The sequence below is a fragment of the Stygiolobus sp. CP850M genome (genome assembly GCF_037389425.1).
Taxonomy (GTDB): domain Archaea; phylum Thermoproteota; class Thermoprotei_A; order Sulfolobales; family Sulfolobaceae; genus Stygiolobus.
In genome coordinates this window covers 1-57,671 of sequence record NZ_JBBHKR010000042.1, presented here as the reverse complement: position 1 = coordinate 57,671, position 57,671 = coordinate 1, and the positions used below count along the sequence as shown (strand labels likewise).

Annotated in this window: 51 protein-coding genes, 4 tRNA genes and 2 pseudogenes (1 of these 57 running past the window's edge); 31 read left to right on the top strand and 26 right to left on the bottom strand. The window is 38.0% G+C overall.

Features of this window, described 5'->3' with window-relative positions; genetic code table 11:
• From WIW89_RS02730 to WIW89_RS02700, 7 genes are all read left to right on the top strand, one after another.
• Window positions 1-1,498, top strand: the 3' portion of a protein-coding gene (locus WIW89_RS02730; protein ID WP_337719670.1) for a hypothetical protein. It extends 101 nt beyond the left edge of the window; only the last 1,498 of its 1,599 coding nucleotides appear in the window; its start codon lies off the left edge, out of view; the stop codon is at window positions 1,496-1,498.
• A gap of 3 nt (window positions 1,499-1,501) precedes the next feature.
• Entirely contained in the window at window positions 1,502-2,344 is an 843-nt protein-coding gene (locus WIW89_RS02725) for an NAD+ synthase (protein WP_337719669.1), read from the top strand.
• Entirely contained in the window at window positions 2,335-3,144 is an 810-nt protein-coding gene (locus WIW89_RS02720; RefSeq protein WP_337719668.1) for a nitrilase-related carbon-nitrogen hydrolase, read from the top strand. Before WIW89_RS02725 ends, WIW89_RS02720 begins: the two co-directional genes overlap by 10 nt.
• Before the next feature lie 32 nt (window positions 3,145-3,176).
• Entirely contained in the window at window positions 3,177-3,461 is a 285-nt protein-coding gene (locus WIW89_RS02715; RefSeq protein WP_337709340.1) for a hypothetical protein, read from the top strand.
• A gap of 80 nt (window positions 3,462-3,541) precedes the next feature.
• Entirely contained in the window at window positions 3,542-3,790 is a 249-nt protein-coding gene (locus WIW89_RS02710) for an ArsR/SmtB family transcription factor (protein ID WP_337700901.1), read from the top strand.
• A 321-nt stretch (window positions 3,791-4,111) separates the two neighbouring features.
• Complete coding sequence (locus WIW89_RS02705; RefSeq protein ID WP_337719667.1) at window positions 4,112-4,573, top strand: hypothetical protein; 462 nt, start codon at window positions 4,112-4,114, stop codon at window positions 4,571-4,573.
• A gap of 3 nt (window positions 4,574-4,576) precedes the next feature.
• The gene (locus WIW89_RS02700) at window positions 4,577-5,086 is read left to right on the top strand and encodes a hypothetical protein (RefSeq protein ID WP_337700905.1); all 510 of its coding nucleotides are present in this window, start codon (window positions 4,577-4,579) and stop codon (window positions 5,084-5,086) included.
• On the opposite strand, the gene WIW89_RS02695 is transcribed toward WIW89_RS02700, so the two are convergent.
• The 5 genes from WIW89_RS02695 to WIW89_RS02675 all read right to left on the bottom strand — a co-directional run bounded on the left by WIW89_RS02695 (window position 5,079) and on the right by WIW89_RS02675 (window position 9,487).
• Window positions 5,079-5,357, bottom strand: a complete 279-nt coding sequence (locus tag WIW89_RS02695; protein WP_337700907.1) for a 4a-hydroxytetrahydrobiopterin dehydratase — start codon at window positions 5,355-5,357, stop codon at window positions 5,079-5,081. The two genes, WIW89_RS02700 and WIW89_RS02695, sit on opposite strands and share 8 nt — an antisense overlap.
• 75 nt (window positions 5,358-5,432) lie before the next feature.
• Window positions 5,433-6,251, bottom strand: a complete 819-nt coding sequence (locus WIW89_RS02690) for a mechanosensitive ion channel family protein (protein WP_337719666.1) — start codon at window positions 6,249-6,251, stop codon at window positions 5,433-5,435.
• Between the two features lie 53 nt (window positions 6,252-6,304).
• A complete protein-coding gene (locus tag WIW89_RS02685) occupies window positions 6,305-6,634 on the bottom strand; it encodes a hypothetical protein (RefSeq protein WP_337700911.1) in 330 nt (109 codons plus the stop codon).
• A gap of 26 nt (window positions 6,635-6,660) precedes the next feature.
• Entirely contained in the window at window positions 6,661-7,821 is a 1,161-nt protein-coding gene (locus WIW89_RS02680; RefSeq protein ID WP_337700913.1) for a Cdc6/Cdc18 family protein, read from the bottom strand.
• A gap of 436 nt (window positions 7,822-8,257) precedes the next feature.
• On the bottom strand, window positions 8,258-9,487 hold the full coding sequence (locus WIW89_RS02675; RefSeq protein ID WP_337719788.1) for an NADP-dependent isocitrate dehydrogenase: 1,230 nt from the start codon (window positions 9,485-9,487) through the stop codon (window positions 8,258-8,260).
• Between the two features lie 81 nt (window positions 9,488-9,568).
• On the opposite strand from WIW89_RS02675, the gene WIW89_RS02670 reads away from it, so the two are divergent.
• Together WIW89_RS02670 and WIW89_RS02665 are read left to right on the top strand one after the other, a co-directional pair.
• Window positions 9,569-12,805 carry a protease pro-enzyme activation domain-containing protein gene (locus WIW89_RS02670; protein ID WP_337719665.1) on the top strand — a complete coding sequence of 1,079 codons (3,237 nt, stop codon included), beginning with the start codon at window positions 9,569-9,571 and terminating at the stop codon, window positions 12,803-12,805.
• Window positions 12,806-12,922: 117 nt separating this feature from the next.
• Window positions 12,923-13,270: a hypothetical protein gene (locus WIW89_RS02665; RefSeq protein WP_337700917.1), complete on the top strand. Its 348-nt coding sequence runs from the start codon at window positions 12,923-12,925 to the stop codon at window positions 13,268-13,270.
• A gap of 9 nt (window positions 13,271-13,279) precedes the next feature.
• On the opposite strand, the gene WIW89_RS02660 is transcribed toward WIW89_RS02665, so the two are convergent.
• Window positions 13,280-14,644 carry a hypothetical protein gene (locus WIW89_RS02660; RefSeq protein ID WP_337719664.1) on the bottom strand — a complete coding sequence of 455 codons (1,365 nt, stop codon included), beginning with the start codon at window positions 14,642-14,644 and terminating at the stop codon, window positions 13,280-13,282.
• Between the two features lie 59 nt (window positions 14,645-14,703).
• Here WIW89_RS02660 and WIW89_RS02655 point away from each other — a divergent pair, with 59 nt between their 5' ends.
• On the top strand, window positions 14,704-15,648 hold the full coding sequence (locus WIW89_RS02655; protein ID WP_337719663.1) for a 2-hydroxyacid dehydrogenase: 945 nt from the start codon (window positions 14,704-14,706) through the stop codon (window positions 15,646-15,648).
• A gap of 5 nt (window positions 15,649-15,653) precedes the next feature.
• Here the strand turns inward: WIW89_RS02655 and WIW89_RS02650 are convergent, their stop codons facing one another.
• From WIW89_RS02650 to WIW89_RS02635, 4 genes are all read right to left on the bottom strand, one after another.
• The gene (locus WIW89_RS02650; protein ID WP_337700923.1) at window positions 15,654-16,436 is read right to left on the bottom strand and encodes a hypothetical protein; all 783 of its coding nucleotides are present in this window, start codon (window positions 16,434-16,436) and stop codon (window positions 15,654-15,656) included.
• A gap of 102 nt (window positions 16,437-16,538) precedes the next feature.
• The gene (gene asd, locus WIW89_RS02645; protein WP_337700925.1) at window positions 16,539-17,615 is read right to left on the bottom strand and encodes an aspartate-semialdehyde dehydrogenase; all 1,077 of its coding nucleotides are present in this window, start codon (window positions 17,613-17,615) and stop codon (window positions 16,539-16,541) included.
• Between the two features lie 79 nt (window positions 17,616-17,694).
• Window positions 17,695-19,380, bottom strand: coding sequence for a dihydroxy-acid dehydratase (ilvD, locus tag WIW89_RS02640; protein ID WP_337719662.1), 1,686 nt, complete (start codon window positions 19,378-19,380; stop codon window positions 17,695-17,697).
• A 45-nt stretch (window positions 19,381-19,425) separates the two neighbouring features.
• Entirely contained in the window at window positions 19,426-20,166 is a 741-nt protein-coding gene (locus WIW89_RS02635; protein ID WP_337719661.1) for a class I SAM-dependent methyltransferase, read from the bottom strand.
• A gap of 34 nt (window positions 20,167-20,200) precedes the next feature.
• On the opposite strand from WIW89_RS02635, the gene WIW89_RS02630 reads away from it, so the two are divergent.
• Complete coding sequence (locus tag WIW89_RS02630) at window positions 20,201-20,800, top strand: hypothetical protein (protein WP_337719660.1); 600 nt, start codon at window positions 20,201-20,203, stop codon at window positions 20,798-20,800.
• Between the two features lies 1 nt (window position 20,801).
• On the opposite strand, the gene WIW89_RS02625 is transcribed toward WIW89_RS02630, so the two are convergent.
• Both WIW89_RS02625 and WIW89_RS02620 read right to left on the bottom strand, forming a co-directional pair.
• Window positions 20,802-21,557: an MBL fold metallo-hydrolase gene (locus WIW89_RS02625; protein ID WP_337719659.1), complete on the bottom strand. Its 756-nt coding sequence runs from the start codon at window positions 21,555-21,557 to the stop codon at window positions 20,802-20,804.
• Complete coding sequence (locus tag WIW89_RS02620; protein WP_337719658.1) at window positions 21,544-22,347, bottom strand: hypothetical protein; 804 nt, start codon at window positions 22,345-22,347, stop codon at window positions 21,544-21,546. Before WIW89_RS02620 ends, WIW89_RS02625 begins: the two co-directional genes overlap by 14 nt.
• A gap of 95 nt (window positions 22,348-22,442) precedes the next feature.
• Between WIW89_RS02620 and WIW89_RS02615 the strand changes: the two genes are divergently transcribed.
• Complete coding sequence (locus WIW89_RS02615; RefSeq protein WP_337719657.1) at window positions 22,443-23,363, top strand: ornithine cyclodeaminase family protein; 921 nt, start codon at window positions 22,443-22,445, stop codon at window positions 23,361-23,363.
• On the opposite strand, the gene WIW89_RS02610 is transcribed toward WIW89_RS02615, so the two are convergent.
• The gene (locus WIW89_RS02610; RefSeq protein ID WP_337719656.1) at window positions 23,356-23,886 is read right to left on the bottom strand and encodes a cob(I)yrinic acid a,c-diamide adenosyltransferase; all 531 of its coding nucleotides are present in this window, start codon (window positions 23,884-23,886) and stop codon (window positions 23,356-23,358) included. The two genes, WIW89_RS02615 and WIW89_RS02610, sit on opposite strands and share 8 nt — an antisense overlap.
• A gap of 41 nt (window positions 23,887-23,927) precedes the next feature.
• Here WIW89_RS02610 and WIW89_RS02605 point away from each other — a divergent pair, with 41 nt between their 5' ends.
• Complete coding sequence (locus tag WIW89_RS02605; RefSeq protein WP_337719655.1) at window positions 23,928-24,764, top strand: DMT family transporter; 837 nt, start codon at window positions 23,928-23,930, stop codon at window positions 24,762-24,764.
• Here WIW89_RS02605 and WIW89_RS02600 read toward each other — a convergent pair whose 3' ends face one another.
• Entirely contained in the window at window positions 24,765-25,838 is a 1,074-nt protein-coding gene (locus WIW89_RS02600) for an NDP-sugar synthase (protein WP_337719654.1), read from the bottom strand.
• Window positions 25,839-25,869: 31 nt separating this feature from the next.
• On the opposite strand from WIW89_RS02600, the gene mvk reads away from it, so the two are divergent.
• The gene (mvk, locus tag WIW89_RS02595; RefSeq protein WP_337719653.1) at window positions 25,870-26,832 is read left to right on the top strand and encodes a mevalonate kinase; all 963 of its coding nucleotides are present in this window, start codon (window positions 25,870-25,872) and stop codon (window positions 26,830-26,832) included.
• A 23-nt stretch (window positions 26,833-26,855) separates the two neighbouring features.
• Window positions 26,856-28,625: a glutamine--fructose-6-phosphate transaminase (isomerizing) gene (gene glmS / locus WIW89_RS02590; protein ID WP_337719652.1), complete on the top strand. Its 1,770-nt coding sequence runs from the start codon at window positions 26,856-26,858 to the stop codon at window positions 28,623-28,625.
• On the opposite strand, the gene WIW89_RS02585 is transcribed toward glmS, so the two are convergent.
• Window positions 28,612-29,781: a threonyl-tRNA synthetase editing domain-containing protein gene (locus WIW89_RS02585; RefSeq protein ID WP_337719651.1), complete on the bottom strand. Its 1,170-nt coding sequence runs from the start codon at window positions 29,779-29,781 to the stop codon at window positions 28,612-28,614. The two genes, glmS and WIW89_RS02585, sit on opposite strands and share 14 nt — an antisense overlap.
• Window positions 29,778-31,046 (bottom strand): MBL fold metallo-hydrolase, encoded by a 1,269-nt coding sequence (locus tag WIW89_RS02580; RefSeq protein WP_337719650.1) that lies wholly within the window; start codon window positions 31,044-31,046, stop codon window positions 29,778-29,780. The genes WIW89_RS02585 and WIW89_RS02580 overlap by 4 nt, the downstream gene beginning before the upstream one ends.
• Before the next feature lie 94 nt (window positions 31,047-31,140).
• Between WIW89_RS02580 and WIW89_RS02575 the strand changes: the two genes are divergently transcribed.
• Window positions 31,141-31,455, top strand: coding sequence for a nascent polypeptide-associated complex protein (locus WIW89_RS02575; RefSeq protein WP_337707907.1), 315 nt, complete (start codon window positions 31,141-31,143; stop codon window positions 31,453-31,455).
• Between the two features lie 256 nt (window positions 31,456-31,711).
• On the opposite strand, the gene WIW89_RS02570 is transcribed toward WIW89_RS02575, so the two are convergent.
• The 3 genes from WIW89_RS02570 to WIW89_RS02560 all read right to left on the bottom strand — a co-directional run bounded on the left by WIW89_RS02570 (window position 31,712) and on the right by WIW89_RS02560 (window position 32,174).
• Window positions 31,712-31,785 (bottom strand) — tRNA-Ala (locus WIW89_RS02570).
• Between the two features lie 169 nt (window positions 31,786-31,954).
• Window positions 31,955-32,028: transfer RNA gene (locus tag WIW89_RS02565), tRNA-Ala, on the bottom strand.
• A 70-nt stretch (window positions 32,029-32,098) separates the two neighbouring features.
• Window positions 32,099-32,174: transfer RNA gene (locus tag WIW89_RS02560), tRNA-Pro, on the bottom strand.
• A gap of 36 nt (window positions 32,175-32,210) precedes the next feature.
• Here WIW89_RS02560 and WIW89_RS02555 point away from each other — a divergent pair.
• Window positions 32,211-32,903, top strand: coding sequence for a helix-turn-helix domain-containing protein (locus WIW89_RS02555; protein WP_337700948.1), 693 nt, complete (start codon window positions 32,211-32,213; stop codon window positions 32,901-32,903).
• 147 nt (window positions 32,904-33,050) lie between these two features.
• Here the strand turns inward: WIW89_RS02555 and WIW89_RS02550 are convergent, their stop codons facing one another.
• Window positions 33,051-35,009, bottom strand: coding sequence for a carboxypeptidase-like regulatory domain-containing protein (locus WIW89_RS02550; RefSeq protein ID WP_337719649.1), 1,959 nt, complete (start codon window positions 35,007-35,009; stop codon window positions 33,051-33,053).
• A 405-nt stretch (window positions 35,010-35,414) separates the two neighbouring features.
• On the opposite strand from WIW89_RS02550, the pseudogene WIW89_RS02545 reads away from it, so the two are divergent.
• The 4 genes and pseudogenes from WIW89_RS02545 to WIW89_RS02530 form a co-directional block, all read left to right on the top strand.
• A pseudogene (locus WIW89_RS02545) lies at window positions 35,415-35,552 on the top strand (IS200/IS605 family accessory protein TnpB-related protein); the annotation flags it as partial.
• Between the two features lie 229 nt (window positions 35,553-35,781).
• Complete coding sequence (locus WIW89_RS02540) at window positions 35,782-40,395, top strand: hypothetical protein (protein ID WP_337719648.1); 4,614 nt, start codon at window positions 35,782-35,784, stop codon at window positions 40,393-40,395.
• An 85-nt stretch (window positions 40,396-40,480) separates the two neighbouring features.
• Window positions 40,481-41,929, top strand: coding sequence for a hypothetical protein (locus WIW89_RS02535; RefSeq protein ID WP_337719647.1), 1,449 nt, complete (start codon window positions 40,481-40,483; stop codon window positions 41,927-41,929).
• Between the two features lie 130 nt (window positions 41,930-42,059).
• Window positions 42,060-42,135, top strand: a tRNA-Gly gene (locus tag WIW89_RS02530).
• Between the two features lie 33 nt (window positions 42,136-42,168).
• Here the strand turns inward: WIW89_RS02530 and WIW89_RS02525 are convergent.
• Window positions 42,169-42,246 (bottom strand): annotated as a pseudogene (locus WIW89_RS02525) (putative integrase); the annotation flags it as partial.
• A gap of 1,191 nt (window positions 42,247-43,437) precedes the next feature.
• On the opposite strand from WIW89_RS02525, the gene WIW89_RS02520 reads away from it, so the two are divergent.
• The 4 genes from WIW89_RS02520 (at window position 43,438) to WIW89_RS02505 (ending at window position 49,293) form a co-directional block, all read left to right on the top strand.
• Window positions 43,438-45,579: a glutamate synthase-related protein gene (locus WIW89_RS02520; protein ID WP_337719646.1), complete on the top strand. Its 2,142-nt coding sequence runs from the start codon at window positions 43,438-43,440 to the stop codon at window positions 45,577-45,579.
• Window positions 45,576-47,552 (top strand): class II glutamine amidotransferase, encoded by a 1,977-nt coding sequence (locus tag WIW89_RS02515; RefSeq protein WP_337719645.1) that lies wholly within the window; start codon window positions 45,576-45,578, stop codon window positions 47,550-47,552. The genes WIW89_RS02520 and WIW89_RS02515 overlap by 4 nt, the downstream gene beginning before the upstream one ends.
• 101 nt (window positions 47,553-47,653) lie before the next feature.
• Window positions 47,654-48,475 carry a hypothetical protein gene (locus WIW89_RS02510; RefSeq protein WP_337719644.1) on the top strand — a complete coding sequence of 274 codons (822 nt, stop codon included), beginning with the start codon at window positions 47,654-47,656 and terminating at the stop codon, window positions 48,473-48,475.
• Window positions 48,472-49,293 carry an ABC transporter substrate-binding protein gene (locus WIW89_RS02505; RefSeq protein WP_337719643.1) on the top strand — a complete coding sequence of 274 codons (822 nt, stop codon included), beginning with the start codon at window positions 48,472-48,474 and terminating at the stop codon, window positions 49,291-49,293. The genes WIW89_RS02510 and WIW89_RS02505 overlap by 4 nt, the downstream gene beginning before the upstream one ends.
• A 27-nt stretch (window positions 49,294-49,320) precedes the next feature.
• On the opposite strand, the gene WIW89_RS02500 is transcribed toward WIW89_RS02505, so the two are convergent.
• The gene (locus WIW89_RS02500) at window positions 49,321-49,887 is read right to left on the bottom strand and encodes a hypothetical protein (RefSeq protein ID WP_337719642.1); all 567 of its coding nucleotides are present in this window, start codon (window positions 49,885-49,887) and stop codon (window positions 49,321-49,323) included.
• Between the two features lie 62 nt (window positions 49,888-49,949).
• Here WIW89_RS02500 and cimA point away from each other — a divergent pair, with 62 nt between their 5' ends.
• Together cimA and WIW89_RS02490 are read left to right on the top strand one after the other, a co-directional pair.
• Window positions 49,950-51,524 carry a citramalate synthase gene (gene cimA / locus WIW89_RS02495; RefSeq protein WP_337719641.1) on the top strand — a complete coding sequence of 525 codons (1,575 nt, stop codon included), beginning with the start codon at window positions 49,950-49,952 and terminating at the stop codon, window positions 51,522-51,524.
• 3 nt (window positions 51,525-51,527) lie between these two features.
• Window positions 51,528-52,427 (top strand): 4-hydroxybenzoate octaprenyltransferase, encoded by a 900-nt coding sequence (locus WIW89_RS02490; protein ID WP_337703464.1) that lies wholly within the window; start codon window positions 51,528-51,530, stop codon window positions 52,425-52,427.
• 135 nt (window positions 52,428-52,562) lie between these two features.
• Here the strand turns inward: WIW89_RS02490 and WIW89_RS02485 are convergent, their stop codons facing one another.
• Genes WIW89_RS02485 through WIW89_RS02475 form a run of 3 tightly spaced genes read right to left on the bottom strand, consistent with a single transcriptional unit; the run spans window position 52,563 to window position 54,052 of the window.
• A complete protein-coding gene (locus tag WIW89_RS02485; protein WP_337719787.1) occupies window positions 52,563-53,390 on the bottom strand; it encodes a gamma-glutamylcyclotransferase in 828 nt (275 codons plus the stop codon).
• On the bottom strand, window positions 53,383-53,703 hold the full coding sequence (locus WIW89_RS02480; protein WP_337703462.1) for a hypothetical protein: 321 nt from the start codon (window positions 53,701-53,703) through the stop codon (window positions 53,383-53,385). Before WIW89_RS02480 ends, WIW89_RS02485 begins: the two co-directional genes overlap by 8 nt.
• Entirely contained in the window at window positions 53,690-54,052 is a 363-nt protein-coding gene (locus WIW89_RS02475) for an NfeD family protein (protein ID WP_337703461.1), read from the bottom strand. Before WIW89_RS02475 ends, WIW89_RS02480 begins: the two co-directional genes overlap by 14 nt.
• Before the next feature lie 33 nt (window positions 54,053-54,085).
• Here WIW89_RS02475 and WIW89_RS02470 point away from each other — a divergent pair, with 33 nt between their 5' ends.
• From WIW89_RS02470 to WIW89_RS02460, 3 genes are all read left to right on the top strand, one after another.
• Window positions 54,086-55,390, top strand: a complete 1,305-nt coding sequence (locus WIW89_RS02470; RefSeq protein WP_337719640.1) for a thermopsin family protease — start codon at window positions 54,086-54,088, stop codon at window positions 55,388-55,390.
• Between the two features lie 16 nt (window positions 55,391-55,406).
• Window positions 55,407-56,186, top strand: a complete 780-nt coding sequence (locus tag WIW89_RS02465) for a slipin family protein (protein ID WP_337719639.1) — start codon at window positions 55,407-55,409, stop codon at window positions 56,184-56,186.
• An 89-nt stretch (window positions 56,187-56,275) separates the two neighbouring features.
• On the top strand, window positions 56,276-56,830 hold the full coding sequence (locus WIW89_RS02460) for a thiamine-phosphate synthase family protein (protein WP_337719638.1): 555 nt from the start codon (window positions 56,276-56,278) through the stop codon (window positions 56,828-56,830).
• Here WIW89_RS02460 and WIW89_RS02455 read toward each other — a convergent pair.
• Window positions 56,820-57,266: a PadR family transcriptional regulator gene (locus WIW89_RS02455; protein WP_337719637.1), complete on the bottom strand. Its 447-nt coding sequence runs from the start codon at window positions 57,264-57,266 to the stop codon at window positions 56,820-56,822. The genes WIW89_RS02460 and WIW89_RS02455 overlap by 11 nt on opposite strands.
• Window positions 57,267-57,370: 104 nt before the next feature.
• On the opposite strand from WIW89_RS02455, the gene WIW89_RS02450 reads away from it, so the two are divergent.
• Window positions 57,371-57,671 (top strand): FAD-dependent oxidoreductase (locus WIW89_RS02450; RefSeq protein ID WP_337719636.1); only part of this gene is annotated, 301 nt, incomplete at its 3' end.

The window sequence follows — 57,671 nt, the reverse complement described above, 5'->3', positions numbered from 1 at the left end:
CCCTATTTCAGCCTCAATAATTTCTCTTTCCTTCTTCTTCTTAATAGCTATACTAATTCTAGTAATGAATCCACAACTACTTAATCCTAACAGAAAGATAACGAGTGTAGACGATTACGTAGCATTTATATCTAGTATTACCTTTTTACTGATAAGTATAACCTTAGTTAACTCGTTTGGAACAGACGATATGGAGTATATATATGAAGCATTAAACTCACTATTTCAAGGTAAAGATCCTTACGCAGTAGCTTACTACCCTCAAGGGGTGTGTCCTACTTATACCTTATCGGGGGGTATAGTTAACACTTACATATATCCACCTCTCTCTTTTATAATCTACATACCCCTTTATGTATTCCTAAAAGTCTTTGATCTGCCTCCATACTTTCTTAACCTAGAAAACATAGTTTTTGATGTAATATTGGCAATCTTAATTTATATTGAAGGAAGAAAAAAAGAAGATCCTTTCGCTCTATTACCTATAATATTCATCTACATTATGACGGCAGTATCCATACCTCCATTTTACGGTGTTTTTGTCGTAATTCCAACTACCTTTCTAGCCATAGCCTACGTAAGAAAAGATAAACTAGGAGGTACGTCTTTAGGTCTCGCAACTATGCTCACGCAACTTTCATGGCTTGCTCTACCTTTTCTCCTAATATATAAGCTGAAGACTTATGAGAGTAAAAAGAGATTCTTAAGGGAATATCTGTTACCTTTCTCTCTCTCGGTCTCCATACTAACTATACCATTCCTCATTTGGAATTCCACATCATTTATTACAAACGTTATTACCACAGATTCTGCTACAATTCCGGTGGGGCAAATAGGCCTTAGCGTAATATCTTATTCAGGATTCTATCCCTTAGAACCTTGGTTCTTCACCATAAGCCTCGGGACTGTAAGCCTATTTCTCATTTACCTTTACAGCAGGTACTTTGAAGTAATAAGAGAAAGTATATGGGTCTTTCCGATAATAATAAGCTGGTTCTTATGGAGAACATTAACAGAATACTTCATTATGTGGATCCCCTTACTTTTTCTATCCTTGTACAATATCGACTATAATAAGATTCCCACAGTAAAAGTCAATTTCAAGAGACAAATCCTAGTTCCTTTATTCTTACTCGTAACCTTACTAAGTTCTCTAGCTGTATATGCTCACATAAATTACGTACAATCAAACCCATTAACAATAGAAGGCGTTTATCCTTTAGGAAAACTTCCTTATGACGCATTACTAATTAAAGTATACAATGATAAACCTTATCCCGTGAATATAACTTTAGTTAGAGTCTCAATACCTAATAACTTAAATATGGTCTGGGATTTCTCATCGGGAATAATACCACCCAACTCGACGGGTTTAGTCTTCGCATACGCACCGCAATTTAACGAGAGTATAAACAGTACTGTTTTTACGGTTCAAGTTTACTACAATTATTATTTTGCAACGTATACTGTAAATACTTCAGCTTCTAATATATTATAGATGATGCCAGATTACGTAAGGAAAAAGTTACTTTTAGTTGATTTTGACAAGATAACCGAGTACCTAGTTGAACGAATAAGAGAATATATTAAGGAAAGCGGAAAAGAAGGAGGAATAGTAGGATTAAGCGGAGGGATAGACTCTTCAGTAACGGCTGTACTTCTTTCTAAAGCTACTAAAAACGTTTACTTCTTACTTATGCCTTCTAGCTCTACCCCACATCAAGACTTACAACACGCTTACTCTATCTTAAAACTTGTAAACGCTACTGAGAAAAACTATTCTGTAATTAATATTGACGAAATAACTTCATTATTCAGTAAAGCTGTTGGGACTGATGATAAGCTAGTAGTGGGAAATATAAAGGCTAGAGTTAGAATGATTCTTCTATACGCTTTTGCTCAAAAACACAATTACTTAGTCGTTGGCACCGGAGATAAAAGTGAACTTATGTTAGGATACTTTACTAAATACGGTGACGGAGGAGTTGATATATTGCCAATAGGTGATTTGTATAAAACCCAAGTAAGGGCTCTAGGACTACACTTAGGAATTCCTGAAGAAATAGTGAAGAAACCTCCGTCTCCTGCTCTCTGGGAAGGACAAACTGCAGAAGGAGAAATAGGATTAGATTACGAAACAATAGACTCGATCCTATACCTTAAATTTGAGGAAATGCTTGATGAAGAAACTATAAGTAAGATTACTAATACCGACATCTCAGCGATTAATAAAATAATCAAAATGGTTAAGACTTCTCAACACAAAAGACTTCCTCCCGAAATATTCAGATTGAGCGGAAGGGCTATAAATTCAGATTGGAGATATCCTAGACAATGGGGTTAAGAGTAGAGTTAGCACAAATCAGACCTAAATTAGGTGACGTTACACATAACTTTCAAAAACACATAGAAATAATTAAAACCTCGTCAGCAGACTGTGTAGTATTTCCAGAGCTATCGCTTACAGGTTACGTGCTTAGAGACCTTGTATTTGAGGTATATAAGGAAAGCGAAAAAGCAGTAAATATGCTCTCAGAACATTCTAAATGTGTAATCGCAGGGTTGGTTAAAGAGGTAAGACCTGGTATTTTGAGAAATAGTGCTGCCGTAATAATCGAGGGAAAAATAGATTACATTTACAAGTTCTATTTACCCACCTACGGGCTTTTTGAAGAAAGAAGGTATTTTCAACCAGGCGATCCTAGGACTGATTTAAGGATATATGAATACAAAGGATATAAGTTCGGTGTCACAATATGTGAAGATGCGTGGCACTACGAACCAATAGAGGCACTAGCGCTAATGGGAGCAGACGTAATTATGATTCCAGCTGCCTCACCTATGAGAAGACTTTCTTCTACCCTAGCAATCAGGGAGCAATGGGAGGCCTTGCTTAAAGCCCATTCTATCATAAATGGTGTATGGAGCGTCTTTGTAAATACTGTCGGTAGCCAAGAAGAAGAGTTCTTCTGGGGAGGTTCAATGGTAGTATCGCCTTTAGGAGAAATTATTAGTACAGCAAAATTATTTGAAGAGGATAGAATAATCACAGAGATTAATTTAAATGAAGTTAGGAAAAATAGATTTTTCAGCAGTTTCAGAGATCATTTACAAAGTTTCCACGAAGTTTTACATAAGCTATAAATTTATACTCAACCAATAATTATCAAATAATTATGTTGACACAGAGAATTAACATATTGAGAATCCTGCTTTTGATGATATTACTCATCCTACTTGTACTATCGATCTACAATCCTCTATTCTTAGTACCTGCTATTGGTTTTTCACTGTTCCACGGTCTAAATAATAAGACTTTTCTTCCTATACCTTTTTCAATATTTCTTCTACTCTTATTAGGACTTAGAGAACCGTACTACTCATTTGCTGTCTTTGCACTGGTATTGTTTCTTCTAGTTGTAATGTTCATGAATAGAGACAGGTATTTTCCTATTAGATAATGAATTTATTCACTGAAAATGAAATTATTCCTATAAAAAACTGCTTAGATTTAAGCATAATGGAAAGCTAGAATAGTCCTATGAGCATAACAAAAGTAGATGAGTTATTAGCCCTTCCAGGTTGGGAGACTAGAAAAAGGATAATAGAAGCATTGAGAGATGGACCTAAAACCGCATACGAAATATCTAAAGAGCTTAAAATAAATTATTCAACTGCTAGATATCATTTAGAATTATTACAGAAATTTGGACTTGTAAATATTAGAAAAGGAAGAAAATACTACTATGAATTAACTAAAAACGCTAATCTACTATTAGCAGGCGTATGAACTAAAAGTGTCTTAGTCTAAAAGCCTCAAATATTTTTATATTCTACAAATCGAGATTTAGTATATATGTTGTGTTCAACGGAGTGTGTGAAAGATATCAGAGGTTTTAATTTTCTCGTTTCTACTTGTGATAAAACATTTTTGACTTCAAAATTAGAAGAATTTAGAAAACTATCAAATGAAGGGAATAAGACCTACATTATCAGACTAGCTGAAAGTAACTACTTCCGATTTGAAGTACTTATGATACCAAATGGCCCTACTCTTTTGTCTATCTCAACTAGTCGGGGAACAAATAACATTACCTTGAGAGATTTTTCTATGCTGGAAGAACTAGGAAAATTAAGCTGTTGTGCCTACAATAATCAAGAACTTAAAGGGCTTTTTGAAAAATTTTTAGGAACTCAAACTACTAACGAATCAGAAGTTGTAGACCTTATGGACAAAAAAGAAGAAGTAGAATTTAATGAAGATTGTCAAGGTATTCAGCAAAACGAACTTAAATTGCCAGAACCAAGTGAGGGGAGATGGACATCAACCGAGCTACTGACCAGTGAAAGGTTAGTACTTAAGGCATTAGCTGGTCAAGCTAAGTTCTTGGCAATCTCTACAGAGAGACCACAGAACTCAATAAAGTTTACCTCATTTGAGAGACTGAGAAGCTTGTGTTGTTTCATAAACTTAGTTTTTGCTAAAGTTAATAACTGTCGAGAATTGAAAGAAGCTATAGAGTCACTATTACAGCATGAAAGTGGCAGAAAAAGAAGATCGGCTAAAAAGTAAAATATGAGCTCCGATAATGTAATTCCTATATATGCATCAGGTTTTTTCAACTTTAGCAGAGACGGTAAAGTAACTCAGTTTACGACTTTTTATTATATAGATAAGTTTGGTTATTACGTCTCCCTGAACAAAAATGAAGTTAAGAGAGAAATTATCACCATAAAGAGAAATCTACAACAACTAATTGATGAAGAGAAAATAATAATAAATGGGGAAAGAGTTAAAGCTTACGTGAAATGGGTGAAAATTAAGTTATTAGATAAACACCACCCTATCATTGAGTTCCTACTATATTTCTCGGGCACGTTAAGAAAAGGTTTAAATGAGTATTATAACATTTATAGTGAAGAAATAGCTGAATACCCTTACGAAGCTGTCTGGCACCTACCTGGCAAAATAATAAAGATTTATATGGCTGGGGATATACGAATTGAAGAAAATATCTTAAGGGTAAGGGTAAAAAAAGGTACTAGAGTTGGTGGAAAAGAAGGAATAATCTTCAAACTTATTTGATTTCATCTATCTTTTTCGCTAACTCCACATCAAGATCCGTTATACCATCTACGTCATGGGTAGTAAGTTGGATAATAACTTTGTTATAGTATATGCATATATCTGGATGATGATTCATAGCATCAGCTACGAGTTGGATCTTATTTACAAATTGGACTGATTCTCTAAAATCCTTAAACAAGAAGACTTTTTCTAGCTTATTATCCTTTAATTTCCAACCTTTAGAATTATCTAAAAAAATCCTTATTTCATCTTGAGTAAGTTTTTTCATGAGATATATTGTTCCAAGGAAGTATAAAAATCAGCACTTAAAGGAGTCTTCACTTATCCGTCTGGGGAGTTCTCATCATTTTATCTCTGCTACCATCTTTTTGACGAACATGTATATTAACGGCACTAATAATATTCCAAACGCTATTGCTAATCCCCAAGATAAAGTCTGTAAAATCGACGTTACATTACCGAATGGCTGAACAATTATTGCTACTGCTATCAATATGAAAATTGTGTAAAGTAGGAATCTTCCGTAAGTAGCTATATAATTTGCATTAGGATCAGTCTTAACAATAGTATCTAAGGCCTTGTCGGTAATGGCAAAGCTAAAGAGTAATACGATAGAACCGATCAAGATGTCATAGAACAGGTATGAACTCACTAACGGTACCCATTCAAAAATTGCTAACTCAGCAGCTATAGTAATTATTACTGCGTACAGACCGAATCTTAACACACTTAAAATAACGGCTATAAACTGGTCCTGTACGGGCATTTGTCTCGCCATGTAATCTAATAGTACATTTACTAAACTCATTCCAAGTGTTAGTAATAGTATTGCTCCAGCCAAGTAAGGTAAGTATCTAGCTATTAGTGCAATATAGACCGTAGCTGCTCCGAGATTAAGTATAGATAAGGCAATAGCCAAGCTAAGTAATATAATTAATGCCTTTACTGTTCCTGCAACTAATGAAGCACTTAAGTTCACGGAAGAGTGAGCGAATACAGCCCTTAGCACCCTACCTACTATGTCGCTGACTATCACAGCAACTATATACCCAATTAAAACTATGATTACGAAGAGTATTATTGATGGTATTGCATCTATTATTTCTGTTGCTAAATTAGTTAATGCTTGAGATATACTACTTACTTGATATAGGAATAACATCAGGTAAACTATACTTTATATTTAGTATAAAAGACTTGCTGATATAACCATATTTAATTCATCTTTTCTTCTTCAATTATCTTCACTATTTTTTCAAGGACTCTTCCTAACTTTTCATTTTCTCTTTTCAATTTATCTAGCTTTATTTTAATTTCACTAGCTATCTTAAATTTCTCTAGTAAGTCATCTACCTCTTTTCCCACATACTTACTTTTCAGCTTACCGTCTTCCCAATACCGTAAATAATAATACTTCTTGCCTTTAATCACCTTTCCCTCAAGATGTCCAGTAGGCAAGGACTTGAGTTGCTCGGTAAGTGCCATTATCTCGTTTTCTAGTTCGTTCTTTCTCTCTTCAATTCGTTTTACTTTCTCCCAGATCATCTTTTTCTCCCTCAAGCTAAGAGATTTTACAAACCGTCATCTAATTCCATTTGCATAGTCTCTTCAAGTGCTTTCATAATCTTCTCTTTATCTGCCACCTCTATAATCTTCCTAATTCCACCGGCTCTTCCTCTATTAACTATCTTAACTTTTATAATACCAAACATATCCAGCTCGGAGATTATGTCTGAAAATCTCCTATACGAAAGAGGTTTCTGCTTGTATTCTAAAGCTAGGTCGGAATACACTTTGTGGGCAGTAACCACATCTTCAGCCCTTATTGAAGCCATCAATGCCAACTTGTAGTGAAAAGGAAGAGCCTTAATAGCTTCGATGAGTCTCTCCTGCTCGTACTCGGTTATCGCTCTATCCACGTGGTCTTTCCTAATAATTCCCTCGCCAGAGGCTAATTGAGCAGCTCTAAATAACAAGTTAACAGCTTTTCTCGCATCACCGTGTTCCCTTGCTGATATTGCTGCTATATATGACAATATTTCGTCGTTATAAGAACCTTTGAATAGGCCGTATTCAGCATATATTGAAAGTATGTGTTTTAACTGCTCAGCGTCGTAAGGCTTAAAGAAAACAGTCGGTCCCAGGGAAGATAAAACTCTGGGTTCCATGTAATCTCTGATGTTAATGTCGTTACTGATCATTATAACGGAAATATTACTTTCAACACGTAATAATTGATAAAGGACTATGTCACCTCCTCTTCTTTTCACCAAAGTATCGACCTCGTCTAAATAGACTAACGCCTTACGGTTCAGCAGTTCTTCTTTAATCCTCTCAATATATTCGCCCAGATTAATCCCGTGCTTAGGAACATCTATACCAGTTAGTTTTTCAGTAAGCGCTGAGAGAACGGCTTGAGGAGTACCACCTACTTCTCTGCAGTTAACATAAGCCTGAATTACTCCTTCATAATCACTATCTTCCTTTTTAACCTCTTCAATTTCGTTGAACATATACATTGCGACAAATGTTTTACCTGTACCAGTGAGACCTAGAAACAATGTTGAAAATTTCACCGAATTCTTTACAAAATATCGTACCGCGATCGCCAATTCTTTCAGTATGTCCTCCCTAAAGGGGATGTCCTTAAATACTGATAGTGGGTCAATAAAGACTTTAGGGTTCTTTATCACCTCGCCTTTACCGCCTTTTAATGTCTCTCTAATCGCCACGTATTATTTCAAATGTTTCATTTGTTATTTTGGTTATCAGATATTTCAATTGGTGTTACCTAATCATAATGAATGGGAAAAATACCATCTGTTTTACCCCCCAGTTTTACAGTAAATTTCAGCCGTTTCCAGGTATTACGCTTTCCCTAATTATCAAATTTCATAATTTTTTACAATTCAAAAAAGATCTTTTTTAACCGTAATACAAGTAAGTACGGTATTTCAAAACCGAAAAAGAGAGAGAGCGAATTTCCTGCGTTTCATGCTAAGATTAGTTTAAGTTATGAATAAACTTGTTTGTATAATAAAGGTGACGAGTAAATTATCTTAATGTGTTACTAAAAGAGATGTTACAATTTTTAACAAAAGAAAACCTGGCAGTGTCTCTTTAGGTTAGGGTATACGAGGAGAAGAAACAAAGGAAAAATACTGTAACTTATTGCAATTGATTTATAATCTCGGTTAGAGCATTTGCAAATTCTTTAGTACCTAGCGGTTTTACATCCATAAACCTTGCTAAATCTTGAGTCACTTGTTTCCTCTTTATTGCCTCATTTATGCTTATCTCGATCAAATCAGCAGCTTTATCCCAACCCATAAACCTCAACATTAGCTCTCCTCCCTTAATTATTCCGGTAGGGTTAGCTACGTTTTTACCTGCATATTTCGGTGCGGTGCCATGTATTGCCTCGAACATTCCGCCGTCATCGCCGATATTAGCTCCTCCCAACATTCCAATGTTACCTATCAAAGCTCCAGCAGCGTCTGAAATATAATCTCCATTCACGTTAGGAGCTAGGATTATGTCGTATTCATCTGGCCTTGTTATAATCTGTTGGAACATGTTATCTGCAATTCTGTCATTTATCACAACTTTTCCATCGGATTTTACTCCCCGGTTAATTTCTTCTTCAGTGACAATATAGTCTCTGTACTCCTTTAGTGCAACTTCATATGCCCATTCTCTAAAGGCTCCTTCTGTATATTTCATTACATTCCCCTTATGCATTATCGTGATCTTTTTCCTCCCGTTGGTTATTGCATAGTTAATGGCAAGCCTGGTTATCCTCTGTGTCTTGAACTTACTTATTACCTTAACACCGATACCTGTGTCATCTTCGATCTCGACCTTAAACTGCTCTTTCAGAAAGTTTCTTATTTTCTTTGCCTCCTCACTATTGTATGGGTATTCGATACCTCTGTATAAGTCGTCGGTATTTTCTCTGAATATTATCATATCTACTTTCTCAGGGTTTTTCAAAGGGCTTTCTAATCCCGGTATGTACTTAACTGGGCGTATATTTGCATACAGATCTAGCATTAAACGAATTGCAACGTTTACAGATTTCCAACCTTTACCTATTGGAGTCTCTAAGGGTCCTTTTAACACTACTCTATATTTTAGTAACATATCTTGGGTTTCTTGAGGAAACCTATTACCAGTTAATTTCTCTGCTTTTTCACCAGCGTACACTTCCATCCATTTTATCTCCTTTTTGCTTCCGTAGGCTTTTTCAACAGCAGCGTTAATTACCTTAATAGCGGCTTGCGTTATTTCTGGTCCTATTCCATCTCCTTCTATGTATAGTATAATAGGTTTATCAGGCACTATCCATTTACCTTTATTAAATGTGATCTTTTCTCCGTCTTCAGGCTCTTTATACAACATTTCATTCAGTAGATTTACAGCGAAGTTATTAGGCTTTACGAAAAAGATTTTAAGGATTTAGTAAAATTGCATAATACCATGTGGTCGTCATTAGCAATCCTCTTACTTGTATTAAGTGGTATTAGTATCACCACCCTTCCTTTCTTTACCCCCTCCGTTAACTCTACATTACCTCAAGGAAATGTTTACGTCAGTATAGTTATTCCTCCTAAAAACCTTGAGATGTTACAACTCTATATTCAACAGCATATGATTTTAAACAAGAGCCAAGTAGAGAAATTGTTTATCCCTTCTCAGCAGATCAATCAACTAGTCCAAGAACTTGAATCTAAGGGCATTAAACCTACTGTGAATTGGAACGTTATCTCTTTCTCAGCTCCTGCTAAAGAGGTTGAAGAGATGTTTAAAGGTCAATTCATTACCTACACTTTCGAAGGTAAGAAAGTGTATACTTTTATCTCCGCGGATAAGTCGATACCAGGTATCATTATTGCTACTAACTTAACCGAGGCTCTTTTCAGTAAGCCTAATACCTTGTATAATATAACTCAAGCTGTAGCATATTCTACGGTAACTCCTCATCAGATACAGCAAGCTTACAATATTACTTACTTGTTAAAACATGGTATCAACGGTAGTGGGACTAATATTGGTATCTTAGACTTTGAAGGGGATCCTTATATTTATCAACAATTAACAGCGTTTGATCAAGAGTATAATATATCACCTCCTCCCTTATTCAAAGTAGTTCCCATAGGTCCTTACAATCCAAATGATGGTATACAAAGCGGTTGGGCGCTAGAGATCTCTCTAGACGTAGAGTATGCACATGTGGCGGCACCGGGTGCAGGTATAATCCTTTATGTAGCAAACCCGTCTATATCCTTACCTCAGGCAATAGCTTTTATAGACCAACAAGACGAAGTAAATGTAGTCTCACAGAGCTTCGGTATTCCAGAAATTTACTTCTTATTGGGTCTTCTTCCTTTATCGTATTTGCAATCGATGGTATATGAATATTGGCTGGGAGAAGTCGAAGGTATAACTTTTCTAGGCGCTAGTGGTGATGCAGGTGGAAACGGTTACAATTTTTACTTAAGTCCATTAGGATCCCAAATAGTTCCGGCTGCAATTCCTTACGTTTTAGCTGTAGGAGGTAGCAGTCTTTATGTATCTGGTAACGAAAGTATGCAAACTGCGTGGAGCGGAGAAAGTGTTCTCGGAAGTACAACTGGAGGATTTAGCAATGTATTCCCTGCTCCTCCCTACCAAATGTTAAAGGGTTTCAGAGAGGTACCAGATGTAGTGGCTCTAGCTAATCCTTATACTGGAGTAAACGTGATTTATTATCACGGAGAAAGTATATTAGTAGGAGGTACTTCATTAGCTACACCTACAGTTGCAGGAATAATAGCTCTTGCTTCAGAAGTTCACGGTAAACTCGGTTTTATAAATCCATTGATATATGCACTAAACGAAACCCCGGCTCTTCATCATGTGACTTTTGGGTATAACTCTCCTTACGTTGCAAATTCATCTTATAACCCGGTCACTGGGTTAGGATATATTAACGCGGGATATTTTGTAAAGCTATTAAAAGTACCAAACTCATCACTTTCTCTGGCAGTTCAGAACACCACATATTTACCTGGACAAACAGTGAAAGTGATAGGAAAATTAAGCGGAGTTTCTCCACTACCTTCTACTCTTACGGCTGAGATTTTTAACGGAACTACTGTAATAGATACTGTTCATTTAGTATATAATGGAACTTATTACGTAGGTTCGTTCTCAGCCCCTCAGTCTGGAGTTTACGAAGTAATAGCGAGTTATAACGATTTAACCGGATTTACATACTTCATTGACGGATATCAAGCAGTTTTCATATTCCCACCGTTGGCAGTGTATCCTATACCTATGGCAATACCCGTGTTGGTCATGATCGATTATCCTAACGGTACGTTGGTTTCTGGTTTTAATAATACCCAATTGAATGTATATTCTGAGAATCAGATTAACGGTAAGTTAACGATGATAGGTTCAACGTCTCTGACAAATGTTCCTATTATCAATATCTCAGCTCTTGGTATAACTATCAAATACAAAACTGGAATATTAGAGGGTTATATAAATTATACTAACGTCAGTAAGTTGGGAGGAGTTCTCGTATTAAAGGTTGTAAACACTATTGGATTGGATGAAATAGTCCTAGGCTCTTATGTAGTCCCTATCATAATACCTAATTCCTTCGAAGAACCGACAGTGATTTACCCTGGGGAGAATATAACTGTAGAAGTTGCAGTTGAAAGCTTAGGAATGCCAAACGTTACTGTATCTTTCATCAAGGACGGAAAAGTGTATTGGAATTTCACCGTGAACTCAATAACCTTCGGAAATAACGCATTTTATATAAATCAAGTTACAGTACCTATGAACCTTTCCCCAGGTTATTATGAAGTTAAGGCATATGCTGTTTATAGTAACGATACTTACACTACTTACGGTGAAGGATATACACAAGTTTACGTGTCTCCAAGTTACTTAGAGTACAAAGCATCAGTTAATTCAGTAGCCTTCGAAAACCAAACAGTTACAATTAAAGCCACTATCTTATATCCCAACGGGACACCGGTGGAGTTCGGAACCTTTACTGCAATCTTTATTCCTAGATATTTAGTCTCCCAATTCAACAATTTGGAGATATCCAATGCTGTCCAGTTAACTTATACTGACGGAAAATGGATAGGCAATTTCACAATTCCATCTGGAAATAATCCTAATAGCGGAATGTCTACAGATAGTGTCGCAGGTGAATGGGATGTATATGTTGTTGGCTCTTCTTTTAACGGGTATCCTATACCTTTCAACTCAACGTTAAGCTATCAGAGTCTTACTATAAGTCCCCTTTATGAAGGACTAACGTTTGTAGTTTTCCCTTATACTTTTGTAAAGAACTTTAGTGGAAATATAGGCTACGGTCTGTATATACAAAATGCGGTATTTAAGGACGAAAATGTAACGTTAATAGATTCTATAGTAGAAAACCTCACCGCAATTAACTCTACAATTATACTCATAAACACTCATGTTTACAACGCTAAGTTGATAAACTCTAAAATAGTAGGCAATCTAACAGCTCTAAATATTAGTAATGCTATACCTTCAAATAAAGTATCTAGTATTAATAATGTTAATAGTATTAATAGTTCCTCTTCTACAGCTAATCACTCTGAGTTCTTCACTGTTGAAGAGGTTTTGGCAATTCTTGTATCTTTCATTCCTCTCATATATTTCAGCCTAAGGAAAAATAAGTAATCTTTTTTACTATTCCCCTTTTCTTCTGTCTTCTAAAGCCCTCTTAATTTGGCTGGTTAGACGTTATTAAACGAATAGGGAAACTGTTTTTAACCCTAATCTAATGATAACATTATTGTGGAGAATAACAGAAGTAAACAACAAAAGAAGAGAAAAAAGAGCAAAGAAAGCATATTAGCTTTTAAAAAAGAGCTTCGAGCTATGATGCTTGAACCTATCTACGGGGAGAATATAAAAGATATTATTACCAGATTGACGTCTAAGTTAGAGGAGATCGCAGAGTCTTACGGTTATGAAATAGAGTTCCCGGAGAGAGCGAAAAAAGACATTGAAGGGGATATCTATTATTTCGTTTATTCAATAAAGGTTAAGACTAAACATGGCTCTAAGAAAATAAACTTAGAAGTTCAGTACATGATTTACGATGAAGGAAAGTGGATGGGAGTAATAACTGAAGTGAAATGAATAATTTCTTTATAGAAACACATAATATTCTTCTATTCTCTTTCTTACGTTCCAACCTTCATCATAAAGCTCTTCAAATCCTTTGTCTACTTGTGCTTTCAACTGCCTTAAGTTATCGGAAACGTTGTGTCCGTATTTAGAAATCAGAACGGATATAAAATCATTGAAGTTAAGGAGGTCTTCAGATATCTCATTCGGCTCTTTTTTAAAGAATCCGAAGAAGCTCTTCCTATATTTATACATTTGAATACCTATTGCTAAAACCCTATCTGCGTAGTCTTTCACCAGAAGGAAGGGCACTATAACATCTACTTTTTCGTCCATATATGGTGCTCTCTTATATGCAAGTTTAAGTTTGTTTAATTCCTCCTCACACGTCCTCTTTATAGTATTCAATTGATTAACAACACTTTGAAGTAGTTCATCTAGTTCCTTTATCTTAATATTAATTCCTTCTAATTCTTTCTGTTTTTGCTGATTAAGTAGACGTATTTCGTTTACCAATGTTCTTATCTCATTTTTATACTTATTTTTTATAGAAGTTAAAGTTGAATTTACTTCACTTATGTATTTTGATTTCATAGTATTTAACGCGTCTACATCTTTTTCTGTGACGAAGCCGGCTTCCTTATCTATCTCTCCCTTACCTATCAAGACTTCTATGTCTGCAAGTTTTTCGTATAGTTTTTTAGCCTCTGATGAAAGCTCACTTTCTAAGTTTTTCTTAGTTTGGTTTACTTTTTGTTTTAACTCTTCATTTTTAGCGGAAAGTAACTGGTCATACTTATCCTCAATCTGTTTTCTTTCTTCAGCTCTCTTGCCTTTTAATATAGTTACTATTGTAGTCACTTTGCTGACAACACTTTCAATTGTTGTAATATTATCTGTAATTATCTTCTCTCTAACGTTTAAGTCTTGAATTAACGTATCTAAGTCGAACTGAGAAGCCTCTTTGGGAATAACTGTTAAAGGTAACTGGGGGCTACCGGTGGAGAGAATTGGTGTTAAATCTGAATATACTAGTCCTCTAAAGGTTACCTCTTCATAACCTTTAGTTGCATGCCATTTAAATGATTTAAGCAAAGCAAGTAATTCTGATTCGTTCTTGTTTCCTTGAATAGTATTTAGTATTCTATCATAATTTTGAAGAATAGTAAATTGTAACTTTGTCATTAAGCTCATAGTCTGGTCGAAAATTAGATATCCTCCGCTTTTTTCATTCTTAACAAGAGTTAAGGGCCATCCTATCAGTTCTCCCGCTTTTATCTTGATCTCTCTTCCAGTTAACCTAACTAGTGCTACAGCTATTTGCTTTTCAACACTTAATGGTTGTTTATTTGAATCAACAACAAGCGGTAGGTGTATTGAATCCACATGAATATTTATTCAATTAGTATTATATTAAGTTGTTTAGACTTTAAGATAGAGATAGAATGAAAGTCCTAATCACATTCCGGTTCTTCGACGAATGGGTAAAAAAGATAGTTGAGAGCGGGATCGAGGTTATCCAGTGGAAAGAGGAAAAGGCACCTCCTAAAAAGTGGATCTTAGATAACGTAAGTAATGTAGACGGAATTCTTTGCACTCTCAATACTAAGATTGATAAGGAAGTAATTTCAGCTGCTAAAAATTTGAAAGTTATCAGCACTTACAGTGTTGGTTTTGATCACATAGATGTTAAAGAGGCAAAAAGTAGAGGTATAAGACTAGGATATACACCAGAAGTATTGACGGAGACTACAGCAGATCTGATTTTTGGGCTCATCTTGGCCGTCGCCAGAAGGATTGTTGAAGGGGATAAGCTGATAAGAGAGGGAAAATGGATGATCCCTTGGCAACCCGACTTTTTACTGGGATATGACGTATACGGTAAAACCTTAGGGATAATAGGGATGGGCAGAATAGGTAAAGCCGTTTACAGAAGGGCTAAGGGATTTAATATGAGAGTCATATACACATCTAGGACTAAAAAGGATGATATAGATGCCGAGCTTGTGAGCTTTGAGGAGTTACTTAAACAATCAGACTTCGTAGTAATAACTGTTGATCTGAACGAGTCTACATATCACATGATAAATGAGAGTACATTAAGGCTGATGAAAAAGACAGCATTTTTGATTAACGCCTCTCGTGGAAAAGTAATAGATGAGAAAGCACTTGTTAAAGCTCTAGAGGAAAAATGGATTGCTGGAGCTGCGTTGGACGTGTTTGAAGAGGAACCTATTAACAAGGATCACCCTCTCCTGAAGTTCAGTAATGTTGTATTAACTCCTCATATTGGAAGTGCTACATTTGAGACCAGGCACAAAATGGCTGAAATTGCTGTTGAGAATTTATTGAGAGGTCTCAGGGGAGAAAAGTTAATATATGAACTATAGCCGGACTAAAAGTATTGAGCTCTTTGTTTTATTTCTTCTTTCACCTTGTTGAATTCGTCATTTAATATAGGGTCTCCGTTCTTTATTGCATTTACAGTTTCCGTTATTCCAACCTCCGTGACTTTATTATCAAAGTAAAGCGTTATAGACGCTATAAGATATGTCAATTTAACTTTCTCGAAGTCAAAGAACTCATCAAGTTTACCTTGTAGTCCTATTGCCTTTAACATATCTCCTCTCTTTATCGATTTAAACCAACTCTTCTTTTCTCGTAGCTGGTTAGAAAACTCACTTTGATAAGCTATCTCGTTTATAACAGAATATATATCAGCATTGATTTCCTCACTATTCCTTCTGTCTGCTATCTCCTTAGCTAGGATCTGAATATCTTTAGGGTCAATTACCACATCCTCTCTAGTCGGGTATGATGTAAATCCCTGAGAAATTGCTTCCTCTTCTATCCTCCTGAAAACTTCTTGTATATCTTTTTCAGCTAAAGCTAAACTGAAGCTCTTTCCTGAGATTAAGGAAGCCATAGAGTGAAGTAAGTAAACATCTAACGTAATGAATAAAGAAATTATTTTATCTACGTTTTCGTAGTTCTTAGTTACTGTCCAAATAATGAAATTCTTCCTTAAATATTTCTTAGGCCAATTATCTAGTACGTATAAGATAGGCGGTTTAGCATAACTTAATGAGACGAAATAACCCCCATTAATTTTCTTATAAACTGAAACAGTAAGATCCTTATCTAAACCTGATTTATGTGCTAATGCAATATAATTCATTTGAAATCATCCTCTTCAGCCCTGGCCACTCTCCTCATTGAATCAGCAAAGAGTGTACTCATCAAGTATTATAAAAGAAGGAAAGTGTATAATAAAAAATTATTACTTCTCAATATATCCCTTCTCTATTAAGAGTTCTGCAGCTAATATTCCGCCTCCAGCAGCTCCCCTTACGGTGTTGTGTACTAAAGAGGCTAACCTTACTGTCTTCTTGTTAACTTGTGCAATCCTACCTACTACTACACTCATTCCGGGTACATCACCAGCCCATCTGTCAAAGTATACGGTAGGCCTGTTGTCTTTATCCGCCACTATTATCGGTTTAGAAGGAGCTGTCGGTAGCTTCAGCTCTTGTGGTAACCCTCTGAAGTTTTCTAGCGTTTCTTTAACTTTTTCTGCAGGTGTATCTTCCTTAAATGTAACATATAATACTTCGTAATGGCCTACAATTGTTGCAATCCTATGAGTAGTTGCTGAGAGGGTTACTTCTTCTAGCTTGGGCTCATTAACGTTTCTCTTTACCTCGCTCAAGACTCTGAAGATCTCCTTTACGGTTTTAGCGTCGTAAGCGTCACCAAGTACTTTTATGTTATCGATTACGTCGAGTGAGGCAACTCCAGGATAACCTTCACCAGAGACGGACTGCATTGTAGTTATGAACGCTCCGTCCATCTTGAAATTCATGAATATTGGAGCTAACGGAAACAGCGCACCTTGTGCAGTACATAAAGGCGTCGTTACTATAAAACCCTTCCAATCTCTTCTCTTCCTTTGTTCATCTATTAATGAAATAGTGTGCGGGTTTAATTCAGGTACTAATAGTGGTACGTCAGGATCAAATCTGTGATCTGGAGAGTTACTTATAACGGGGTAACCTAACTTTGCGAACTGCTCTTCAACCGGACCCGCAGCACCTGCAGGTAAGGGCGAAAATATAATATCTACTCCTTCTTGTTCCATTAACTTAGGATCCGTTGGTTTTACTTCAATATCTGCTACTTCTTTAGGCACTTGACCTACTGTTTGCCACCTTGTAACTTCTTCATATGGTTTTCCTACAGATCCCTTACCGGCTAAGTAAGTTGGTTTTATGTAAGGATGATTTGCTAGCATTCTTACGTACTCAATACCTACTAAACCCGTTGCCCCGAGAATTGCGGCTTTAAGAGTTCTCCTCATGAGTATCACCTATTATACTCATTTGGGAAATATAAATTTGCTTTAAAAATATAAGCTTTACAATTTGATAAAAAACAGTTTATGTTAAAAGTACGGCTCCTTTTGAAGAAGACGAAACTAATTTCGCATATTGTGCTAATAGCCCACTTTTGTATCTCGGTGGTGGCGGTGTCCACTCGTCTCTTCTTTTCTTTATTTCTTCAGGAGATAATTCTACTTCTAGTTTTCCTTTATCAGCATCTATAACTATTATGTCTCCATCTCTAAGTAATGCAATAGTCCCACCAACTGCTGCCTCTGGAGCTACGTGACCAACCATAATGCCCCTAGTCGCTCCTGAGAACCTTCCATCAGTTATTAACGCAACTTTTTCACCTAAACCTTGTCCCACAATAGCACTCGTAACTGCTAACATTTCTCTCATTCCGGGGCCTCCTTTAGGTCCTTCGTACCTAATAACTACCACATCGTTCTCAACGATCTTTCCTTCCAAAACTGCCTTAAATGTCTCTTCCTCTGAATTGAATACCTTTGCAGGCCCTCTATGATATTTTACTTTACTGGCAGACACTTTCATAACTGCTCCCTCTTCTGCTAGATTCCCCTTTAGTATCCTTATTCCGCCTACTGTAGAGAACGGGTTCTTAACGTCTCTCACTATGTGATCATGAGGGACGTCAGGGATCTTATACTCCTCTAAATTCTGTTTTAAGGTCTTTCCGGTAACAGTGATCACTTCTCCATGTAATAGCCCTGCTTCAAGAAGTTTCTTCATTAACAGCGGAGCTCCGCCAACTCTGTGCAAATCAGCCATCACATACTCTCCTCCAGGTTTCATGTTGACTATTTCCGGTGTCCTTAAACTAATTCTGTCGAAGTCATCCAGAGTGAGTTTTATACCAGCCTCATGAGCTATTGCTAGTAAATGAAGTACGGCATTTGTAGACCCCCCTGAAGCCATAAGCACGGTTATAGCGTTTTCAAATGCTTCAAAAGTCAGTATGTCTCTGGGTTTAAGTCCTATTTCGACTAAATGCATTAAGGCTTTTCCAGTCTCATATGCATACTTAGTTCTCATAGCATCCACGGCTGGAGGCGAAGCACTACCTGGTAAAGCTAACCCCAAAGCCTCTGTAATTAAACCCATAGTATTAGCTGTGTATAAACCTCCACAAGTACCTGGTCCTGGTATTGCGTTATCTTCCATGAGTCTTAAGTCTTCAGCTGTGATCTTACCCTTAGAGTACGCACCTACAGCCTCGTATACATCTTGGATAGTTACCGGTTTACCCTTAAAGTTTCCGGGCAGAGTTGAACCTCCATACATAATTATCGAAGGTATGTTAAGCCTTGCCATTGCCATCATCATACCCGGCGGGGTCTTATCGCAACCTGATAAGGCTACAAATGCGTCGTAACCGTGAGCGTTAACTACAAGCTCTACCGTGTTGGCAACTATTTCCCTACTTACTAATGAATATTTCATTCCTTCACTACCCATCGCTATCCCGTCTATAACTACTGGAGCAGTAAATACTCTAGGAGTACCTCCAGCACTTCTAACTCCTTCCTTGACTACGTTAGAAAGTCCCAGTAGATGTATATTACAAGGCCCTGCTTCGTTCCACGCTACCGCTACTCCCACTATAGGTTTGGAAATATCGTTATCCGTAAGTCCCATAGCTTTTAGGAATGCCCTATTAGGTGCTTTTTCGTAACCCCCATAGACTATATTTGACCTCTTTTTAGGAGAATATTCAGACATCAAATGATATAAACAAGTTCAAAATTTTTAAATTATTATGGGTAATTACATAGGTTTAGCTATTATGGTCATTTGTGGGTCACTAATCTCAAACTTCTTCCACGAATAACCGCTATAAACATCTATGATTTCAAACCCCGCTTTTCTCATCAAGTCTACTATCTCATGTAAGCTATAATATCTTTGAGAGAATGTAACTTTCTCGACTTCTTTGCCGTCCTTTATATAAGACCTTGTTACTTGTAATCTAGATGTAAACGGGTCAAAGTTGTTATTATCTATAACCAAGTACGGTGGAATGTAGGAGTGTATTATCTCGGGCTTGTTGTAAATGAGGAAGTCCCTATTATCGAGGTTTACAATTAATAATCCGGCATCTTTTATTACTCCCCTGAACTCTCTGAGGATCTTTAAGTCATCTTCCTCTTCGTAATATCCTAAGCTGTTGAAAATATTAATAATGATATCGTAGGACTCGCCACTTAATACTTGAGTTAATTTCCTCATATCTCCTTTAAGGAAGGTACCTGTAGGTACGTTCTCTTTTGATTTTTTCACCATTTTTTCGGAGATATCGACGCCAGTTATCTCATAACCTAGTTTTGATAGAAAATAACTAACTCTACCAATTCCGCAAGGTACATCAAGAATTTTCTTTCCTTTAACGTTATATTTTCTTGACACTTCGTCTATCCATTTAGCCCACTTATTCCCCTCCTCCCAAAGCTTAAGCATTTCGTTTATGTAAAGGTCGGATTCGAAGATCTTTAACCAGTATTCATCCATTAACTTAATTTACGATGGCTTGGTAATAAAACTGATGAAATCCGTCATTATTTTACTCTTAATATTGGGAATTGGGGTTATCAGTGATAACGGAGTTACTAACTCCTTAAATAGTGGAGACGTCTTGGTATATGAAGTTACTATTACTCACGGCAACCAAATTTATACTTACAATTATACCTTCATCGTAAATTCGATTGAGAAAGGTATAGTTAACTTTACAGTAATAATTACAAGTTTTAATAACGGGACAAGCATTATACAGAATTACCTATTTCCTTTGTCTAAGTTAGAGTGCCTTCCATATAACGGTTCGATGTTTAATACGATGAATTTAACGTTCGTCGGATACGAGGAGTTTAAAGGGAAAAACGCATCCGTATATTCGGGCTATTACCAATTTTCTAATTTAGAAATACCAATAAAAGCTTATTATGTAAACGGAATTCTAAATTACGCTAACGGTAATTACGATAATTATTCCTTACAAATCTCACTAATTAACGAATATAACCATCTACAAGAAACCTTTATTCAAGGGTCTTTAACGGAGAGTAATTATATAATCTTAGCAATCGTTATAGTTTTCATAGTAATCGGTGTACTTTTACTAATAAAAATAGGAAAAATCTAAGTTAGGAGGAAATAAAATCAACCCCTACCTTGTCGAGGTTTTTCAACCAGTTTAAGAATTTCTTAGCATTTTCTCCCATAAATATTGAGCCATGTTGAGGTGCTACTATATCAATATCTAAACCCTCAATTCTCTTAGCCCATAGCTCTATTGCTCTTCTAGACGCTATATATCTTCTGTGGAACCATTCCATAAGCTTAACGTGTTCCTCAAAATTATCCACTATTAAGTACCACTTATCTTTAAATACTGCTGCACCCATGTCGCCCGAGAAGTAAATCTTTGCTATTGGATCATAATAGTGAAAATTACCTGGTGAATGCATAAAGTGAGCTGGAATTGCTTTAATTTTGAAAGAACCGAAATCAATATCCATGCCCTCGTCAGGAAGGTCTATAATTCTATCTCTAAGGTCTACCCCTAAATGCGGAATGAATCTCTCCCATAGATGGGAAACATATATCTTGGCATTAGGGGCAGTATCCAACCACAAAGTTAAGCCCCCTATGATGTCTGGGTCTTGATGACTATAAAGAATGGCCTTAATATTCTCAGGTTTTACAAATCTAGATGCATTTTCAAAAACCCTTTCAAATACGAAGTATCCCCCTGGGTCTAGTAGTACACCCTGATTTCCGTGGACAATAAGATATTGATTTGTTAGAATCCCTTTTTCTGTCTCACTCTCGTCTAAACCTAACCAAATGAACTTGTGATTATTTGATTCGTATAAAATATAAGGTTCATGAATTTTCATCTTCAACAACACCTGGAATTTCAGGTACTAGAAGTACATACACGTTTACCTTAAACTCGCCAGATAAGGAACTCAGTATATTTTCGTCGCTAAAATATTCTTTACCGTTTTCGTTAACATAAATACCCTTTAAGTCTCCGTTAATGAATAACAATCTGAACGACGAGGAAGTTGATGTGGAAGATACATAAATTGTCTTGTACTTTGATAGAAGATCCGCTATAGAACTTAGGATCGTATCTAACATTTGTCCTTTAGGTATTGAAATCCCTTCAGACTTTATCAGACGTGACTTCAATAAGAGCTTCGAGACAAAGCTCAGTTTGTTTAATTGCCTTGAGTAATCAAACTCTTTCTCTTTTTCCTGAGCTTCGATCTCATAAGCCCTCTTAGCTTCCCTACTTATCCCCTCTAGCAAGCTGTGTGCTATATCTGGTAAATATCTCTTGACTATCCACTCTTTTTCTCCACTATATCTAATTGCTAAGTGAACTAGACTAGTGGAGTTTTTGTTATCTCTTACATTAATAAATATTTGGAACTTGTTATTTTTCTCAATGAGAGACTTAAGAGTATATACAAACATTAACGATGACTGCTGAGAAAAAGTCACCTCAAAAGTATCTCTTAAGCTTAAAATGAAAAATCTCGAAAACTGTAAAGTGATTGTGTTCCTTCCTCTTTCTACTTGATATGGAAAGTATGAGAGTAAAGTATCGGCGTCTTTTACTACTGAAATAACGTTATTTGAATTAGTATTAACCGTCTCCTCAGCTAGATGAGTGATCATGAATATATTATATTGAATTTAACTGCTTAAAAATATAATCATACCACAAAGAGAGATTTAAAACCTTAACAGTGTTAATTAAATTACTGTTCGAAATGATTATCTTAACGTCAAACAATCTAGAAGAATTGCTGACCTCTGAAATAGCAGTAAGTGCAGTCAGACAAGCTTTCTCATTATTTTCCTCCTCAAGGATAATACAACCTCAACGGCAAGTACTTACTATAAAAGGTAACTGGTGGGGGATAATGCCTTCTTACTGGGATAAGTCTGTTACAGTTAAGATAGTTAATGTTATACCAGAGAATAAGAAGAAGGGACTACCCTCAGTTCAAGGCTCCGTCTTACTGTTTTCGCCTGATACTGGAGAGCCTTTAGCTCTTCTAGATGGTACTACATTAACCGCAATAAGAACTTCAGCTGCAAGTGTTCTCTCAACAGAATTAGCGTTTGGGGGAAGGAATATCGGCACTTTAGGAGTCATAGGTGCTGGTATGGAGGCAAGATATCATATAAAGATTGCAAGTGGCTATCTAAAGTTCTCAAGGATAATGGTAACGGCTAGGAGTTCTCATGTTCAGTTAGCTAAAGAATTCGGAGCTGAAGCTGTAGATCTAGAAACTCTATTGAGGAACTCGGACGTCATATTTGCAACAACTTCCTCTTCTACACCAGTAGTGTTGGGGAAATTCTTGAAAGATGATTTTCATATTTCTAGCATAGGAGCCCATACCCCTGAAGCTAGAGAAATAGATGATGAAACTGTGAAAAGAGCTAGGACATACTTAGTAGATTCCGTAGAGGCTGTATCTAAAGAGACAGGAGACTATATACAACCCGTAAGGAGCGGGATACTTAAACAAGTCATCGAGATTGGTGAGATCATAAACAAAGGTATCAAAATTGAGAGACCTTCTATATTTAAAACCGTAGGAATTGCGGCTCAAGATAACATTTCAGCACTAACCGCTTATGAAGAAGCTGTAAAAAGAGGAATAGGTATAAAGGTCACTTAGGCTTCCAAATTACGTTGGGATTAAAAGTCTTCTCGTTAACGTAAAGTGCCATGACGAATAACAAAGATGAAAGTCTATTAAGGTAAACCACATGCTCATGCTTTACGTTTTTATGGTTTCGAGAAAGTCGGACTATACTCCTTTCAGCTCTTCTACATACCGCCCTTGCAAGATGAAGAAATGAGGAAGCCAGGTGGCCACCGGGTAATACAAAATTCTTCAATGGTTTGAGTGGTTCCGAATATTTCTTTATCATTTCCTCTAGCTCTTTGATCTTTTCAGTGTTAAAGTTTAACTCGAACCCTGCAATTTCAGATGAAATAGTGAATATGTCGTTCTGAATTTTCTCAACATCTTGCCTTATTTCTGGAAAAAGTGATGATACAATACCAAGCGAGGAATTTAACTCGTCTAAATCCCCTAAGGCGTTAACAATATCCTCGTCCTTCCACACCTCTCCTACGGAAGGTACTTTAGTCCTTCCGCTGTCCCCAGTCCCAGTATACCACATTTCACTTAACATCGTTATTTAGCTTTAATTAGCTTTACTTAGAGTTATACCAAGTGAGAAAGCTTTTACCGATAATTACGGTAATTTTGGTCTGGAGTTCCGCATATCCCCTAATAAAGATAGCACTCGATTACGTTTCCCCGATAGTACTAGCGGTCATTAGGCTAGTTACTGGGGGAATTATCCTTACAGTCTATGGTAGAGGTCTCTCTTATGGTAAAAAGGAAATGATAGGTGGGCTGATTAATGTAGCACTCTTCATGCTTTTTCTTAACTTTGGCGTAATGCTTTCAGTAAATCCAGCTCTGTCTGCAACCCTTATATATACTCAACCGATTTTCTTAGTCATATTAAGCGCCATCTTTCTGAGTAAGAAACCTTCAGTACTTCAACTTCTCGGGGTAACTATTGCAATTTCAGGGGCAATTTACTCAGCTGGGATAACTGGGTTTAACCTGGGAAGTATAATATCACTCATAGGCGGTCTTATGTGGGCAATAGGAACGTTATATTACCAAGTGTTTCTGATAGAGAAGGACGTTATTAAACTAAACTCTTTTATGGCGTTGTTTTCAGCCTTATTCTTGCTACCCTTTACTCCGATTAACTTTTACTTTAAGTTCACTATATCCGGAATTTTAGTCGCGGTAATAATCGGCATTATAGCCCAAGCAATAGGCTTCATAGCGTGGTTTAACTCTATAAAGCAATTGGGCTCTTTTTTATCAAGTTCGCTCTCCTTACTTGTGCCGGCTATGTCCTATCTATTTTCGTTTATAATGCTAGACGAAGTCCCGACATTTCAGCAACTATTAGGCTCTGCAATAGTACTGTTGGGAGTATTTCTGACTATAATCTCGCAGAAAATCAGTAGAGCACTTCCACGGTAATTAGACTTTACTCCCCGGTTTTAGGATTTCGCCGTGAGGTATCTGGGTCTCTGGGGAGATCAACGCTCCAAATTTACTAATCCTTCCTCTTATCACGGTTGCAGGGTAGCTAGAAGTAATTACATTTGCTCCGACTTTAGCTTTCCTACCTACTATAGTAGATGACAAATAACTCTTGGATCCTACTTCAGCATAAGGTTGGATTGAGCTCCTTGCTATTTCACAGTAAGCCCCTATTATGGCGTTATTCTCTACGGAAGAATAGTCCCTAATTAATGAATAAGTCCCTATGTATGCGTTTCTTCCGATATATGCCGGTCCCTTGATGACAGCATAATCGTCTATGACAGCATAATCGTCTATGATTACTTTCTTACCAATTATCGCCGTCTTAGAGATTTCGCTGTTATCGGAAATCCTAGTTTTCTCCCTCCTTAACATCATCTCGATTCCGTTAATAATATCTTCAGGATAGCCAACGTCCAACCACTCCTCACTCCATATAAAGTACTTCAGTTTGTTCCCTTTGGACTGTAAATACGTCAAAAAGTCCGCTATTTCTTCATTTTTCACTACGTAAACTCCGCCAAGAGCTAAAGTAGAACCCTCCTTAGTTATCTCGATTCCTTTATCTGTCAACCTCACTAAACCATATGTCTGTAACCCCTCACTTATAGGAATTAACGGTACTACTACTTCGGCACCAGAAGTCAGATAAGCGTTAATTAAGCTAACGTAAAACTCCTCAGGGGCTACGATATCTCCGAAAGCTATAATGACATTATCACTACTGACTTTCTCCATTCCGTCCTTTATAGCCCCGTTAATTCCATCTCTTTTTTGGATAACGATGTCGATGCTGATCTCCTTCTCGTTCTGTAATTCCTCCTCAAGTCTCTTTCCCCCCTTCTGCGACGTAACAATTATGAAGTCTTTTACACCTGCTTTTTTTAAACCTTGAATAGAATAAGAGATTAGCATTCTACCGAGTAAGCTTATTGTCTCCTTCTGTTCTTTGTCTGAATAGGGGCTTAAACCCTCTCCTTTGCCCCCCGCAAGGATAATAGCTTCCATACTGTGATATCTAATTGGGGAATTAATAATAATGATTGTAGAAGCGGAGGTACCCCTCAAGCTAACACTGTTTGGAGAACACGCTGTAGTATACGGAAAGCCAGCGATAGCATATACGGTGTCTGAAAGCATTAAAGTCAGAGTGAGGGAAAGCGAGAAATTTTACGTCTCGTCTCAGAACTTACAGATAAAAGGTGTCAGGGTAGATCTACATGAGTTTAAAATAGAGAATGACAATGTGAGAAAACTTATCGCTTATGTCACAGAAGTTATTAACTATTTCAATGAGCATTACGGTTATAAGGACGGGAAAAAAGCCGCGATTGAAATAGAATCAAATGTAGAACCTTCGATAGGACTAGGCACTAGTGCAGCAGTGGTAGTAGGTACTGTTGCAGCCTACTCCAGGTTTTTAGGATTAGAGTTACAAAAACAAGAAGTAGCCAAAATCTCTCATGAAGTAGAGTTAAGGGTTCAAGGAATTGCCAGTATTATGGACACCCATACAGAAACGTACGGAGGGTTCGTTTTCATTAAGGAGGGAAAAGTAGAGAAATTGGAAGTTCCTCCTTCGATCACCTTCTCTGCGGGTTATTTTAGGCGCATTATGACCACAGCCGAGATGCTTCGTAATGTGAGGAGTTTGAAAGAAAAAAATCCTTCCTTGTTTACGACTCTGCTGGACAGTATTGAAAAGGTCACTGTAGAAGCTAGAACTGCTCTTACCTCAGGAGATGCGGACAAAGTAGGGGAATTAATGTACGTAAATCACGGTTTCCTATTTTCTTTGGGGATCACAGTTCCGGTGTTGGATCAGTTTGTCTCAATGGCTAGGGCTTCAGGAGTTAAAGGGTGTAAAGTCAGCGGCGGCGGAGGAGGTGGTGCAGTCATCTGTACAAAAGATCAAAGGGCAGAATTGCTACTTAACGCGTTGGGAGGTAAAACCATAAACGCTAACCCTACGTTCCAAGGTGTTACGGTAAAGTTAATTTAGTGAGACCGACTCAAAAATAAATTATGTGTGGCATAATAGGTATTATTTCATCAAAGGAGAGCAAAAAACTCTCCGAGATCACAATTTCGGCACTTAAGAGGCTCGAATACAGAGGGTATGATAGCGTAGGAGTCGCTTCATTGGGCAGTAAAGGAATTGAAGTGAGGAAAGCTAAAGGTACTGTGGAGCAGGTCACTTTAAAGAAAAAAATACCTGAAATGTCTGGCTATATATTTCTGGGTCATACAAGGTGGGCTACACACGGGGCTCCGACCGACTATAACGCTCACCCTCATACAGATTGTTCCGGAAGGATAGCGGTAATACATAATGGGACAATAAAGAACTTTAAAGAGCTAAGGGCAGAGCTAGAGTCTTTAGGGCATAAGTTCAGCAGCGAGACGGACACTGAAGTTATACCTCATTTGATAGAGGAGTTTATAAAGAGGGGTATGGACTCTTTTACGGCATTTAAGTCTGCGATAAAATCGTTAGATGGTAGTTACGCTGTTTTAGCGATAATCGACGGTGAAAAAAGGATCTTCTTTGCTAAGAGGGATAACCCCTTAGTTATAGGACTGGGAGAAGGGGAGAACTATATTGCGAGTGATATACCGGCATTTCTCCCTTACACAAAAAGGATTCTAGTAATATCTGACGGTGAGATCGGGTTCCTGACGAACACAAACGTTTACATTGAAGAACTGAACGGTAACGTAGTAGACGTACATAAGAGGATAAGGATAGTAGATTGGGACGTCGAGACGGCATCAAAAGAAGGCTATGCCCACTTCATGATAAAGGAGATACACGAGTCACCTAAAGCGGTTAGGGACACGATCTCCAGTCTTATGTCTGACTTGGACGTAGTAGAAAAGATATGTGAAGAAATAAGGCAAGCAGAGAGGGTGATTATAACGGGAGCTGGGACCAGTTATCATGCAGGTTTATATTTTTCCTTACTCTTGACCAGAGAAGGGATAACTTCTATTCCGCTTATTGCCTCAGAATACTATAACGTAAAGGGAAAGAAAGGAGACCTAATTATCGCAATAAGTCAGAGCGGAGAGACGATAGACGTATTACAGGCTATACGTAAATTGAAGAGTGAAGGGGCTAAAGTAGTCTCCATAACAAATGTCATTGAGAGTGCTATAGCTAGAGAGAGTGATTACAAGATCTACATGAGGGCTGGACCGGAAATAGGTGTAGCTGCTACCAAGACTTTTACTACTCAAGTTGCATCCCTCCTTTTCCTTTACTCTTACACTTTTGGAAAGGATTGGAAAGCATTAAAGGACGCAGATAAGGAAGTAGAACAAGCTATTAATGCGACAGAAGGTTTTGCCAAAAGGGTTGGTGAAGAACTGGCAAAGAAACAGAACATATACTATTTGGGGAGGGGTCTTTCACTACCGCTAGCTATGGAAGGAGCATTAAAAATTAAAGAGGTATCTTACGTCCACGCTGAATCGTACCCAGCTGGGGAGAGTAAACATGGACCTATTTCCCTAGTAGAGAACGGGTTCCCAGTAGTGTTTATAAACGACGGCGAAATGCCTGAATTACTGAAAAACAACGTTATGGAGATGAAGGCTAGAGGAGGGAAAATTTACGTGATCAGTGCCAATAGAAAAGTAGGGGAGGCAGACCTTGAAATATTCCTTAACTCAAAGTTCCCCGCGTTATCCATATCCCCCGTAATTCAGTTGATAGCCTATTATGCAGCTGTTAGCAAAGGTCTGGATCCCGATAAGCCCAGGAATTTGGCTAAAACAGTTACTGTAGAGTAATGTATCTTTTGTTCCTTTTACTTAAAGTAAGGGGTAGGAAAGAGGGTAGAAGTAGTTGGTCTTGTGCTATAATCTCCTTTTGTAGTTCCTCCAAGGAGTAACTTCTCTGTTCATTCCCCTTTCTCACTTTAACCGTTAGGGAACCGGTCTTGACTTCTCTTTCTCCGAGAAGGACTAGGTAGGGGATCCACTCCTTACCTGCTCTCGCTATTTTAGTACCGAGACCTTCATCTAAGTCATCTACATCCACTCTTACCTTCATCTGTTTAGCTATTTTTATTGCATCTTCTATGAAATCTTTCCTTACGGGGATTATCCTAACCTGAATGGGGGAAAGCCAAAGAGGTAGAGTAGGAGGATTATCTCTGGAGGCAGTTAATAGATAATAGTAAGTGAGAATGTTCACGTTTATTACGTGACTCTTGTCCGTCTTAGTCTTTATAACGTAGGTGTTTTTAGAATCGGAGAAGGACTCAGGAATACCGTCTAAATCCCCTTTCACTTTCACTCTAATTAAGGGTTCTTCATTTACACAAGGCAACCTCCTCCCCGAGGGAATGCTATAAGATATAACCACTTCTCCATTTTCCGGTTCTCCCTCACCTTCTATTACGGAATCGGGTTTAACTTGATGTTTTATATATTCTACCACAGCCCTTCTCATGAAAGATGCATGAGGAGAATTAGGGAAGCCGAACTTCTCGCAAATCTTAAGCTCCTCACTCTTCTGATAATTGGTCTCATCAGCCCTTATCCTCTTCGAAAGTTCGCTTAAGGGGTGACCGTAACAGTCTATCATAAATTGCTTATACCAGCCGAAAGGAGTTCTATAGACTTCTACGTTAACTGCTTTCGACAATTTCTCTTCAAAGCCCTTCAGGACTTGGACGGCTAATGTGGGTTTCTCCAGGTTATCGGAAAGGTGAGCATAAGGATATATGACTACAGAGCTAGCCTTAACGTCATTCAATACTCTAACTACTTCGTTAACAGCCTTTTCTACGGTCTTATCGTCATCCCCTTTTTCTACTGTTGTAAAGACCACTAAAGTGTTGTCCTTTTGTAAAGATGTTAAGTTAGGTTCTTCGGGTTCCTTTACGGCTTTTTCTTTAACGGAAAACGAGAACTTAGACGCGTGGATTAACAAAAGGATCATAGCTTAATCTCCTTACCGTTTTCAGCAATTTCCACATATATTCCTAACTCTCTCTTAACCTCTTCTGCTAACCTAGAGGAGCTCGAAGGATCGCCATGGACTAAAACGACTTTTTCCAAACTACTTGCTGCCTTAATTATTTGCTTTAACTGATCCTTCCCAGCGTGGCTTGAAAAGTCAAATAATTGAAACCTCGCCTTTAACATGGGCGAGTACTCATCGAACTTGCCCGTCTCCAGAAGTCTTCTACCTGGAGTATTTTCCGCCTGGTAGCTAACTAGAAACACCCCGTTCTTAGGGTTATCTGCGACCTTCTTAAAGTAGTACACTGCAGGGCCTCCTTTCAGCATCCCCGCACTGCTAACTATTACGCCTTCTCCTCTTGATGCTTTGTTCCTGCTCCCCCAACCTTCGACGTATTTGAAATTGTCATAAGCCCTCTTCAACGCCGGGTAGTTGTTTATGAATTCGGGGTTCTGGATCATTAACTCGGTTATCTCTTTTACCATACCGTCGTAGAACACGGGATACTCGATCTTTCTGTCAGCCAAAACTGATAGAATCTCTTGACTTCTCGATAGGCTGAAAGCAGGAACTAAGACAGTCCCACCTTCCTCTAGGACTTCCTTAGTAGCTTCGTAGAACTCCTCCTCAACGACTTTTCTATCGGGGTGATTGAACCTACCGTAAGTACTCTCCATCACCAATACGTTAACGTCTTTGAGAAACTCAAGATCAGCTGGGCTTACTAAATGGGTGTTAGTCAAGTTAATGTCTCCCGTGTAGGCTATGGTCTGTTTTTCTGTCTTAACCTTAATTATAGCACTGCCTGGAATGTGCCCCGCATTTCCGAGTTCTACTTTAAAAGAATCGACTTCGAACTCCTTATAGTAGTCTACGCTCCTGAAGTTATCCATAGTCCTCTTTACTTCTACCCATTCAAAGGGAAGTTTAGCCCCTGAAAGCTTCAGAAAGTCCTTCAACATAATTTCTGTTATCAACCTGGTTATCCTAGTGCCATAAACGGGATAATTTCCAGAAATCTGATACAAAGGCAAAGCTCCTACGTGGTCTAAATGGGAGTGAGAGACTATGAAACCCTTTATCTTACTTGGAGTGTCTTGTAAAGGTAGGTTAGGGTTGTCGTTGGGGTCAAAGTTAACGCCGTAGTCTAAAACAATTGCAGAATCCCCTCTATCGATTTCAATAGCAGCCCTTCCTACTTCTTTTCCTCCGCCAAGTATTTTTATCGTATAGTTACTCATTATGCATTAATCTTTAACCGCCAAGCTATTAAGTTTGTTTTACTGAAGTTTATATGTGAAAGTAAAACCTAATCAATTCAAAAACTTAGAGAGAATGTTAGGGATAAAGACAGAACAAATAGACGCTGTGAGAGTAATTATTGAGCTACAAGATAAAACGTTGGTAATTGAAAACCCGTCAGTTCTTAAAATGACACAACAAGGACAGGAGATATACACAGTCATAGGAAGTGCTAAGGAACAAGTTAAGGAACAGAAAATAGAAATCAGGGACGAGGACGTGAAATTTGTGATGGAACAGACGGGTAAGAGTGAAGCTGAAGTTAGACAAGCGTTACAAAAGACTAACGGTGATATAGCGCAGGCTATATTACTTTTAACCAGCGGAGAGGGAAAAGGTAGTACGTGATCGATTACTTTTCATAATCTACGGTTTTGTGACATAATTAAACGGATTTTATACCTCTTTTCTGCTTACATCTAATGTGAAAAACCATAAAGTGAAATAATTACAGCATGAGCGGTCTATATAAGGGTGTTTTAACTTATTTTTATGTCAATTATTCATGAGGTCTAAAGTAATGATTGCATACTGAGATGGTAATTTTCAGGCAAACGGATTTTGATAGCTAGTTTAATTCGTGGAGGTCAAGGGACCTACGGAGTGGACCGGCCGGGATTTGAACCCGGGACCTCTCGGTTGCAAGCCGAGCACTCTTCCAGGCTGAGCTACCGGCCCACTTTAACTTGTAACATTTAGTTAGTGGATTTAAGTTTTTCCTCAGGAAATTGTGATAAAGGTAAACGTAAAGGTGCCTGGCATACCATGTTTATTTAACATATACTTATTTTACCCTAATTTGTTCACAGTAATTGTGAAATGGGTTCCTTGAGATATTAGTATGATGTGGACCGGCCGGGATTTGAACCCGGGACCTCTCGGTTGCGAGCCGAGCACTCTTCCAGGCTGAGCTACCGGCCCACTTCTACTATAAATTACGCTTTAAGTAATTAAAAAGTCAGCACCCCTAAAATCACAATATATAAGGTTCTGGGCCCGCCGGGACTTGAACCCGGGACCACGGCGACCCGAACGCCGCATCCTAGTCCAAGCTAGACCACGGGCCCAATAAGAATATTTCCTCTTCACTTATAGCTTTTACTATGGATTATCTAATTGAAACACTTGCAAAAAGGATCGCCGGGGATATAAGCTGGAGTGAATCCCCTGGCGCGTCCATGAGAAAGTGGAGGGAGGCTTTTAACATCTCTCAAGGGGAACTAGCCAGGTATATGGGGATATCCCAATCAGTTATAGCCGATTATGAAAGAGGAAGAAGGAAGCCTGGTATAGACTTTTTAAGGAAATTTGTTAAGGGACTCATAGATATAGATGCCGAAAGGGGGTACAGAGTAATTAACGAATTGATCAAAGGTTACGCACTTATGTTACCCTTTATAGACGACATGGGCGATTTCCAATCACCGGTTGGTGTAGATGATATAGCCACAGCCTTAGATGGTATAATACCAAATTCATTTATTCCGGAAACAAAGGTTTACGGCTGGGTTATTACGGACAGTATAAGGGCTATAACGAGCCTTAAAGGTCTCGAGTTTTATCAACTCCTTAATTTCATGCTGGGTAGAGTGGTAGTGTTCACCAACGTGAGTTCAGGGAGGTCCCCCCTTATAGCCTTAAAGATCGCCCCTATAAAACCCTCAATTATTGTATTACATAGACCGGTGAAATTAGATCCCTTAGCTCTTCTCTTAGCTGAGAAAGATGGTATAACTCTAATAATATCTATATTAAAAGATCCTAAAGAAATAAGAGAGAGGTTAAGAAGTATATAACTACTACATATACTAAACTAAAATAGTAATTTTTTGTTGTTGTCGTTATTTGTCTTTAATTAAAACGAATAAAAGAAAAAGAAAGAAGGAAGAAAAATAGTTATATAATAATAGTTTTATAATATTTAATTTAAGGAAAAAATCTTTTTATTTTCTTAGAATTACTATTGCAACTACTGCTGCTATCACTATTATTACCACGATTATCAAGATAGGTACAAAGCTGGGCGAGGACGACGTTGTTGAAGTAGGTGAGACTGAAACAGATGGGCTCGTTGATGTCGTAGTCGAGGTGGTATTAGATTGTGTAGTAGTGCTAGTAGTCGAGGTGGTTGTTGTAGTAGAATGTGAGGTGGTTGTTGTAGTTGAAGACGTAGCAGTCGTTGTAGTTGAAGACGTAGAAGTCGATGGAGTAGGTGAAGACATAACAATAGGTATAACCTTAATCTCTATTTCCGTAGTGTTTGATGCCCCGTTACTGCTAGCCTCTAACTTTAAGGTATAGGTATTGTTATTTATGAAGTTGTAAGTTATTGTATACAAACCGTTTTTCATAATAACCGGGATCTCAACATTGTTTAGGGTCGCATTTACAGAAACGTTATACGGACTGTTGGTCATAATTTTAAAACTTAAGTTTAAAGTAGCCCCCTCGTAGATACTTAGTATAGATGAAGGAGTTATAGGTACGGTAGTTCCGTTATTGAGTTTCTCAGAGAGTTGAGTTATGCTAAAGCTCAAATATATTGGAGTTAGGTATATCTTTACAGTCTCGTTTTGGCTGAAGGCTATTACGGTAGAATTACTGATATAGCCGGGAGCACTTACTGTTGCGTTAATTTTAGTCCCTAGCGGTAAAGTAATAGACACTAAACCTTGCGGACTAGTAGTGTAACTACTAATAGGTTGTTTATTACTAATGTTATACAAGGTCACTTTTGCACCAGGTATAGGAACACCACTTGTCGATAGGACTTCAAGGTTCACGGTAGCTACAGATATAGGAGTGGATGGGTATCTTAATGTCACCATACCTTGAGGGGACTTTATCTGAATAATTGCTTTATAGAATTGCGGTAACTTCAGAGTTATCGATCCGTTAGAGAAAGCCCAAGGAAGGCTGACACCATACACCTCAGCACTATAGCTACCAAAGGGTGCTCCAGGTAAGGAATAACTTCCACCGCTGGTGTTAGTTATTGTATAAGTTTGAGTACCACTCGTAGTATATACAGTGATCGTATACATATTCTCTTCGTTGAACGGATAGTTGATTTGTAAATAAGTATATCCGCTTACATTCTGAACCTCTAATGTTACTCCGTTCTCTGAAATCAATGAAGGTGTAGATAATGTTGTGGGAATCCCGTAAGATACGTTGACTATGATGAGCCCGTACACATAAGCAGCAGGATAAGAAACGTTATTGGAAAAACCCTCATAACCACGGTACAAATAGATGTAGTAAAGACCTTGGGCTATATCCTGCGGTACTGCGAAGATAACACTACCTGTAGTTCCAGATGGAGAAGCCTGGCAGACAACGTCACCGTACCAGTTATTAGCTAGGTTTGACACAAAGTAGGCATATACTTGAGATAAGGAAGACAAGGAAGAAGTCATACTATAGTATACTTTATAGATATGTCCCGGTTGAGCGTTGAACACATAAACGTTGGCACTTCCGTTTAATGTCATCTCTCCATTAATAGCACTACTTACTTGAGTGACATTTACGTAGAAAGTTTCGCCGTTAGCTTGAATTTCATGAAGGCCAGTATTCAAGTTCAGATTGAGCACCTTGTACGAATAAGGTTGTAATGTTACAGTGGTATATAGTGAGGAATCTAAGTATACCGGAACTTGTGCTGGGGAGTCCCTACTGTTTATTAGTATTAGTGAGTAAGTCGCACTTCCGGTCGAAGTAGGCAAAACTATTTGCGGTGGGTTCATCCCTTGTGGGTTAACCTGAGTCCCTGGTAATACAGTTATACCGGCAGTTGAATAGCTAGACGTAGTCTGTGCTAATAAGAGTGGTATCTGTGAAAAAAGCATTAAAAGTGTTGGTATTAGTAGTATGACACTCAATAATAATCTTCTATTCATGTCAAATTAGATTAGACTAAAAAAGGTAAATAAGTTCTTTGGCAAAAGGTATTATCATCGATTTATTGTAACAAGGTAATATCATTTAAGTACTTAAGTTAAAAAGTCAAGCACTATATTTATGTCTAAATTTAAATCTAATTGGGATTATACTTTTTATAATACTATTAATGATTTAGGAATCAAGATATATCTAAGTGTATGTGGTGGTTTCCTATGTATTATAACTATTTTAAACTGTAATTTAAACTGTAACATTTTTTCGTAACTACTCGTTATTTTTAATTACTTCTAAATATCGTTATTGACAAGTTACGTTTATTACGTTTATATAGTATTACAAATAGTGTTACTGATGTTCCCCCTAACTGATGACGGTCACTGCTCACGAGGATGGGAGTGATAAAAGTGGATGGGTGGGTAGTGGTGTTTACCTCGATTAGCCCCAATGAGTTAAGGGTGAATGTGTGTGAGCCCTTGAGAGGGGTGCCCGTGGTGGAATTAGAAGTAATTAAAAGTAAGGAAAAGTTACACCACGGGTAAACACTTTATATACCGGAGACAAACATCGATATTATTTAATATATTAGAACTAAAATTAAATTTTTATTAACATAATACTGGTCTCAAGATAGATTTAAAAGCTATATTTTATAATTTAATCCACACGGTTAAAACTATAAAATGTGGTCTAAAATACCAAACTGTTAGGTGTATACAATCGTATAAAAGAATTTATAAATAGAGAGAACTTCATTCCCTTAGAAGTGATATGAATAGACTGTTAGGTCTAATCCTATCTACGTTATTTATAGCTTCAATTGTAATTGAGGCAAGTCCATTGTTAACAACTATAATACCGCAAGCAGCAGCAACACCTTTACCATCTGCTGGACAGATAGGTGCTGTATTCATATCTAGCCTCCAGAACCAGTCGATACAAGCAATTGCATTCATAGTAAATGTTTCAAACGTTAACTTAACTAAGATAAACTCTAACGAATACGATGCGATAACTAACTTGATATTAGCAATATCTAATAACATACAGATGTATTTTGAAGAAACTAATGCTCAGAATGGTCAAGCATATATTTCTCCTCAAGAAGTAACGTTACCTCAGAATCTACAGAGTCCAGCCGGCACTAAATACAACTACTCCGTTTATTACGATGCAGCGTCCAAGATAGTGTTCTTCCTAGTAGGTGTAGGGTACACTGGATTGAATGGAAAGGCCTCTGTAAATACTACTGAGTACATACCCGTAAACTACTTACAAGGTGTATTACCAAATGTTAGTCAAGCGTATGAATCCGATATATTCTATTACAACGCTAACACAAACAACGTAACTACGTTATCTTCAGCTAAAGTGAATAATATAACCACTAACCCATACAGTACTCTATATTATCCGTCAACCGGTAAGACCGTAGGTCAATCTACAGATACTATTGCTTATTATCTCGCACAAAACTTATCAAAACTGTCGTGTCTTCAAAATCTTGCAGGGAAGTATTCGACAGAGATTAGTGCTTATGCCACTTTACAAGCCACTACAATAGGTGGAACTACATTAGGTCCCTCCACTACTAGCCAAGTAATAATATTCGGTCCACTCGTATTCGCTACCTCACCATCACAAGCGGGATTCATTAATCCAACTCAAGCTGACGGTTATCTAGGTCCCGCACTAACTAGTGTATCAACCGTAAAGCCCGTGATATGGGGTAGAGCTTTAATTAACTTCACTTTAGTCGACGGTTTATTAGGAACTAAGAAAGCTGGTCAGTTTACATTCCAGTTAAACTACTCAGTACCAGGCCCAGTAACATTAAGTTTTGCCAGCATGGCATTTATAGCATCGATCGATAACTACCCCAGTACTTTCATGTTTAATGCGTATAACTTCTCTAACGGGTATCGTGAGTTCTTCGGTGTAATAACGTCCAGTGACGTTATTACAATAGATGGTATGAAAATTAATGCTTCTGGCGTCTTCAGCGTAAATGGAAAATCGTACTACTTATACTTACTAACATTGACACCAGTTAAGAACAATGGAAGTGTAGTAGAATATGTATCTAACTTGTACTTCCAGACCGCAATAGCTGGCAATACAACTCCAAGTACTACCTATGTAAAAGCATATGTCAATGGTACAAACAATACCAAAGGCTCCACATTACCGGTATACGCTTACTACATCCCCTATCCGAATAAGCTAACTCTGACCGGTACATTTAATGGTAAAACCTATACTGTAAATCTAGTAGAACCTACACAGCCAACTTTAAGCTATTACAGTGCTACAATCCAGTTATCTGCTACAGCTTATGAAGGACTTAAGGTAAGTGGTGTTACCTACTATCAAAGTGCAATATTATCCACCCCACCGTCTAGTATAGCCATAGAAGGAACATCTCAGATATCTGCAGTAGGTCACTTCACATCAACTGCGGCATCCGTAACGGCGACGCTGTTTAGTAACGCCACCTTAACCTTCAATAACGTACCAGCTGGAAACTACAGTTTTAATGGCTTAATATTAACTCCTGCATATCCCATTATAAACGGAACCACTGCAATGGGATACATGGTATCTGTATACTATCCAGGATTCACTTTTGGTGAGTATCCATTATATATAATAGGAACTCAAGAGCCCTTCACAGTTAAGACGTTACATGGTGGTTTGAACTTAGCTAAAATAGCTCAGTTACCATATTTCTACCTATTACTACAAGCTCCTAACGTTCCCGCTACAGCAACTGGTCAGTCTCCAATAACTCTCGAGTTCGAAGAACAACCTCAGTTTGCATATGTCGCATTAGTGGATTTTGGAATATGGACTAATGAGACCAGCGTAGTAGTAACAGCATACGATACTCAGAATAATGTACTATCGGCTAACCACGGATATTTCTACGGTATAATAATACCTCCAAGTATAAGTATTACTCAAGCACCGCCATCTACTGACTTCATCTGCAATAACTACGTCACAATGACCATATACGATCCTGATGCAATATTAGATCCAGGGTATGTAGGAGGAAGCTTCACTTATGCTATACCGACTAACGGTCTGAACTTTAGCAATAAAAGTGTCCCTGGCCCAGTGATATTCAGTTCTAGCACTATATACAATGTAACTGGAGAATTCGGAAAGAATAGCACATCAATCCCAACGGGAGTATATTATGCGCCAATGTCACAAGTAGCTCCATTTGATCCAACAACGGTAAATGCGTCTGTTAAGGGTGTTACTACTCCGTTATACAGTATTCCGAATTCAGAGGCTGATGCTATGGCATTATATTATCTACAATACTATGGTAGTAACAATCCGTTAGTAAACTACTACTTCCTACAGTCCAAGACTGTTAACAGTGGATATGGTAGCTATGCAGTTCCTATATATGGTATAGCCGGTCTTAACGTAACATCCATAATTGGTGGAAAGACAATGATGTACAATGTATTACCTGGTAATATGGCTACTGTAGGTTACATGTATCTATTACCACAAGCTGCTCCTCTGGGAACACCATTCCCAGGTGCTGCTGAACCCTATTACACAATCAATTTATATGTAAGGTATCAAGTAGACGGGTCTGTATTTGATGGTGCGACAGTTAATGGAACTTATGTAGGACAAGGCCCAGGTTTATACTTAGTAGTGCCTAACGGATCCTTCATAGGTAGCGGCTTTAAGTTTGTGTACGAAACCACAGACTATGCAGTATACCACGACTTACAGTACACTGGAACATACAAGGTATTAGCTACAATGCAAGTACCTCCAGTTAACTTAACATTCTACTTCAAGGGTAACATTATACCATTATATGCGCCCTCCGCAACTTTAGTATTGTACGAACCATACTATGGCTCTACATTACCAACATATTTAGCTCTAGGATCACTTAATACCACTACTGGTACTGTAGTAAGTGCGGAGTGGGTATCATCGTTATATGAGCTAGTAAACGTATACGCTACAGAACAACTACTAGGTGAGATGTTATCAATTAACGTAACCTATCATAACGGAAGTGTAGTAAGGATAGTCCCATCCTTCAGCAATTTGACAACACTGTTCGTATCCTTAGATGGACAAGAGCAGACGTATTGTAACGGTACCTTCTACTTCGAGATAAGCATTCCAGGTTTATTGAAGATATTGCACACAACGATCACTGCATTAAACGGTAGCAACTTGTCTATATCCTATCATGACTACATAACTGGTCAAACTAAGATAGCTACAGCAAAGATCATAGCTCTACAAGGTATTATGCCAATAGTTCCTCCGGAGCCTGGACTAGTAGAGTTCTTCATGACAGCATATCCATTCTACCCAACTCCAACATTTGCTCCACCATGGTTCATAGCTGAGATGGTATATAAGGAGCCGTTCTTGTCATTCGCTGACAAACAGTATGCAAGTAGCGCTGTGTCTTCAGAATTGTCTTTAGGAATAACTAACTTGACGATTGTCACCAACAATACTGTAGGACCTAAGTACAAGGCAATGATATACTACAACATGACTAGCGGACAGACTGTAGTAGTTAACGTATACGGACAGAAGACTAATATATCTGGTGATGTAATGCCGACGATACCTGAGACAGCTCCAGGTACTGGAATATTCAACGGTACATTACCGTTCACAATAGTACCTAATAGCACTGTTCCTGCACCAACAGTAAAGACAGCTAGCAACACTACCGTATACACTAACGGAAGCCTTGCAATAGTACTAGGTGGTAAACCATATGTACTAGGACCAGCTGGATACTTCCTATTACCTAGCGTACCATACAAGAACATATCAGTAGGATTCAATGCAGTAATATACTACACAGTATCTGACCCAGTAGAGAGCTATAGCGGAATGACCTATATGACTGCCTTGAACTTCACTCCGATAAGACTAGCACCATTCAACTATCCAAGTGGTATTATACCCGGTGCTAACAAGTTCACCTACTACTACAACGAATCATTAACCATAACGCCGACCGACCAAGTAGTAAAGATATATGTAACTAGCGTATTGCCATACCCGTTAGAGTTCTACATAGAAGCACTAGTGTATCCAGCTAGCGACTTTAATGCCACTACTGGAAAGATAATAAACCCAACAGAGATAGCCTATTACTCCTACTCACAAGTAGTAGCTAAGCCTTATCTATACTATGCTGCTACTCCATCAGCTGTAAAGAGCTTACTAGTATACGTGCAATTAAATGGTATATCTTCATTACCTGCAGGTAAGTACGTGATAATATTATTCGCAGTACCTTATGCTGGTGGACCTACCATCTCTGAATATCCAGTGTCGTTGTACTTTACTAACGTAAACATAACTACATAAAGTGGCGGGATTTTGAGTAAAAGTTAAAAATCCTTTTTTATTTATTTATTGAAAATTTCCGAGTTATGTATGGGTGGTGTAAAAGATGAAAAATCCTATATTAATAACTGGTATAATGTTGGTTTTAGTAGCAGTATCGATGGCTACGGTTTTTAATGCAGCCTACACTAGTAATGGTATAACTTTCTATTCTCCATCTACTAACGGACAAGTCTATCATTCTGGTCAGACGTTGTACCTTAATGCATCTGCAGGTTCTCAATATGCTAATCAGCCAGTAACAATAACTATAACAACTCCATCTGGTGTTAATGTTGACTTACCTCCAACTCAAACTAATGCTCAAGGATTTGTAATCGAAAACCTGGGAACTTTTGGACAAGGACAACTGTCAACACCTGGTACGTATACAATAGCTGTCTCGGTAGAGGCTCCAAGTCCTTTAGGAACTAAAACTGGAGTAATACAAGTTGTTTACGTTCCGGCTCAAGCCTCTGTTACAATAGAGGTACTAAATGGAGAAACTGGTGTTCCATTAAGTGGAGCTATGGTATATTTATATAACACAACAAATGGTATTCATAAGCTGATTACCGAAGGAACTACTGGAGCTTCTGGTACTGTAACTCTCTCGGTAATATCGTTCAATTTCACTCAGACATTCCAAGCAGTAGCGATGTATAGCGGGTTTGTAAATAACTCAGTAACTTTCTCTATCGTGGGTAACCAGAGTGTTACAGAAGTTATAAAACTCTATCCTGCTGTGCTTTCAATAATACCATTTATGGTAATGCAGAACGGAACAGTTGTTGACGCAAGTAATATTAATGCTCCTTTAACTAGCGTGGTTGTAACCCAAGGTATACCTGCGTCTATCATAGCTAAAGTAGAATTCGCTGGAATGCCAATTAGCAATGCTACTGTTCAGGCCTCTTCAGCATATCCTTCATTAGTAAAGGTGTTATCGGTATCTCCAATTACAAGTGGTACATATGCTGGTGACTATAACATAACTATAGAAGCCATGGTAGTTAACACTACTTCAGCACCCTATGAGGTTGTTTTAAGTATTAACGCGAGCTATATGTCCTTAACCCAATCCGTCTCAGTGTCGGTACAAGCCTACTATAACACATTAGCTTACTTACAACATTACATTGAGCTAATTCAAACAGAGATCAATTTACTGAACACAGATATCAAAACATTGAATACAAGTATAAACTCTCTAACTACTTCGTTATCCTCCTTAAACCAGAGCATAACTACAGTAACAAAAGAGGTTAATACCTTGAACCAAGAGTTAACCACTGCTAATCAGACAGCAAGTGGATTAAGCGGGACTGTGAATAGCCTAAAGACATCACTTAATACATTAGCCACTGAGTTATCGAGCCTAAATACTACCGTAAACCAGTTGAAATCTCAGGTAAACGGAATTCTACCCTTAGTATACGGAGGAATAATTGCAGGTGTACTTGGTTTAATAGTAGCAATAATAGCTATAGTCCTCGTCTATAGGAAGATAAGTTAAACTTTTTTTTAGACTTATTTTACGCTTTTTTAATTTTTCTAAATTCTTCCTTTTTAGGGTTTTATGTTTTAACGTTGTTTTTCATTCTATCTGAGTAAAATTTATTACAACGTTATTCGATTATCTAATTGCGGCCGTCGTCTAGTCTGGATTAGGACGCCGGCCTCCCAAGCCGGTAATCCCGGGTTCAAATCCCGGCGGCCGCATAGTGGGGGATCCACCATACCCCCATTGCCATTTTTCAATTTCAGATACGATTTGACTACGTTAATTAAAGAACCGACGTAACGCTCTTTAATCTCACCATTCACGTTCTCTTATCTGTAAACATAATACCGACCTTTTCTTTCGTGTAAAATATAGTTGCCGAATTTATAACGACGTTGTTTTTCCGTCATTTTCACGCTTCGTATTATAGTTGCCTATTCACGTTTAAAATCATTGGCAACCCGTCAATTTTTGCCGTGATTTGCGTAGAGTTGAAAGAAGACGGCAAAGATTCCTCATTTATGCGAAAAATTCAAAGCTACTTGAGGAATTCTTCGCTGACTAAACAATTCGTTATGCATATGTGTCAGTCCGTTTGAGTAGAACGAACGTACAGAAACGTAGGCATTTCATCTAATGTAAATGCATATGCTTCAATACGTTTTGGCACATCGCGATACACATGTATATGCGTCCATTCATTACGAGTTGATATGAGCGAGATATAGGGCGTAACATAAGCGAATAATAAGCGAGTAATAAGCGTAAAATAATACGCATTTCAACTATATGCATAATTCGCGGACTTTCATTATCGATATTTTGCTATACCCTCTTTTCACAAACTTTCTCTTCGGGTACTTTACTATCCACTCCTTTCACAAACTTTCGCGGTCAATGTTTTCCAATATTTTATTTTGCTCAATGCACCGCTCGTTTACTCTATGCACCGATTATGTTACTCATTGCTACGGATATTTTACTTTATGTTACTCTATGCACCGCATTTCATCAATATGATTTAATTGTGTGTTACTGCACCCCCAATTCCATTACTTTCTTTCATTTTAGATACGATTCGACTATGTCAGTTAAGGAACCAACGTAACACTCTTTATCTCACAGTTCACGTTATCTAGCTTAAAAACATAATAGAGTTCTTATAATCTTATTTAGAGATTTATTTTATCTATTGTTCCTAGCTTATATCATGTTTCTAGAAAAATAACGGATTTACCCTTTCGTTTCCCTTCATTTTAACTAAAATTAAAAAACTTTTAATAAAACGACGAAATCAACATCTTATCTAGGTAGTTTGTACTTTAAATAACTAAATACTTTTAATATTTTTTTAGCTCTTATCTATAATTTTTAAAACTTGAGTTTGAATTTCATAATATGGGACACAAATTTACGAGGATCAATACCTATTATGAGGAAATATGAAACCACAAAGTTTGATTCTATTCTTATAAACAAATATATAGTGATATTGAGCAAATTAATGTCAGCGACCTCTGTTGTTGATCGTAAAGGATTATCTTCCGTTGCCTAAACAGCTTGACGGAGAATTTTGGAACATAGAAAGGATAGAGCATATTAGAAAACTCGCCCTAACAGGGAAACCATATAAAATTTTTCCTGACTGGGGTAATTCACTCCGCATTTTAGATAGGGTTAGGTTTAAAAGTGAGAAATCTACGCTTCGAGAGAATCCGAGTTCTGACACCTCTACGGAAATAGCGGGAATATACATGTCAGCCCCCTTGTATTTGGGAGATATGTCTTATGGAGCGTTAAGCGGTAATCCTAATATAATAATAGCTAGGGCAGCTGATTATACTCAAACTTTAGCAGGTACTGGCGAAGGTGGGCTTCATCCTGAAGTCGCTAAGTATAAGAGGATATTTGTACAATGGGCTTCGGCAAGATTCGGAGTAGATTACGACGTTCTATCCCATGGGGCTGCTGTTGTAATAAAAATAGGCCAAGGAGCGAAGCCTGGGATAGGTGGGCACTTGCCCGGTAGTAAAGTTACCGAACCTATATCCATGACCAGAAGGATTCCAGTGGGTATTGACGCAATTTCTCCAGCTCCGCATCACGATATATATTCGATAGAAGATTTAGGACAGAGGATTGAAGCCCTTAAGGAAGCCACGGGTAAGCCTGTTTTCGTTAAAGTAGCGGCGACTAACTACATTCCCTATATAGTTTCAGGTGTTGCGAGGATGGGTGCTGACGGAGTAATAATAGATGGTCACGGTGCAGGTACAGGTGCTACACCCGTGGTAATAAGGGATAACGTAGGGATTCCAATAGAATTAGCAGTGTCTATAAGCGACCGCGTACTTAGGGAGCAGGGTATGAGGGATAAGTTTACAATAATTGCTGCAGGTAGGGTAGCTGATGCCACTGATGCGGCAAAATTGATCGCTTTGGGAGCAGATGTTGTTAGTATAGGTACTGGCGCCTTAATAGCGATGGGCTGTGTAATGGTCCATAAGTGTCATATTGGTTCGTGCCCTTCAGCCTTGACTAATAAGATAGACGGGACTAGGGAACTCGATATGGAGTTCGGCTTTAAGACTCTAAGTAATTATATTAGGGGCTTCACATTGGAGTTAGCTAACATACTCGAAAACCTAGGCCTTAACAGTCTGAAGGAATTAAAGAATAGGAGGGATTTATTAGTAGGTAAAGGGTTATCCAGGGAGACGCTTGAAGTCTTAGGAATAGAAGGTGAAGAGGAGGAGTTACCGCCGAAATTAGGTGAGCTTTGGAGCAAGAGGAGGAAAGTGTATCTTCACGAGTTGATAAACAAAGGTGAGCCCGTGATAACAAGCATGGGGAGTACTGCACCGCCAGATGTAGAAAAACCCGCTAGGATCGTTGACTGGCTGAGGTCAGATGGTGCTCAGGTGACCAGACCCTCAATAGATCCCTATAGAGAAGATATTGACACTAGCTTCTATCTGGCCCAAGGGAGGTTCTACATGTCTTTACCTATGATATTTGACGTTACTGATGCTCAGTCTGAAGTGAGGGAAGCTTTGAGTTGGGCTGCTCTAGCTCTAAGCTCTGGAGTTTTCTCATTGGAGACGGACATCAGATACTCAGAAGTTTCTATAACCTCTGATGGAAAAGGAGCTATAACGTGGAGTCAGGATTATAAACCTTTCACTTACGTGTATTTGCCTTCCTCTTCGGAGGCTATAGAAGAGGTAATGGAGTTGAAGGGTGTTCTAGGATTTATATTCGACGAGGATATAGGTAATGAAGATCTAGAAATAGTAATATCACAAGTTGATACTAAGCTCAAAGAGATGGGAGTAAGGAAGAAGTTTGACTTGATAGCGAAGTCCAGTAGGATAAGGGACTCTGGAGACGTATTTAAGTTTGTGGCGTTGGGAGCTGATAGTGTTATAATGACTCATAAGGTATTGGACGTAGCGATAGGTGAAGGTTCTAGGTCGGGATTAAAGGATAAGGCCTTTAATTTGATAGCAGGGTTTAAGAAGGAGATAGCACTGTTAGCTGGTGCTGCAGGCATATATAGTGTACAGTCCTCCCTAACTGGAAATAGGGAATTGTTGAGGGCCGTTAACCTGAACTCTTACGTATTGAAAAAACTGAGAGTTAAGGTGGCTGGTTCGTTATGATCCATCCATCAGGTTGTGGTGTTTTAGGCGTATTAAGGAAGAAAAACGCACCGAAGATTAAGGGCGAAGCGGTGGTAAGGGGAATAGAAAGAGTAAGATATAGGGGGAGTGATAGGGGCGCAGGCTTTGCAGTATTTGATAAGAGTTCTAATAATAAATATGTGGTTAAGGTGTTCTTTGAGAGGGATCCTTCCCAACTCGAATCCATATTCACGTCTCACGGAATTAAGGTAAAGTCCCGTGAGATCGAGTATATGGATGGGGACGTTTGTGATTGTAAATATGAGATAACGATTTCAGATTTGACTCAGTTAAGGAAGGCCTTTAGAAACATAAACGAGATAATGTGGAAACAAGGTAGGATGGGGAGGATATATAGTATAGGTTCGTCTTTAAAGGTTTATAAGGGGGTAGGATATCCCAGAGATGTAGCGATTACTTACAAGGTAGAAGAGTTAGAAGGAGACTTATGGTTAGCTCATACGAGACAACCTACGAACTCACCCGGTCATTATCCTTATTGGTCTCATCCCTTCTCGTCCTTTAACATAGCAATAGTTCACAATGGTGATGTAAGCTCGTTTGGTGCCAATTTAGAGTTCTTAATGGAGAGAGGATGGGAGGGGATGGTCGGTACTGATAGCGAGGTAATCGCTTTTCTCTTCGAGGAGCTGTTGAGCGAGGGGTTTTCTGTTGAAGAGGCTACGAGAATTTTAGTAAATCCCTCAAGGAGGTTTTCGGTGATAAACAAGGAGTTAGACTATTATTACCGTAACGCTAGGCTTGACGGTCCTTTCACTGCAGTAATAGGTTACGATTCCGGTGACGACCTTTATTTAATAGCCTTAGCGGATAGGTCTAAGTTCAGGCCTGCTATAATAGGTGAAGACGAGAGCTATTATTATGTTGCCAGTGAAGAAAACGAGATAAGGGAGATAAGTCCTAAGGCTAAGGTCTGGACTTTGAAGCCCGGCTCGTATTTCATTGCTTCTCTTAATAAAGGTGTAATAGAGTACGGGAGGGATGAAGAGGAGAGGAGTTCGTTCTCTCCTCCTCCTATATTTGTACCTGAGAAGTACGATATTGACGCTAAGAATGTTAACTATAATGAACTAAACAGATTGATCGCATCGGTGGTAAAGAATGAGGGCAAAAAAGAGGTAACTGTGGCTAATGTAATGGGTCACAGGTTTATAGGAATTAGCTTTAAGCGTTTGGGAATTAATGGAGTCAGGGTAAATTTATACGGAGTTGTAGGTAACTCTATGGCTAACTTAAACGAGGATAATGAGTTTTATGTTTATGGGAATGTAGCTGACGACTGTTGTGATACAATGCACGGAGGAAAGGTAGTTATATATGGTGATGCGAGGGACGTTTTGGCTCAAACTTTGCAGAACGGTAAAGTGTTTGTAAAGGGTAATGCTGGGAACAGAGTTGGAATCCAGATGCGTGAGTATAAGGACAGGAGACCTTACCTAGTGATCGGGGGTATGGTGGACGATTATCTCGGGGAGTATATGGCTGGCGGTGTAATAGTAGTTCTAGGGACTAACGTGAGGCGTGAGCCGGTAGGGAATTTCGTAGGAACTGGAATGGTTGGCGGTAGAATATACATAAGGGGTAAGGTTTCCCCGTCTAAAATAGGGTTACAACCACCTAAGGTCGAAGTAGTTAAGTTGTTAAAAGCACTATTACTAGAAAACCTAATCAATGAGGAAGAGTTCGAGTCTTTACGAGAACGTGAATATATAGAGGTAATGGACTTGCTTAAGGGAAAAGCTAAAGAGTACGCTAAGAGGTTGTTCGAAGAGAAAGTAGGAATACCTGAGTTTGAGCATAGAGAGCTTAGTGAGGCGGAGTATAAAGAGTTGTTACCCGTTTTGCAAGAGTTCTCAAAGGATATGGGTTCTGATTATACTGAAATATTAAAGGAGAAGTTTACGGTAGTAAAAGCTAGGGGTAGTAAATGATTTTTTTAATTTAAATAGGGTAATTTATTAAAAAATCCTCTAAATGTTTTTATTCTACATGTTAATGTTTATATAACATCTTTACGTATTAGTATTACGAGTTGTATTTTACTAGAGTGAAAGTTGTAGGTAATTCGGAAACTGCAGAGAAAATTAAGGAGGGGTTAGATGCTTTGGGATATTACGTGTTAAACAGAGGGGAGAATCTGAAAGTAGTGGTAGGACCTATTTCAAGGGCTGTAAAGTATGTTGATTCAAAACCTGTTATTTCAGTATCTGAAAACGGCGAATACGTAGTTCCTTTAACCAATATTGAAAGTGGTGTATCTTTTATCGCTTCAATTATATCAGATATTACAAACGGTACTTTAGTTCTGACATCTAAGACGTCTGAGATGGGTGTTTACAGTGTTCAGGAGTTTTCATGGATAAACGGGTTGTATTGGACTAGGAGAGGAATATTAAGGGATGTGAATAGGAAGCTGATAGAGAGGGGTAGGGTTTATGTATACTCTTCCGGAATAGATGGGTTGATACTTCCCGAGGGATATGAGAAGGCCGACTTTCCTTGTGACGCCGATATATTGGTAGGGGAGAACAGTTGTAAGGGGCTCACCCTAAAACCATATAAAGTTATAGTAGGTTTGAAGTTTATTCAACCTATCCCAATTGAGGTGATCCTTTACAGTATCAAGTTAACGTTAAAGTCAATTTATCTGAACGAAAAGAGAATTGATGTAATAGTGACGGGAGTAAGAAACAGAATGGTAGAGTCTCTAGCTAAGTTAATAGGTGCTGAAGTAGCTGTGATTGAAGGCGATACGTGTGAATCGTTGTTGTTAAATTACGGGGGTAAGGTTGTTTTAAAAGGTGTTAAGAGAGCTTTAGGTCTCGAAACTTGCTTAGGTGTATTGAAGTTATGAGAAAAGTGTATAATGAGATCCTTGATGAGTTTGTTTCCGTACCCGATAGGATTGAAAGAATTATAAGCCTCGATCCCGCAACTACAGAAGCACTGTTTATGATGGGGTTAGGAGATAAAATAATAGCTACTGATGCTTTCAGTTACAGACCTGAGGAAGCTAGAAAAAAGCCTAAGATCGGTAGCTATACTCATGTTAATGAGAATTTTCTTGAGGAGAATAAGCCAGATATTATTTTTACGACTACTGGTGCCCAAAAGGAGCTTACTAAGAGATTAATCAATAAGGGATATACTGTTTATCCGTTAGGTGTGACTAACTCGGTGTTCAGGATAATCACTAACGTAGAAATAATCTCGTTAGCAACTGGGGCTAAAGAAAGAGGTAGAGAACTCGCTGGATATTTACTTGATACTCTTGTTAGATACAAAAAGAGGAATGTTCAGAATAGAGTGAATGTTTATGTAGAGTTTGATCTAGGCGGTGTTATAACCCCAGGCTATCCTACTCATGTAAGTGACGCGATTAGTTTAGTAGGCGGCAAGAACATATTCGATGATAAGGACGAGGCTTATTTTACCCCTTGTGATGACGAGGTCTTGTCGAGAGATCCAGATTTGATAATATATGAACCGAAAAGGCTTACGGATTATGAAAAGGAGAGATTTCAAAGAAGGATGAGAGAAAGAGGTTTAGAAGAGTTAGTTAAGAAGAAGAAAGTGGTCTTCACTGTTGGTGACTTTTTAGCTCATCAGGGGCCTAGTTTCATTATTGATGGTATTAAATTCCTTTACGAATCGGTTAATGGATTTAAATGACCGGAAATTAAAGTGGAACTCTTTCCTCTATTTTCTTTTCTTCCCTCTTTCTGGGGTCTGTAATATTTTATCGAGTTTAGTTCCTAATCTCCCACTAAACATTATCTTTATTAAACCTATCCCAGCAATTACTACTCCTATAGCCATTATAAATTCGGTTGTCGTACCCGCTATTGAAGAATAGCTATCGAAGTTTGTCAACTCATATGCAGGTATGACAGCGTAATGAAAAGACACGTATTGAGATACCTGCGTGGGGTTGTTTACTGCAATTATATAATTACCTGGAGAAACTCTAGCGGCTATAAAACCGTTACTGTTGTTTAAGGCTAGAGTTAGGTTACTATAATATACAAAAATATTCACGTTCGTGTTATTAGTTACTACGTATATGGTATTATTTTCAGAGTTACTTGTTATGTTGATAACTTTTTCGGTGGTTACAGGGTTAATTTTCAGGTTTACAGTATGGTTAACAAGTTCGGTATCTAACTTGTGGTAATAGGGTATATAAAAAGGCATCAACAAGTTACCCGCCAGACCTATAACAAAGATCAAAATACCTATTAATACAAATGATAAGTTTTTGTTCATAGGATATCTTGTCCTATACTCAAAATTTAAATTCTTATTTAATTAATGTAAACCTATGACCGGTGTTTACGAAATCTGTTGAGGTATTAGATACTACACTAAGAGATGGAGCACAAACTGCAAATATCTCCTTTACTTTAAACGATAAAATAAGAATAGCCCTCTTATTAGACGAATTAGGCATAGATTACATAGAAGGGGGTTGGCCGGGTTCAAACCCTAAGGATGAGGAGTTCTTCAAGGAGATAAAGAAGTACAGTTTAACTAAAGCTAAGGTAGCGGCTTTCGGAAGTACGAGAAGAAAGGAATTCCCTGCGAAGGAAGATCCTAGCCTGAATGCCATAATCAAGTCTGATGTTGAAGTTGCTGTCCTCTTCGGAAAGTCCTGGACTCTCCACGTTACAGATGTACTAAAGATAGGTTTAAAGGAAAACCTGGACTTGGTGTACGACAGTATCAGTTACTTAAAATCTCACGGACTAAAGGTAATTTTCGACGCCGAGCACTTCTATCAAGGATATAAGGAAGATAAAGAGTACGCGTTGAGTGTGTTAAAGACCGCCGAAGATGCAGGAGCCGATGTACTTGTGTTAGCAGATACGAACGGAGGGAGTCTGCCTCACGAAGTTTATGCGATAACTGCCGACGTAGTTAAAAACGTGAAGACTAAAGTCGGCTTACACATGCATAATGACTCTGGTTGCGCAGTGGCTAACACCCTAATGGGTGTTCTTGCCGGGGCGAGACACGTTCAAGGTACTATAAACGGTATTGGGGAAAGGACTGGAAACGCCGATCTGATCCAAATAATTCCTAATCTGGCCTTAAAGATGGGTTTAGAGGTCTTGAGAGGAAAAGAAAGTTTGAAGAGGTTAAAAGAGGTATCACGTATAGTCTATGAGATTGCCGGATTGCATCCAAACCCGTATCAGCCTTACGTTGGTGATTTCGCCTTTACTCATAAGGCAGGAGTGCATGCGGACGCAGTGATGAAAGTGAGCAGAGCTTATGAGCATATAGACCCCTCGTTAGTAGGAAACACCAGAAGGTTTGTAATATCTGAAGTCTCAGGCTCATCTAACTTGATAACTTATCTAGAGAACGTCGGAATAAAAGTGAATAAGAAAGATCCCAGATTGAGGTCTGCCTTAGCAAAGATAAAAGAACTTGAAAACAAGGGATATAGTTTTGATCTAGCTCCTGCATCGGCGATCCTAATAGCGCTAAAAGAGTTAGGGTTATACCAACCTCTTATAAAAGTAGACTACTGGAAAGTCATTAACGAGAGGGAATTAGCAATAGCAGTTGTAAAAGTAAACGGACAATTAGAAGTAGCAGAGGGAGTAGGTCCCGTACATGCTGTAGATATAGCCATGAGAAAAGCATTGCAAAAAGTTTATCCTGAAATTGGTAAAGTTAAGCTGACGGATTATAGGGTTATACTCCCCGGAGAGATTAAAAATACAGAGAGTGTGGTAAGGGTCACCATCGAATTTACGGACAACGAGAAGACGTGGAGAACCGAGGGAGTATCTACCAGTGTGATCGAGGCTAGTGTAATGGCGTTAATTGAGGGCTTAGATTATTATTTGCAACTTAATAACAAGAAATTAAAAGTCCCTGAGGTTAATAATTAACAAATGGTTCACAGCTGGGATCCAGGTGGAGCTACTGAAAGTAGAAGTAAGCTATACATTTATTTCCGTTTCTTAAGGATAGAACAGACCTTTTTCAGTTTACCTATGGCATATTTAGGTGCTTTTGTAGCAATAAAGAAAATTCCCCCATTTTCAATACTACTCCTGATCTTTCTGTCGTTATTTTTCCTCAGGACCGCTGGAATGACTAATGATAACTTAGCTGATCGTGATATAGATGCTAGAAATCCGAGAACTAGGACAAGGCCTCTAGTTACGGGGAAGATAACAGTCAAGGAAGCTAAAATATTAATTGTGTTCTCGCTCTTGGGGTTTTTCGTGTCTGCTTACTTTGTAAACATTTACGCCTTCCTGCTCTCCCCCCTTGTAGCCGTAGTGGTAATGACATACCCTTATATGAAGAGATATACGGCGTTCGCAAACTATCACTTAGCTACTATTCAAGGGTTAGCTATATTCAGCGGTGCAGTAGCTTCTCTAGGGCTATACGTTCACTCCATTGTCTCACTCTTAGATGGGGTACCGTGGTTTTTTGTTCTATCTGCAATATTCTGGGCTGTAGGATTTGATTTATATAATCATATACCCGATGCGGAATTCGACAGAAGTATGGGTCTTCATAGTTTTGCTGTACTTTTAGGAAACAAGGCTCTGCCTTTTGCTGGTTTTAACCAGATATTGTCAGTAGTTTTGGCGTTTATTGGGGACGTTTTTTACGGCCTAGGATATATAGCCTATGTAGCTACTGTTTTACATGGACTAATAATGGCATACGCCTACTATCTCGCTGCTAGAGGGAATTTCGGGAAAGCTTTCTATTATAACATATACTCTTCGGTGGTTCTGGGATTGGGTATAATATTTGATGTAATGCTAATTTAATATCAGAATCGGTCAGGATCATCATTATTCAGGCAGGGGTTTGTTCATCACTGAAAAATAGAATGAAGTTTTACTAAAATAAAAATGATCAGTCTCGGGTTCCCATATCATTCAATCACTTGAGGGCGGGCGTCATCACGTGTATTTTTCCAATCCGCTACTGATACAATTCTTCCATCCGCTTTTTATTCCTTGCAGTATATAATTAACGTACTCGTGTGATGGCTCGAATTCTCCTTCTTCAGACGGAGACAAGTATGTATAAGCAAAGTAAACGTTGTTGTTTTCATCTTCAACTTTTACCACGTCTCGCATATACCTTATGAGGTGCTTTTCAGCTTTATCTAATGAGTTAAGCTCACTCTCTAACATGAGGTATATATAACCACATACTTTTCCTTTTTCTTCAGTCTTCAAATTTGCACAATAGCCCCATCTACAAGGTGTGTTAAATACTATCTTATAACCTCGGAGTATTGCTGGTATCTTTTTGAAAATCTTTGTGACACCTCTTTGTTTAAGTATCTCTTCGTTGGTGTTTTCAGCATATGCAAAATAATTTAATATTACTGGCATTCCTGCATATTTGGAATAGTCGCCATCCTCTATAACTTCTCTTCCTTCTATAGTTTGATTGTAAACATAAATGTTCACGTTGTCTAGACTGTATCTTCTTTTATAATCAAAGTATACTTTTATTTTCTCCCTTACATACAAGTCATCAGGACTTCCGTTAAAATCCTCAACTTGGTCGAGTATTCTGAGAGTTTCATCGGAGACCTCATAAACTTCTCCGTGGATTATTCCATCTCCTTTAACTACACCTGGGTAATTTCCAAGATCGTACATCTTAAAGCCTTCGGCAAACCCTAACCCCACAAACCTAGAGTTTCTTAAAAAATGATTTAGCTCAAAGCCGAATCTTAATGAACCATAAACGAACAAATACGGAATTCTACTCACCTCCAATGACATATTCCGCCCAAAGTTGTAGTTCAGTCTCGTCCAGTTTTCTCCTCCTACTTCCCTCAATTATCTCAGCTTTTACTATTTTTACTTTTCTAGTAACTTCATTCACTTCTCCCCTAATTTCGATGTATTTAGGCTCTGTATCCACGTTATCGAGACCGCTCGCGTCTGAAATACTAGGAGGGACGAAGGTAATTATCATAATCTTCTTTTCTATACCTTTATCGTCAGTTTCTATCAGTTCCTCTATCTGGTAATTAGGGTAAGAACGTAATTTCAGAATTTTATTAAGTTCAAGCTCTAACACGAGTATATTTCTTAACCCTTAGTTTTAAGTTCTCCATTCCTACTACTATCACTTCATCCCCCTCTGATATTGGTTCATCCGATATTGCTAGCCACCTTTCACCCTCAATTAAAATATAGCCTTCTTTTCCTGGTGAGATATCGTCTAATGCTTTACCTATCTTACCGGTATATGTATACAAGTTCCTTCCTCTTGTCTTCCAAACTACGTAAAAAATTCTATAAGATATGAAACCTACAATTGCTAGTGAGGGTATTGCGACGATTGGATCAGCGTACTGTCCCGTTAACACTAGGAGCAAGATCACAACGAGAATGAGAATTATGGGTATTGCAATATGGCTTACCATAATACTTAAATTAATAAGGGAAGTAATAAGTTTGTGAAACTTTTATCAATATTTTTGATAATTATTCTAATAGCACCTATAGCCTTAGCTTTAGAATTTCACTCTCAGTCTCAAATAGCTTACCCAGTTGGTATGTCATTTTTTCCTTTAACGTCGATATACTATACTGATGAAGTTGTAGGGGTTGTTAATATCACCTCGATGTATATAGGTAGTAGTTATTTCCCTAACGGACAATACTTCACAAACGGAAACGCGTCTTTGCAGCTAAACGCTATGGTAGATGGGTTGTATTGGGCACAAGACGTTGCTCTCTTTCATCAAGTTAATAATGGTACCTTTGACGTAACATTTGTCGTTAATGTATGGGACTTAAGCGGCCCCTTCACTACCAATATTAGCAGTGGGGTTGTATCTACTTATCAAGGACTAGGTGTTATCTGTTATCTAGGCCCTACTTTCAAGGTTAATACTCCCTTTTCCCTTGCACTCTTTATGACGGTTAACTCAACTTATTTAGACTTCGGGTACGCTTTAGGGAATAACGTGTCAATATATTATCGTGTACCTATAGGGGGTATGTTTCAGATAGGGGGTTTGTCGATCAGGGGAGTTCCGAACGATCTGGAGCTAGTGTTTGGAGGTCCTGGTGGGGGGAGTGTAGTGCAGATGTACGTCCATGGCACAGAGGAACTATATTATAAGACAGATAATAAACTTGAAATAGTTCCTCAAGCGTTCTCCGTAGGTCTCGATACGGCAGAAAGTGTAATTGGTATAAACTCCTCATCAAATTTAACAGACATATGTGCTCCTTATACAGAACTAAGTTACGGTAAGGGTAATGTAAAAGTATTATGGCCCGTTAAACCGCAACTGGAAGTTGAAAGTAATGGATCCAAAATTTTCGTAAAACTAAGTTATAATGGGAAACCTCTGGAGTGGCAAAAAATAGAGTTAGAAAAGTTCTCGTTCCCTTCAATTCTCACGACAGTTGGGACAAATATTACGAACTCAAGCGGGGTTGTAGAGTTTAACTATAACTCAAGTACTTATGTAATATATTTTGCAGGTAACTTTAGTTTAGCATCAACTTATTATGTTTCAGTTCCTTATATCTCTTCGCTTTCTTCAGTCTTAAAATCCACTTATGACGAGTTGACTAACTTCATAACTCATTATAATTTTAAGAAGACAATATCTTCATTTTTCGGTAATAAATCTGATACAGTTAAATATTCCGCACAAGTATCAATAAATTACATATTGTTGCTCTATATTCTAGCTTTTAGTATAGGAGTTGTTATATCAGCTATCCTACTAAAATTTAAGCACTGAATACATAATTTAGAGTATGAGTGCGTCATTAATAGGAGATATTATAGGGGTCATCTTCCTGCTAGTAATTGCTATTATACTTTTAACATTATCTCTTCGTGTTATTGCCGAATGGCAAAAAGCAGTGGTATTAAGGCTCGGCAGAGTATTAGGAGTTAAGGGACCAGGATTAATATTTCTAATACCATTTGTTGATAAGCCCATAGTAATAGACTTAAGAATAGTTAACGTTGACGTACCTCCTCAGACAATAGTTACAAAAGATAACGTTACGGTTACAATAGACGCTGTAGTGTATTACAAGGTAATAGATCCCTTAAAAGCCGTAACCTCTGTAAGTAACTATCAAACCGCTGTCTTGAATATATCTCAGACCTCTTTAAGGGATATAATAGGACAGATGGAACTAGACGAGATTTTAAGTAAGAGGGAAGAAATAAACAAGAAGCTTCAAGCTATTCTCGATGAAGTAACAGAAGGATGGGGTATAAAAGTAACGAATGTGACTGTTAGGGACATAAGGTTATCTCAAGAACTATTATCGGCTATGGCTGAACAAGCTAAGGCTGAGAGGCTTAGAAGGGCTAAGATAATTCTGAGTGAAGGAGAGAGACAAGCGGCATCTATATTATCTGAAGCCTCAACATTTTATCAGAATAATTCCGTAGCTTTACAATTAAGGTTCTTAGAGATGCTTTCAGACATTTCCCAAAGAGGTAATATGGTAATTGTAGTTCCAGCAGGTCAAGAACTCTATTCAACTCTATCGGTGTTAAAGACAAAGCCAAATACTTAGTCAGGTGGACTAGAAGATTTCACGGTTCAAAGGTGGTCTTCTCATCATCCTTGTGATGATTTTTAATTTTTACAAATGAAAATTTAAGTATGGATGAAAGAGCGGAGGTCTTAAAAAGGTTAAAAGAAGCTGTAGATATTTTTACCAATAACGAAAGGTCTTATCTATTAATCCCCGAAATACGTACAAATTTTGGTTATGCTTTGAGAGGGGCTAAAACTACAGAAGATGTAGCTGCGATTCCTGGTAGGCTCACTGTAGCTTTTAATAGGGTTATATACTGTTTACCTCCGGCATTTGGTGCTTCTGATCACATTGCTAGGGTTATAATAACGGCTATGAAACATGAGGAAGAAAAAAGGAGTGCAATAAACTTGAAGTATTACGAAGAAATAGTGAGGAATTTACCACAAGATGATACCTATATTTTTGATAGAAAACAAGAGCCCGAAGAAAGTAGAAAAATGGAGCATCACACTATGAACTTCATGGTAGAAATGGCTTACAAGAAGTTCGGAAAAATCCCTCAGTATATCGTTGACTTAGGAGACTTAGGAAAGGAGCCCACAATATATGTTATTGATAAAGACCCAGTGATAGTGGCTGAGAAGAGCCTGAAGCTTTTGAACTTTCTCAGTCCTTAAAAAGATCGTTTACGTTTTGTTTACATTTCTCCAAGATCTCGATAACTTGTTGCATTTTTTTCTCGTCTAGTTTTTTTCTGTGTTTGTATAGGATAAAACCTATTTCAAATAGTGAGTCCAAGATTTTCCTCTTCATAGGATTATCGTCTGCTAGTAATCCTTTTTCAGCTTTCATCTCCTCAAACTTTTTCCTTCCTTCTTCTGTTAAGATATATATCTTTTTTCCTTCTCTCTCTTCTACTTTAACTAAATTTAGTTTGATCAAAGTTTTCAGGACTGGATAGATAGAGCCAGGGCTTGGCTTATATATACCGTTTGTCTTCCCTTCTATGCTTTTTATAATTTCATAGACATACATGGGCTTTTCAGTGAGGGATGAAAGAACCATAAATCGTAATGCCCCTCTTTTCATACGCTCTATCGTTACTCTTTTCATACGCTATTACTTATTCCCTGATAAATTAAAAATAATTTTAGGCATACCCTAATTCTTAGTTTTCGTAAAAAAACTTTAAATCAAATTATTATGATTTATAAAATATGCAAAAAAGAGTCGTAATTGTAGGAGCCGGAAATGCTGGTTCTATAGTTGCAAACGAGTTGGTGAAAAAAATAGGGGATAAAGTTGAAATTACGGTAATAGAACCTTCAGATTATAGTCTTTATCAGCCCGGTATTGTGGACTTTGTAGTCGGTCACGAAAGGATTGAAAGCATAAAAAGAGAGGTTAGTAGTCTTCTAGATAAGAGAGTTAAAATAGTTAAAGACAAAGCTGCAAAAGTCTCCCCTGAAACTGGAAAGGTCGTTACTGAGAAGGGTAAGGAAATAGAGTTCGATTATT

Excerpts from the sequence above, each read along its gene's own strand:
- WIW89_RS02705 (WP_337719667.1), top strand. The coding sequence starts at position 4,112 with ATGCTGGAAGAACTAGGAAAATTAAGCTGTTGTGCCTACAATAATCAA.
- glmS (WP_337719652.1), top strand. The coding sequence starts at position 26,856 with ATGTGTGGCATAATAGGTATTATTTCATCAAAGGAGAGCAAAAAACTC.
- asd (WP_337700925.1), bottom strand. The coding sequence starts at position 17,615 with ATGAGGAGAACTCTTAAAGCCGCAATTCTCGGGGCAACGGGTTTAGTA.
- WIW89_RS02575 (WP_337707907.1), top strand. The coding sequence starts at position 31,141 with ATGTTAGGGATAAAGACAGAACAAATAGACGCTGTGAGAGTAATTATT.
- WIW89_RS02690 (WP_337719666.1), bottom strand. The coding sequence starts at position 6,251 with ATGTTATTCCTATATCAAGTAAGTAGTATATCTCAAGCATTAACTAAT.
- WIW89_RS02720 (WP_337719668.1), top strand. The coding sequence starts at position 2,335 with ATGGGGTTAAGAGTAGAGTTAGCACAAATCAGACCTAAATTAGGTGAC.
- WIW89_RS02515 (WP_337719645.1), top strand. The coding sequence starts at position 45,576 with ATGATCCATCCATCAGGTTGTGGTGTTTTAGGCGTATTAAGGAAGAAA.
- WIW89_RS02700 (WP_337700905.1), top strand. The coding sequence starts at position 4,577 with ATGAGCTCCGATAATGTAATTCCTATATATGCATCAGGTTTTTTCAAC.
- WIW89_RS02615 (WP_337719657.1), top strand. The coding sequence starts at position 22,443 with ATGATTATCTTAACGTCAAACAATCTAGAAGAATTGCTGACCTCTGAA.
- WIW89_RS02580 (WP_337719650.1), bottom strand. The coding sequence starts at position 31,046 with ATGAGTAACTATACGATAAAAATACTTGGCGGAGGAAAAGAAGTAGGA.
- WIW89_RS02715 (WP_337709340.1), top strand. The coding sequence starts at position 3,177 with ATGTTGACACAGAGAATTAACATATTGAGAATCCTGCTTTTGATGATA.
- WIW89_RS02500 (WP_337719642.1), bottom strand. The coding sequence starts at position 49,887 with ATGAACAAAAACTTATCATTTGTATTAATAGGTATTTTGATCTTTGTT.
- WIW89_RS02465 (WP_337719639.1), top strand. The coding sequence starts at position 55,407 with ATGAGTGCGTCATTAATAGGAGATATTATAGGGGTCATCTTCCTGCTA.
- WIW89_RS02460 (WP_337719638.1), top strand. The coding sequence starts at position 56,276 with ATGGATGAAAGAGCGGAGGTCTTAAAAAGGTTAAAAGAAGCTGTAGAT.
- WIW89_RS02635 (WP_337719661.1), bottom strand. The coding sequence starts at position 20,166 with ATGGATGAATACTGGTTAAAGATCTTCGAATCCGACCTTTACATAAAC.
- WIW89_RS02630 (WP_337719660.1), top strand. The coding sequence starts at position 20,201 with ATGAAATCCGTCATTATTTTACTCTTAATATTGGGAATTGGGGTTATC.
- WIW89_RS02535 (WP_337719647.1), top strand. The coding sequence starts at position 40,481 with ATGAAAAATCCTATATTAATAACTGGTATAATGTTGGTTTTAGTAGCA.
- WIW89_RS02505 (WP_337719643.1), top strand. The coding sequence starts at position 48,472 with ATGAGAAAAGTGTATAATGAGATCCTTGATGAGTTTGTTTCCGTACCC.
- WIW89_RS02710 (WP_337700901.1), top strand. The coding sequence starts at position 3,542 with ATGAGCATAACAAAAGTAGATGAGTTATTAGCCCTTCCAGGTTGGGAG.
- WIW89_RS02695 (WP_337700907.1), bottom strand. The coding sequence starts at position 5,357 with ATGAAAAAACTTACTCAAGATGAAATAAGGATTTTTTTAGATAATTCT.
- WIW89_RS02620 (WP_337719658.1), bottom strand. The coding sequence starts at position 22,347 with ATGATCACTCATCTAGCTGAGGAGACGGTTAATACTAATTCAAATAAC.
- WIW89_RS02610 (WP_337719656.1), bottom strand. The coding sequence starts at position 23,886 with ATGTTAAGTGAAATGTGGTATACTGGGACTGGGGACAGCGGAAGGACT.
- WIW89_RS02455 (WP_337719637.1), bottom strand. The coding sequence starts at position 57,266 with ATGAAAAGAGTAACGATAGAGCGTATGAAAAGAGGGGCATTACGATTT.
- WIW89_RS02550 (WP_337719649.1), bottom strand. The coding sequence starts at position 35,009 with ATGAATAGAAGATTATTATTGAGTGTCATACTACTAATACCAACACTT.
- WIW89_RS02685 (WP_337700911.1), bottom strand. The coding sequence starts at position 6,634 with ATGATCTGGGAGAAAGTAAAACGAATTGAAGAGAGAAAGAACGAACTA.
- WIW89_RS02475 (WP_337703461.1), bottom strand. The coding sequence starts at position 54,052 with ATGGTAAGCCATATTGCAATACCCATAATTCTCATTCTCGTTGTGATC.
- WIW89_RS02650 (WP_337700923.1), bottom strand. The coding sequence starts at position 16,436 with ATGAATTATATTGCATTAGCACATAAATCAGGTTTAGATAAGGATCTT.
- WIW89_RS02725 (WP_337719669.1), top strand. The coding sequence starts at position 1,502 with ATGCCAGATTACGTAAGGAAAAAGTTACTTTTAGTTGATTTTGACAAG.
- WIW89_RS02625 (WP_337719659.1), bottom strand. The coding sequence starts at position 21,557 with ATGAAAATTCATGAACCTTATATTTTATACGAATCAAATAATCACAAG.
- WIW89_RS02655 (WP_337719663.1), top strand. The coding sequence starts at position 14,704 with ATGAAAGTCCTAATCACATTCCGGTTCTTCGACGAATGGGTAAAAAAG.
- ilvD (WP_337719662.1), bottom strand. The coding sequence starts at position 19,380 with ATGTCTGAATATTCTCCTAAAAAGAGGTCAAATATAGTCTATGGGGGT.
- mvk (WP_337719653.1), top strand. The coding sequence starts at position 25,870 with ATGATTGTAGAAGCGGAGGTACCCCTCAAGCTAACACTGTTTGGAGAA.
- WIW89_RS02600 (WP_337719654.1), bottom strand. The coding sequence starts at position 25,838 with ATGGAAGCTATTATCCTTGCGGGGGGCAAAGGAGAGGGTTTAAGCCCC.
- WIW89_RS02555 (WP_337700948.1), top strand. The coding sequence starts at position 32,211 with ATGGATTATCTAATTGAAACACTTGCAAAAAGGATCGCCGGGGATATA.
- WIW89_RS02490 (WP_337703464.1), top strand. The coding sequence starts at position 51,528 with ATGGTTCACAGCTGGGATCCAGGTGGAGCTACTGAAAGTAGAAGTAAG.
- WIW89_RS02585 (WP_337719651.1), bottom strand. The coding sequence starts at position 29,781 with ATGATCCTTTTGTTAATCCACGCGTCTAAGTTCTCGTTTTCCGTTAAA.
- WIW89_RS02540 (WP_337719648.1), top strand. The coding sequence starts at position 35,782 with ATGAATAGACTGTTAGGTCTAATCCTATCTACGTTATTTATAGCTTCA.
- WIW89_RS02670 (WP_337719665.1), top strand. The coding sequence starts at position 9,569 with ATGTGGTCGTCATTAGCAATCCTCTTACTTGTATTAAGTGGTATTAGT.